Genomic DNA, 55,518 nt, shown 5'->3' with positions numbered 1-55,518 from the left:
TTTCGCGCGGTGGCTGGCGGAGGACGGGCCTGACGACCGGGCGGCCGTCGACGACTTCCACATCGTCGGCCGCGGCGCCATCGACCACGAGAACGAGATCGGTGTCGAGGCCGTGCAGCGGATCGAGCCGATCGTGCATCAGCTGGCCCTGCTCGGGCCGCCCGGATGGCAGTGGCTGTGGGCCGATTTCGCGTTCACCGTCTCCGCCGAGATCTCCCACCTGCGGTTCTCGACCCCCCGGGGTTCGGTCGTCGCCCCGGTGCCGGAATCGGTCGCCGAGCTCGTCCGCGACCAGCGGGACGCCACGGCGTACGGGCCGGCCGGGCCGTGGTGGCGGCTGATGCTGACCGCCACCGACCGCGGCGAGACGACCGTGACCTACGACTACGGGGACGGCCCTTTCCCGCACGACCGCCTGCTCGCGCCCGAGCACTACAGGAACGACCTGGACGCCTATCCGCGCCCGTACGTGGCGGCGTGGCTGGCCCGATACATCGAAGGCCCCGGAGGGTTCTGAGGCCGGGTCGCGTCCGGTCAGCGGTGGGCGGTCTTCCACCACTGCAGATGGGCGGCCGCCTGCGCCACCGGCTCGATGATCTCCCAGACCTCGGCGACCTGGCCGTCCTGGACACGCAGGACGTCGACGACCACGATCTCCGGCCCGCCGGGGAGCCGGCGCCGCGAGTGCATCACCACGCGGTCCCCGTCGGCCACCACATGGAGGATGTCGACCTGCATCCCGGCGAGCGGCCCGAGCGCGTGGCGCAGGGCGGCGAGCCATTCCGTCCTGTTCCTGGTCGAGTCCGGCCGATGGTGGACGAAGTCATCGCGCAGGTGCTTCCCGAACGCGTCGACGTCGCCCGTCCCGATCAGTTCCGCGAGCGCCGCGCTCTACGAGGAGCTCCTCGACCCCGGCCCCGAGGAGCCGGGCACCTCGGTCGAGTCCGACGTGGTCATCCCGATGATCATCCGGCTGGACGGCCGGGAACTGCGGCTGTTCTCGACCATCACCACGTTCGGCACCCCGATGGACATCACGCTGGACGAGATCGCGATCGAGTCGTACTACCCCGCGGACCCCGAAACCGACGCCTACTTCACCGACCCGGCGACGACTCCCGTGGAAAGGCGGAACCACCTGGGCTGATCATGCCCGGGAAGTGAGTGTGCCTGGCGGCAACTGCCCGCACCGCCACCGTGACTGCCTTTACCGTAATGGATGACTCTGGTACAAAGGTGCCGCATTCGGTGATCGACGGCACTTCCATTAAAAGTGCGTTCGCCGAACCCGCGACGGGCGCGGCGTGGGGGGCATCGGGGGAAGGGAGTGGGGATGCAGCCGTTGACGGCTGACGATCCCGGCACCATGGGGGCGTACAGGGTCGTGGCCCGGTTGGGCGCCGGGGGCATGGGCCGTGTCTATCTGGCACGTTCCCCGGGCAGGCGATGGGTCGCCCTGAAGGTCATCAGACCGGAGTTCACGGGGGATTCCGAGTTCCGTGCCCGGTTCCGCCGCGAGGTGGCGGCGGCCCGGATGGTCAGCGGCGCGTTCACCACGCCGGTGCTGGACGCCGACACCGTTGGGCCGGTTCCCTGGCTGGCGACCGCGTACGTACCGGGCCCATCCCTGCAGGAGGCGATCGACGCGTACGGGCCGATGACCGAGGCGGGGGTCCGGGCGCTGGGCATGGGTCTGGCCGAGGCTCTCCTGGCCGTGCACGACGCGGGGCTGGTGCATCGTGATCTGAAACCGTCCAACGTGCTGCTGACGGCCGGCGGTCCCCGGGTGATCGACTTCGGGATCAGCCGCGTCCTGGACGGAACGGCGGTGACGCGGACCGGTTCGGCCGTCGGAACACCGGCCTACATGTCGCCTGAGCATGTCAGCGGTGAGCTGTCCGCCGCGAGCGACGTGTTCTCGCTGGGCGGTCTCCTCGTCTTCGCGGCGACGGGACGGGGCCCCTTCGGCGGAGGACCGGCGGATGCGCTGCTGTACCGGGTCGTCCGGTCGGAGCCGTCGCTGGACGGAGTCCCGCCCGCGCTGCTCCCCGTGGTGAGCGCGTGCCTGGCCAAGGAGCCGGCCGGGCGGCCACGGCCGCGGGACCTGCTCGACATGCTGGAGCCTGGCCCGTCCGCCGATGCGGCGAGCTGGCTTTCGGCCGGGATCCGGGCGGACCTGGCGCTGCGGGAGCGGCGGCTGGCGGACTTGGAGGCCTCGCCCCCAGCCCCCTCCCTGGACTCGCAGACCGGAACCGAGACCCGGCCGTCCGCGAAGACCGGGATGGGCCGGCGCCGTGCGATCACACTGGCGGGCGGGACCGCTGCCCTCTTTTTGGGCGGTGCGGGCACGGCCGCCTGGCGCGTCGGCACCTCCGGCCGCGACTCAGAAACGGCGAAGGCCCCTGGCTCGCTCGTGGGAGAAAGAAAAGGCCCCGCACCGGTGTGGACTCACCGCCCAGATCGGCCGAGCCAGTTCGCACAGCTGGTCCTCGGGAAGCAGTACGTGTACCTGGCCGGCGCCGAACTGGAGGCGATCGACCCGTCGACCGGGCGCCGGAAGTGGTCTGTGGAGCTCTCCCCGGCGGGAATGGTGCTGTCGGGATCTCAGATCTATGCCAGTCCCCCGGATCATCGGCTCCAGGTGCTCGATGCCGTGAAAGGTCGCACGCAACATCAGATCAAGAGCACCGAGTTGTACTCCGCCTTCCAGGACAAGGCCGGACGAATCATCGGAGGGGCCGGCGGCCTGCTCGTGGTGTCATCCGGAGAGTTCGTGGCCGCCTTCGACATCCGGACGGGGCGCATGGCCTGGAAGAAGGACATCGCCGCCGCGGAAGAGCGGATCGTCGTCGGCGAGGGCACTTGCTACGTCCGCACCGAGACGGACCTGTACGCGCTCGCCCTTAACGACGGTCGTGAGTCATGGCGGACACCGCTCACCGCGGCCACCGGAACACCGTCTCTGGCCCTGTCCGCCCGATCGCTCTATACCTCGACCGCAGAAGGCGCGGTCACCTACGATCTCGCCGGACGGCGGCTGTGGGCGACGAAGCTTGAGGAACATGCCAAGTTCGCGGCGCACGCCTACGCCGCTGTAGGAGAAGGCACCGCGTTCTACTTCTCAGGCGAGGACGTCTTCGCCCTGGACTCGGCGACGGGAACGCCGCGCTGGCACACCCGCGCCCCCGCTCCGGTCGTCTCGTACCAGGATCTGGGCCAGGGGCCGGTCGCGTCGTCGGCGGTGGTGGCCGCGGTGTTCGACGGGCAGCGCACCTCGACCGGCTTCTGCGTGCTGGACGCCAGGACGGGCGCGGTCCGGTGGAACCTCCAGACGCCCGGTGATCGCTCTACCCGTTGGACGCTGCAGGCGGATGCCAAATCCGTCTTCGCCTTCGACGGTGCTCACCTGTACGCCTTCCGCGGCTGACTCTGCCGACGCACCGCTGAGGAGTTCACACGTTGCACCCTCTTGCACCGGGAGACCCCGAAACGATCGGTTCGTACCGGGTCATCGCCCGCCTGGGCGCGGGCGGCATGGGAGTCGTGTTCCTCGCGCGTTCCCGCGGGGGCCGGGCCGTCGCCGTCAAGGTGATCCGGCCGGATCTGGCCGACCAGCCCGGCTTCCGTGCCAGGTTCGCCCGCGAGATCGGCGCCGCCCGCCGCGTCGGCGGCGCGTTCACCTGCGCTGTGCTCGACGCCGACGCCGACGCTCCCCGGCCGTGGCTGGCCACCGAGTTCGTCGCGGGGCCGTCGCTGGACGAGGCCGTCAAGGCCCACGGCCCGCTGCCGGCGGCCGCCCTGGACCGGCTGGCGGCGGGGCTGGCCGAGGCGTTGGCGTCCATCCACGCCGCGGGCGTCGTCCACCGCGATCTGAAACCGTCCAACATCCTGCTCGCCGGTGACGGTCCCAGGGTGATCGACTTCGGCATCTCCCGCTCGGCGGACGACTCCGTGCTGACCGCCACGGGGGCTCTCGTCGGCTCGGCCGGATACATGGCACCCGAGACGGTCACCGGAACGGAGAGCGGCCCGGCGAGCGACGTCTTCTCCCTCGGGGCCGTACTGACCTTCGCCGCGACCGGGCGGGGACCGTTCGGGACCGGTCCCACCCCGGTGCTGCTCCATCGCATCGTGCACGACCCCCCGGATCTGACGGCGGTGCCCACCGGCGCGCTTCGCGAGCTCATCTCCGCCTGCCTCGACAAGGACGCACGCCGCCGCCCCCTTCCCCGGACGATGGCCCCCGCCCCGGTTCCCAAGGCCATTCCCGGGCTGGTCGCCTGGTCGGCTGGACCGCTGAACGGCGACATCCGCGAGCGTGAGACCCAGATGAGGACGCTGCTCCGTCAGCACCGGCCCTCGCTTGGCCGCCGCCGGTTCCTCATCGCCGCTCTGGCCGGCGGCGCGAGCGTGGCGGTCACCGGAGGCGCCGCCGTGGCCTGGGCGACGCGCGAAGGGGCGGATGAGGAGCGCGTCGAACACCGATGGACCGTGCGCGCGAAAAACGAGGACGCCGATCCTCAGATCAGGCTCGGCAACACGTTCCTGTACCGGGAGGACGACACTCTGCAGGCGCTCGACGCCGCCTCCGGCAAGCGGCTGTGGCAGGCTTCCGCCGGCCTGTTCGCGCGGTCGACGCCTCTGGTCGCCGCCAGTCCGTCATCCGTCCTGCTCAACGAGTTCGGTCTTCAGGAACTGGATCTGAAAACCGGAGACCAGAAACGTCTCATCGACGAACCTCCACCGCTCGCCGAATATGAGCCCAGGGACATCCTGGGCGTGCGGGACGGTGTCGCCTTCCTTCAGATGCACAGCGTTCCCAAGGGGACGGACGCCATCGGCGCCAGGACGCTGACCGGCGGCAAGGAACGCTGGACACTCCCCGTCGAGTGGGGACCTGGCACCCGGTTCCTGCTGTCCGGCGACCGCCTCTATTTCGTCGACGGGGAACACCGCCTGCTGGCCATCAACGTGACCGACGGTTCGATCGTGTGGAAGCAAACCGTCGACGACCGTTTCGGCCCCCTCCTGGCTTCCTCGGGCATGGTCTATGTGCCATACGACTCGGGAATACGGGCGTTCGACGCCGCGACGGGTCGGCAACGCTGGAACCACAACGTCCAGGGCGGGATCTCCGCGGTCTCGCTCTCCCAGGGAGCCCTCTACGCCTTCGCGCCCGGCGGCACCGCATTCTCGATCGATGCCAAAACCGGACGACCGCGCTGGACGAGCACCACAAGGCTCTCGGGCGAGCCGAGCACTTCCGCGGTCTGCGGCGGCATCCTCTTCACCGGAGTCGAGCCTCTCACCCCGAAGAAAACCGGCGACTCGTCCGCGGGACTGTTCGGCTGGGACACCGCCACCGGAAAAGTCGTCTGGCGGTTCCCGCGAGAACCCAGCGAAGGAGGCCTGGGATGGAAGCTCATCACCGGAGGCGACATGGTCTTCGCCGCCCAACAGGCCGACCTGCTCGCCTTCGAACCCCTATGAATCAGCCGCGGGCCTGCTCGGCCTGCCGGGTGCCGTGCGCGTTGAGCAACCTCGCCAGGTCTTCCTCCGGGCTCGACCGACCGGCCAGCGTCCGGTCGGCGAGCGGGCACGCCGCGATCGCCTGCCGGTAGTGCGCCTCGGCGGCGCCGAGGTCCCCCACCGCTTCGGCGAACTCGCCGAGCCGGTGGTGGGTCGCGCTGGCCCAATCCGGTTCGATGCCCGCTACCTCGACCAGCGCCCGGCCCAGCAGTTCGATTGCCGCCGCGATCTTGTCCGGGTCCTTGGAGAAGAACAGGGCGTTGGCTTTGCCGCGGAAGTACTGCCACTTGCTCCACGGCCGCCGCGAACGGCGGATCTTCGCATCGAACAATTCCCGTGCTGCGTCGTCCCAGTCGGCGGAGGTATACCAATCGTTACGCCGTGCGTTCATCGCCGGGGGCCGGCCTTCCGTGATGCGAGCGGTGGAACTGCGCGATCGCCGGCCACGTCTTAGCGCCGAGGAGGTTTCGGGCGATGTGGCACAGCAGGTTCATATGGACTTTCTTGTTCTTAGGCGGGGTGTCCACCCTGGTCGGCATGTACCTCTTCGGTGTCATGCTCTTCACGTGGGATTGGTCAGCCTGGCCGAGCCTTTTCCTGTTCTTCGTACCGGCCGTCGTCTGCTTCGGCATGGCCTATCTCAAGGAGTACTGGTTCTGAAGGGCGCCTGGCATCAGGCCGCGATCAGGACGGCGGGTTGGCGTAGACGCGGCGCGGGGTGATCAGCACCGCGGTGCGCCGCTCCTCGGCCATCACCCGGTCGTAGGTGTCCCAGTCGTCGTGCGTGCCGCCGGCGGCCAGGAAGACGTCCCGCAGGAGCAGACGGAGCGCCTCGGCGTCGATCTCGGGACGCGGGTCGTCGGGGCCGACGAGCTCGGCCTCCCCCTCGACGGCCGCCCAGCGCCAGCCCGCCCGGACGACGATCGTGATCCGGGGATCGGCGCGCAGGTGAGCCAGCTTGCGTGAGCCGCCGATGGCGACGAACCCGACGACCTGCTCCTTCCGCACCGGATGGTCCAGCACCCCGGCGTTGACCACCGACGACTGCACGCCGCCGCCGCCTCGCAACGTACTGACCACGCACAGACCATGATCCAGCGGCACCAGCTCGGCGAATACGGATAGATCTGTCACGATCGGTCACCTCTCTCCAGGCCGACATTGCCTGCCGCTCCTCATTGTCCCAGCACCCCGGCGACCGTCCGCCGACGCCGACATCTGACGCCCATGCTCTCCACGGCGGCCGGGCAGCGTCGCCGACCGTGTTCCGGTTGTTTCGGTCCAGGCGCGGCTCTGTGAGTTCGACTGACCGGACCCGAGCGCGATGACTTTCGCCGACGTCCCTGGTCGATATTTCAGAGCAGATCCGTCCGAACCAGGGAGGCACCATGACCGAGCAAACCGCCAGCGCCCTACCCCCGGTCGTCGACCGGCAGACCTGGCAGGCCGCACTCGACGAGCTGCGTACGAGGGAGAAGGCCGCCACCCGCGAACTCGACGCCATCGCCGCACAACGCCGCAGACTGCCGATGGTCGAGCTCCCGGACTACACGTTGATCGGTCCGGACGGTCCCGTCCGGCTGGTCGACGTGTTCGACGGGCGCTCCCAGCTCATCGTCTACAACCACATGTGGTCCGATGGCGCGGAGTGGCAGTGCGGCGGCTGCACGCAGCTGACGTCGCAGTACGTCCGGCTGGGCCACCTGGACAACTACGACGCCCGCTTCGTCATCGTCACCAACGGGCCCATCGAAGAAGCACTGGCCTACAAGGCCAAGGTCGGCAACAGAATGGACTGGTACTCCTCGTCGGAAAGCCCGTTCGGTGCCGACGTGGGCGCGCCGCCCGGAGGGGGCTTCGCGGTGAACGTGTTCCTCCGCGACGGCGACACGGTCTACCGCACCTGGCACACCGACGGCCGGGGGACCGAACAGCTCAGCTACACCTTCGCGCTGGTCGACATCCTGCCGTGGGGCCGCCAGGAGGAATGGCAGGATTCACCCGACGGCTGGCCGAAGTCGCCCACCTACTCGAAATGGCTCGACTCTCCCGATGTCGCCCGGCTCTACGGCCCGGACGGAGACGCCGATGCGAGGCCCACGAGATCTAACGGTTCCTAGCAATGTGAACCGTAGGGTCGGAGTGACGGCAGTGTACGCGCGAGTTCGGCAGTCGAGTCTCCGTCGCCACTCGTCGTGAGCGACCTGCGCGAAGGCGCGGACCCGCGCGGTGGCGGCGTCAGGATGTCTGGCAGGTCTAGCGGCCGGTCAGTGGGCGCAGGACGGCCGCCACCTTGGCGCGCGGCCCGCAGCACTCCGACGGAGTGCGGCCGGTCGCCGGGTCGCGCAGGTCGGGGTCGGCGCCGTGCGCGAGGAGGTGCCGGACGGTGGCGCCCTCCCGCGCCACCGCTCATTCGCCCGCCGGCCTGCGCGGCCGTCGGCGGGCAGGCTCCGCTCTGCGGCCGCGTCAGCCGACGCGGAAACCGAGAACGATCGACCTGTTGGGCTCCGACAAGTACTGGCTGTAGATGGCGACTTCGCTGATCTCCGGCTCCCCCTCGCTGCGGACCGAGAATGCGCAGCCAGGGTTCTCCTCGCACTCGGTCTCAGGGTCGTCGAGCCTGACGGACGTCACCGAAGGCTGCATGCCCAGCCAGTCGACAACGGAGTCGATCATCCCATCGACATCGCACTGATGCACGGAGAAGGTGCCGTCATCGCACAGCTCCGACTCGACATACACTTTGTCCGCGTCATTTGCTCTTCGGATGGTGACGACCTTCCCCGGGATCGACGTCATCCTTTCGACCGCTTTCCGGTTCGCCGCGTAGCGCGCATTGTCCCGCTTTTCTCGAACCTGTTGCTGCGTAGTGTCGATGAACGCGGCGACGGCCACCAGAGCGAGGCCAAGCACCACCGCGCCTCCCACCGCGGCGAGAACGATCTTCACCTGGCGCCGGCGAGGTGAACGCGGGCCCGACGGCAAGAGGACGGTCGGTGCCGTGGGCGGACGATCCTCGGCGAGCGAGGCGAGCCGCGCCTGCAGCTGATCGGCGGTCGGGCGCTGCGACGGAGCGCGTTGCAGCAGCGCCCTCAGCACAGGCTCCAGGGGCCCGGCGTGCACGGCGGGGCCGGGATCCCGGGTTGCGATGGCGATGAACACCGCCCCGGTGCTCGCACCCTCGAACGGCGGGCGTCCCTCCACCGCGGTGTAGAGCGTGGCTCCGAGTGACCACAGGTCGGACGCGGCCGTGACCTCGTTGCCGCTCACCTGCTCGGGCGACATGTAGCTGGGAGTGCCCAGGACCGCGCCCGCCGAAGTCAGGGTCGCGTCGCCCTCGACGGCCGCGATGCCGAAGTCGGTCAGGACGGCGCGGCCGTCCTCCAGAAGGACGTTCGCGGGCTTGATGTCGCGGTGCGTGATGCCCGCCTGATGGGCCGCCCGCAGTGCGTCCAGCACCTGCATCCCGATCTGCGCGACCCGGCCGGGCGGCAGCGGCCCCTCGGCCTTCAGGAGGTCGTCCAGGGAGCGCCCGCGCACCAGCTCCATGACGATCCAGGGCCGCCCGTCCTCACCGGTGACGCGGTCGTGGACGGTGACGATCCCCGGATGCCGCAGCCGGGCTGCGGCGCGCGCCTCCCGCTCCAGCCGGGCGATCCAGGTCCGCCGCCCGGCGTCGTCCAGGTGCTCGGGCAGGCGCAGTTCCTTGACGGCCACCTCACGGTCGAGGTGCTCGTCATGGGCGCGCCAGACCGCTCCCATCCCGCCACGGCCGAGCAGGGAGAGCAGCCGGTACCGGCCTGCCAGCACGCGCTCGTCCGGCTCCGTCACCTGCCGCGAGCTGTCCCGTCCCAACGGCTCCACCGGCGCCCACCTCACAGGAACACATGTGTCCACTCGACCCCGGTGAGATCATCTCAGACGCCGGCCCGTGCGGGCGCGGCCATGTCAGCGGAGCATCGCCTCCCGGACGGCTACTTCCACTCGTAGATCTTGGACTCGGTCTTGCCGCTCGCGTCCGCGTCGTACTCGAACATGGCGGCCATGCCGTTGAGGCGCGAGAACTTCTCGGACGACGTCCGGTAGAAGATCGCGCCGCGGAACGAGGTCGCCCCGTCCTTCAGAAGCCTGCCCGTCCCCGCGCCTTCCCACAGAAGGGTGTCGCCGTCGGCGGACATCGTGCAGCCCTGCCCCTTGCCGCGCAGGACGCCGTCGGTGCCGAGGACCGACACGTACGTCCCCATGTCCACGGTGTCCTCGTCGAGAAGCCGGCCGCGGGACTCGAACGAGACCTCGACCCGGGCCTCACCCTGCTCGGTCGGCGGCAGGACGCGCGTCCCCGTGACCTGCCCCGAGTCATGACCCAACTGGTCTCCCAATGCCATCGTCATCCTCCCCCTGAATGCGATCACTGATTCCAGTCGAACACCGTTGCCCCCGGCGGAAGCCCCGCATACGTCCCGTCCTTCGGCAAGGAGGATCTCCGTACGCGGCGCCGCGAAGATAGCGGGTAAAGCAGGCGGCCCGGGCCCGTCCGTGCCGCCGCCGGCCGTGTGGCGCAGGCGGAGCCCCGTGGACGCCGCCGGTTCGGCCGCGCTGCACACCCTGGACAGGAACACGGTCGAACGGATCGGGGCCGCCAGGTCTCTTCAGCCCGAGGCGGACGCGTCGCTAGCCCTCACCCGCTCAACGAACACCCGCCACTCCGCCACACCGAACGTGAGTCTGGGACCTTCCTGGTCCCTGGAATCCCGCACGCCAACGCCGGTTTCGAAGGCGGCAACCTCGACACAGTCACCGCCTTGGCCTCCGCTGTGACTGCTCTTGCGCCACTGAATGTGCGACGCTTTCGGAAGGCTCATTCGTAATCCTCCAGGGCCTTGGTCACCCGCTTCAGCGAAGCCGCCGCGGGCAACGCCTCGCCCATGACGAGATTAAAGCGTGTCAAAGTCGCCTCGACTCTATCTGGATCGTGGATCAATTGTCCCGAACCAGCAGACTCCTGGTAAGCAACCTTGCGACCGTCCGACATCTCAAGGATCTTGAAGGAACCGTCGAGAGCCGCCCAGGTCACCGAGTCAAAAGGCAGTATCCGGACCTGCACGTTGGATGTGTTGGACATCACCTGGGCCAGGTAGAACAGTTGCTCGCGAAACGCCCCCAGGCCTCCAGCGGGACGATGCAGGGCCGACTCGTCGACGACGAACCACATGCGGGGAGGCTTGGGCTTCACAAGGATTGCTCGCCTGGCCATCCGAGCCGCGACGAGCGCGTCCAGTTCGTCCGGCACTTGCCCGGCGTCCATGATCGCTCGGGCGTACGCCTCTCGCTGGAGGAGGCCCGGGATCACCTGGGCCTCGAAGCCGTAGATCGAGATCGCCTTCGCCTCATGGGCCACGAATTCGGGGAAGCCCGGCGGGAAGGCCAGGCGTTTTCCCATCCGTTCGATCTGTCTCGCCATGTCCTCGAAGGGCTTGGTCGGGATCTTGAAGTACGTGTCCAGATCGATCGCGGAGGCGATGGACGGCTTGGTGCCGGTCTCCATCTTCTCGATCCATGCGTATGTGCAGCCGAGTGCGTCAGCCAGTTGGGGCCGCGACAACCCCGCCGCTTCGCGGTAGCCACGCAGCACCAGGCCGAAGGTGCGGATCAGGGGGTCACGAGTGTGAGTGCCCGGCTCGACGGTCATGGGCCCTTCCTCGTTTCGGAGGCGATCATGGTTGGTGCATTGTTGTGTTCGATCCGTAGCTCAGAGTAATGCGATTCCGTGAGGCTGGTCACACGAAATCGGTCGGTGAGTGATCAGAGGTTCCGGATGGATGCGCGTGAGCGGGACGAGCGGGAGCTGGGGCGGCTGCGGGACGACTTCGGCGGGTGGCGGATCTGGCGGGCCGTGAAGCGGGACGGCCGGCTGGGCGAATGGGTCGCCAGCCTGCACGACCCCCGGGCCGGAGTCGAGCCGACGCTGATGTTCCCCAGCGCACCGCTGCTGCGGCAGGCGCTGCTGCGGCAGGCCGAGGAAGCGCAGGTCCGGAAGCTCTGATGCCGCCTTCGAGCGCGGCGCGGCCGTCCCCCCGGCCGCGCCGTCCCATCAGAGGAGGAACACATGTCTTCGGCAACGCAAAGCGGCGTCCTTCCCGCGACGCGGAACGACCGGCGTACCCACCTTGACGCGCTGCGGGCCGCCGTGGAGGGGCAGCCAGGTTTGGCATGCGGGGCCGTGGAGCGGCGGGGCGTCGCGTGGGTGAGCGTCGTCCGGGTCGGCGAGCCCCGGCGGATGGTCGAGATCGGGTGCGACTACGTCCGGTCCGGGTGGTGGTTCACCTGGTCGGACGGGCGCCCGATCACGCCGGTGGGCAATGTCCAGAGCGTCGTCGGTCGGCTCGTCCGCGAGCTGGGGGCCGCGTGAGCCCCGGCTGGGTCGGCTCGGTGACGCTGCAGCTCCTCCTGTTCGGCGGTTCCTGCATGGTGGCCGGATGGTTCTTCGGTTTCCTCAGCGGAAGCCGATGAGAACCGGCGGCCCCGCCGCGCGCGAGGCACGGCGGGGCCGCCGGTCGCTCAGTGGGTGAAGGGCACGGTGAGCGCGCTGTCGTGCAGGTTGACCTTGACCTTGGTGCCCGCCGGGTAGCGGAGCGTGTAGGCGTGGTCGGTGGCCAGCACCATCAGGCCGGGCTTGAACACGTGCAGGCGACAAGGCCGCCGTGCTCGCGCACACCGCCAGCGGCCTCAGGCGTGAGAGTCGCAAAGTCCGCTCCTCGGAAGGTCAACTACTTCTCCAGGGCGATGCCGCGTCCGGTGCGTGCCGCGACGGCGACGACCTGTTTGGCGATCGTGTGGTTGACGTGCCGGGCGTGCCGGGCCTCCCGGCGGGCCCGCTTCTTCAGCAGCCTGGCCGCCGCACGGGTCTGCTTGGCTTCCTCGGTTTGGGCGTCACCTTCCTCGGCATCGCCTTCCTGAAGAAATTCTGGACCTGATCTCCGTCCGCGCGGCGGTCAGGCGATGCGGTCGATGATCAAGGGGGACACGGCCGGTTCGCCGGTGTCGGCGATCTCGTAGGCGCCCTCCAGGGATTCCAGGGCGCGAGCAAAGCGGGCCTCGTCGTCGGCGTGCAGGGTCAGCAGCGGCTGCCCCTCCTTGACCGCGTCGCCCGGCTTGGCATGGCAGATGACGCCCGCGCCGAACGACACCGGGTCCTCCTTGCGGGCCCGGCCGGCACCGAGGCGCCAGGCCGCCACCCCCACCCCGTAGGCGTCCAGCCGCGTGAGCACCCCAGAGGACGGGGCGTTGACGACGTGGGTCTCGCGTGCGGACGGCAGCGGCGCGTCCGGGTCCCCGCCCTGCGCGGTGATCATGCGCCGCCAGACGTCCATGGCCGAGCCGTCCCGCAGCGCGTCGGCCGGATCCCGGCCGGACAGGCCGGCGGCCTCCAGCATCTCCCGCGCCAGCGTCAGGGTCAGCTCGACCACGTCGGACGGCCCTCCCCCGGCGAGCACCTCGACGGACTCGGCCACCTCGACCGCGTTGCCGACCGCGTTGCCGAGCGGACGGTCCATCGCGGTGAGCAGCGCCACCGTGCGCAGGCCGTGGTCGGTGCCGATCGCCACCATCGTCTCGGCCAGCTCGCGAGCGTCCCCGGCCGTCTTCATGAACGCGCCCGAGCCGACCTTCACGTCCAGCACCAGCGCGCCCGTGCCCTCGGCGATCTTCTTGGACATGATCGAGGACGCGATCAGCGGGATCGACTCGACCGTCCCGGTGACGTCCCGGAGCGCGTAGAGCTTGCGGTCGGCGGGCGCGAGGCCGCCGCCCGCCGCGCAGACCACCGCGCCCGCCGAGCGCAGCACGTCCAGCATCTCCGCGTTCGAGAGCGACGCCCGCCATCCCGGGATCGCCTCCAGCTTGTCGAGCGTCCCGCCGGTGTGGCCGAGGCCGCGCCCCGACAGCTGCGGGACGGCCGCCCCGCACGCCGCCACCAGCGGCGCCAGCGGCAGGGTGATCTTGTCGCCGACGCCGCCGGTGGAGTGCTTGTCGGTGGTCGGACGGTCCAGCGCCGACCAGTCCATCCGCTCCCCGGACCGGATCATCGCCTCCGTCCAGCGGGCCACCTCGGCCCGGGACATCCCGTTCAGCAGGATCGCCATCGCCAGCGCCGACATCTGCTCCTCGGCGATCGCGCCGCGCGTGTAGGCGTCGACCGCCCAGTCGATCTGCTCGGGGGTCAGCGTCCCGCCGTCCCGCTTGGCGCGGATGACATCGATGGCGTCCACGGCCGTCCTCTCAGGCTCGCTCAACAAGGTCGTCCGGGCCGAACGCGTCCGGCAGGACGTCCGACATGGGCAGGATGCCGCGGGTCGTCTCCAGCAGCATCGCGGCGCCGCCGTGCTCCCACAGCAGTTGCCGGCAGCGCCCGCACGGCATCAGCGGGTCGCCGTGCCGGTCGACGACCGCCACGGCGACCAGCCGGGGCCGGTCCGCCGCCTTCCCCGGGCCGTGCAGCGCCGACACGAGCGAGCACTCCGCGCACAGGCCGACCCCATACGAGGCGTTCTCGACGTTGCAGCCGGTGATGACCCGGCCGTCGTCCACCAGGGCGGCGGCGCCGACCGGGAAACCGGAGTACGGGCAGTACGCACGGGTCATCGCCTCCCGCGCGGCATCGCGCAGGGCAGGCCAGTCGACACTCATGAGGCTCTACCTTTCTGGGCGGACGACCCCCCAAACCCCTAGCGTGCTTCACCGCGCCGGTACCGGAACCCGTTGGCGGCGGGCATCCGGAGCCGCTGGCTGGCCAGGGCCAGGACGAGCAGCGTCGTCAGGTGCGGCGTGAACGAGACCAGCTCGCCCGGGACGATGTCGCTCAGCAGGAACCAGGCCAGCAGCGCGACCGCCGCGACCAGCGACAGCACGGAGCCAATGTAGGCGTTGCGCATGTCGCGGCGCTGCGCCACGTCCGTCGCCGCCTGCGGGCGCAGCCGGCCCGCCCGCAGCGCCTGCCAGACCGCGACGCCGACCAGCAGGATCGCCACGAACAGCAGCAGCGCGTGGACGGCCTGCCCGCCGCCGCGCACGTTCATCGCGTCGGTGTAGCCGAACAGCAGCGAGCCCGCGGTGAGCCCGCCGGGACGCCAGTTGCCGAAGATCATGGCGGCGAGGCCGATGAACCCGCGGCCGTTGGTCTGCCCGTCCTGGTAGAACGGCGCCGCCACGGTGACCAGGAACGCGCCGCCGAGGCCGGCGAACCCGCCCGAGATCATCACGGCCGCGTACTTCATCCGGTACACCTGCACGCCGAGCGACTCGGCGGCGTACGGGTCCTCGCCGCACGACCGGACCCGCAGCCCGAACGGCGTCCGCCACAGCACCAGGAACGTCAGCGGGACGAGCAGCAGCGACACCAGCGTCAGCAGCGACATGTCGCTGGTCAGGCCGCGCAGGATGCCCGCGATGTCGGACAGCACGAACCAGTGCCGGTCCTCCAGCGAGCCGAGCCAGTCGGGGCTCTCCCAGCCGCCGATCTTGCCGCCGGACAGCACCGGCAGCGTCAGCGTCTGGATCGAGTCGACCGGCGGCGACTGCCGGGGCCCGCCACCGAGCGCCTTCGCCTCCCCCTTGTCGAAGATCAGCCCGGCGAGGAACTGGGTGAGGCCGAGCCCGAGGATGTTGATCGCGACGCCGGACACGATGTGGTCGACGCCGAACGACACGGTCGCGATGGCGTGCAGCAGGCCGCCGAGCGCGCCGCCGATGATCCCGGCGAGGACGCCGATCCACGGCCCCCACTGGTAGCCGGCCCACGCGCCCGTCCACGTCCCGAGGATCATCATGCCCTCGAGGCCGATGTTGATCACGCCGGACCGCTCCGACCACAGCCCGCCGAGCCCGGCGAGGAAGATCGGCACGGCGAGGCGCAGCGCGGCGCTGACCGTCCCGCTGGAGGTCACCGGGTCGGCGTCGTCGATCACCCGGACCAGCGACAGCAGCACCAGCAGCCCGGAGGAGATCAGCAGGTAGTGCGGCCAGCGCAGCCGGCGCTTGCCGTTCGCGGCCTTCTTGACCTGCACGGTCTCGGTCGCGGCGCTCATCACATACCTCCGAGGAGACCCCCGCCTTTAGGCGGGAGAGGAATGGAACCCCTGCGGAGCACGACAGGGGTAGGCGCTTCGCTGCAGGGCGAACCGCCGTCCACGACAAAGGAGCGATACTTAATTGATCTTGCAATAAAATGTGAGCCATGGCGAGGCAGGTGAAGCGGGCGTTCAAGTACCGTTTCCATCCCACCGATGAGCAGGCAGCGGAGCTGTCGCGCACGTTCGGCTGTGTCCGCCTCGTCTACAACCGGGCGCTGGCGCAACGCACCCATGCCTGGTACACCGAGCGGCGCCGCGCCTCCTACGTTGACACCTCGGCGTGGCTGACGGAATGGAAGAAGACCCAGGAGCTGGGGTTCCTGGGTGAGGTGTCGTCGGTGCCGCTGCAGCAGGCACTGCGGCACTTGCAGGCCGCGTTCGCCGCGTTCTTCGATAAGCGCGCGAAGTATCCGCGTTTCAAGTCGCGCAAGAAGTCCCGGCACAGCGCGGAGTACACCCGGTCGGCGTTCCGCTGGCGGGACGGTGAGCTGACGCTGGCGAAGATGCCCGGACCGCTGGACATCGTGTGGTCGCGTCCCCTTCCGGAGGGGGCGGAGCCATCCACGGTGACAGTGTCCAGGGACGCGGCCGGGCGATGGTTCGTGTCGATCCTCTGCAACGACACCATCCGGCGACTTGACCCCGTGGACCAGGCAGTGGGGGTCGACGCGGGGGTCACTTCGCTGGTGACTCTGTCCAGTGGCGAGAAGGTGACCAACCCCCGGCATGAACGCCGCGACCGGGAACACCTCGCCAAAGCCCATAGGGAGCTGGCACGCAAGGCGAAGGGGTCGGCGAACCGGGACAAGGCCAAGCGGAAGGTCGCCCGGATCCACGCGCGGATCACCGACCGCAGGAGGGACTTCCTGCACAAACTGTCGACTCGACTCGTCCGCGAGAATCAAACGGTCGTGATCGAGGACCTGAACGTCCGCAACATGGCACAAAACCACTCGCTGGCCCGCGCGATCTCGGATGCGGCGTGGCGCCAGTTGCGGACGATGCTGGAGTACAAGGCCGACTGGTACGGCCGTGAACTCGTCGTGATCGACCGGTGGTTCCCCTCCTCCAAGACGTGCTCGCTGTGCGGTGCCACCACCGAGAAGCTGCCCCTCAACACCAGGGAATGGAAATGCAGCTGCGGCGCCCGGCATGACCGGGACGTCAACGCCGCGCGCAACATTCTGGCCGCCGGGCTGGCGGTGTCGGCCTGTGGAGCCGTTGTAAGACCTCAACGGGAGCCCTCCCGGACGGGGCAGTCGGCGACGAAGCAGGAAACCCACGGGGCGACCCGTGGGCTCCCCCGCCTATAGGCAGGAGAGGAGGTCAAGAGGCACTCCCAGCGGCCCGGCGGGCCAGGTCGTGGCCGGTCGCCAGCTCGGCGGCGACGGCCCGCTGCTGCAGCCGGATCTCCCAGCGCCGGACCAGCTCGTACACGATGACGACGGTCAGCACGACCACGCCCTGCATCACGCCGACGATCTCCTTCGGCACGTCCACCTCCTGGAGCACGTCGGAGGTCTGGTCGAGGAACGCGAACAGCAGCGCCGCGAGCGCGATGCCGGCCGGATGGTTGCGGCCGAGCAGCGCGATCGTGATGCCGGTGAAGCCGAGCCCGGCCGGGAAGTTCAGCGAGTACTCGTAGGACGCGCCGAGCAGCTCCGGCATGCCGATCAGCCCGGCCACCACGCCGGACGCCACCATCGTGTAGACGATCATGCGGCGGGCGTTGACGCCGCTGGCCTGCGCGGCCGACGCCGACAGCCCCGACACCTTCAGGTCGAACCCGAACCGGGTGTGGTTGATCACGACCCAGAACACGATCCCGACGAGGATCGCGAGCGGCAGCAGCCCGTACACGTCCCCGGGCAGGTCGATCCCGATGGACGCCAGGAAGCCGTTGAGGCCCCCGACGCGCCCCGACTCGGGGATCTGCGCCGTCGCGACGTTGTTGCTCCCCGGGCGCACCTCCGCGAGCCGCTTGTCGTTCAGCAGGTAGGCGATCAGCCCGGTCGCGATCGCGTTCAGCATGATCGTGGACAGCACCTCGCTGACCCCGCGGGTGACCTTCAGCACGCCCGCGATCGCGGCCCACAGCCCGCCGACCACCATCGCCGCGACGATCACCAGCATCTGGCCGAACGGGGCGGGCAGCGCCACCGCCCCGCCGAGCGCGGCGGCGAGGAACGCGGCGAGCCGGTACTGGCCGTCCACGCCGATGTTCAGCAGCGCCATCCGGAAGCCGATCGCCACCGCGACCGCCGACAGGTAGTAGCGGGTGGCGCGGTTGAGGATGTCGACGATCGAGTTCTCGGTGGTGCCGTACTCGACCATGCTCTGGATCGAGCTGACCGGGTCGGCGCCGGTGATCCGCAGCAGGATCATCGTGATGCCGAGGGAGATCAGCAGCGCCAGCACCGGCGCGCCGACCTTCAGGCCGAGCCCCTGCGGGCCGAGCCCGCGCAGCATCGCCTTCCAGGACGGCACGGGCTCCGGGGCGCCCGCCGGCGGCCCCGCCTTCGCGATCTTCACGCCGCCGCCGTTGCCGCCGCCGTTGCCGGACGACCCCGCGGCGGGCGCGTCCGTGGGCCCGTCCTTGGCCGCGTCCTTGGGCTCGCCCTTGGGTTCGTCGTCGCCGGGCGGCGGCGTGTCCTTCGGGTCGTCGCTCATGAGGGTGCTCCGGCGCCGGTCATGGCGGAGCCGAGCTCCTCGGGGGTGACGGTCCGCGGATCGACCTCCGCGACCAGCCGCCCCCGCAGGATCACGTGCAGGGTGTCGGACATACCGATGAGTTCCTCAAGATCGGCGCTGATCAGCAGCACGGCCAGCCCGTCCGCGCGGGCCTGCCGCAGGTACTCCCAGATGGCGGCCTGGGCACCGACGTCGATGCCGCGGGTCGGGTGCGCGGCGATGAGCAGGTGCGGGTCGCCGGACATCTCCCGCCCGACGATCAGCTTCTGCTGGTTGCCGCCCGACAGCGCGGCGGCGGGCACGTCGATCCCGGGCGTCCGCACGTCGTAGGCCCGGACGATCCGGGTGGTGTCGCGGCGGGCGCCGCGCCGGTCGACCCACGGGCCGCGGACGTTGGGCCGCTGGGTCTGGTGGCCCAGCATGCGGTTCTCCCAGAGCGTCCCCTCCAGAACCAGCCCGTGCCGGTGCCGGTCCTCGGGGATGTAGGCGATGCCGGCCTCGCGGCGCCGCCGCGTCGGCCACGACGTGATGTCGTCGCTTCCGTACTGGATGGTTCCGGCGTCGGCGTGCCGGATGCCCATGATCGCTTCGATGAGCTCGGTCTGCCCGTTGCCCTCGACGCCGGCCAGCCCGACGATCTCGCCGCGGCGGATGCGCAGCGACACGTCGTCCACCACGGCGCGGCCCTCGGGGGTGAGCACGGTCAGCCCGGCGACGTCCAGCTGGACGTCCTCGGTGACGGTCGACTCGCGCAGCTCGGGGGTGGGCAGCTCCGACCCGACCATCAGCTCGGCCAGCCGCCGGGACGTGATCTCCTCCGGGTCGAGCCGCGTCGCGACCGTCGTGCCGCGGCGGATCACCGAGATCGTGTCGGCGACGGTGAGCACCTCGTCCAGCTTGTGCGAGATGAACAGCACGGTCAGGCCCTCGGCGCGCAGCTCCCGCAGGTTGCCGAACAGCTCCTCGACCTCCTGCGGGACGAGGACCGCGGTCGGTTCGTCCAGGATCAGCACGCGGGCGCCCCGGTACAGCACCTTGAGGATCTCCACGCGCTGCCGGTCGCCGACGCCGAGCGTCTCGACCAGCACGTCGGGGTCGACGCGCAGCCCGTACGCCTCCGACATCTCCTTGATCTTGGCGCGCGCGGCGCGGAAGTCGATGCCGAGGACGCCGCGAGGCTCGGCGCCGAGGATCACGTTCTCCAGGACGGTCAGGTTGTCGGCCAGCTTGAAGTGCTGGTGGACCATGCCGATGCCGCGGCCGATCGCGTCCGCCGGGGTCCGGAAGTGGACCTGCGTTCCGTCGACCTCGATGGTGCCCTCGTCCGGCTTCTGCATCCCGTAGAGGATCTTCATCAGCGTGGACTTGCCGGCGCCGTTCTCCCCGCAGAGCGCGTGCACCTCGCCGCGCTCGATGGTGAGGTTGATGTCGCGGTTGGCCACCACTCCGGGGAACCGCTTGGTGATCGATGTCAGCCGCACGGCCGGCACCTGGTCAGGCACGAGTGCCCCTCCTCCTGCCTCGAACGTGCTGTCTGCGGACGCGTCCGCCGTCCGGACGTGCCGTGGAACGGGCCTGCTGCGAAACGGCCGGGACGTGCCGTCGCACCGGGCGCCACCCGTGAGGGTGACGCCCGGTGCGCAATTACGGCCGGGCGAAACCGGCCCGTCACGTCACCGCGCGGGAGGACTCCCGCACCCCGGCCGCGGCGTCAGGCCTTGGTCGGGACCGTGATCTTGCCGCTGACGATGTCGGCCTTCAACTCGTCCAGCTTGGCCTTGATGTCGTCCACGTGGCCGCCGGACGTGGCGTAGCCGATGCCGTCGTTGCTCAGGTTGTACTGCTTGGTGCCGCCCTTGAAGGAACCGTTGGCGACGCTCTCGACGAAGTCGTACACCGCGACGTCCACGTGCTTCTCCATGGACGTCAGGATGTGGTCCTTGACGCCGGCGACCGCGGGCTGGTTGTACTGGTCGGAGTCGACCCCGATCGCCCACTTCTTGGCCGCGCCGACGGTCTTGATGACGCCGATGCCCGCGCCGCCCGCCGCGTGGTAGATCACGTCGGCGTTCTGGTCGAGCTGGCCCTTGGCGGCCTCGTTGCCGAGACCGGCGTCCTTGAAGCCGTTGAAGTTCGGCGGCTGCGTCAGGTACTTGGCCGGCAGCACCTTGATGCCCGGCTTGGCCTTCTTCGCGCCGGCCTGGTACCCGGCGAAGAACTTGTTGATCAGCGGCACGTTGACGCCGCCGATGAACCCGATCGTGCCGGTCTTGGACTTCAGCGCCGCGGCGGCGCCGACGAGGTAGGACCCCTGCTCCTCGGCGAAGCAGGCGCCGCTGACGTTCGCGCCCTCGACCTTGCACTGGTCGGCGTCCACGACCAGGAACTTGGTGTTCGGGAAGTCCTTGGCGACCTTGTTGATCGAGGCGGTGTAGGCGAAGCCGACGCCGATCACCGGGTTGTAGCCCTTGTTCGCCAGCAGCCGCAGGCGGGACTCCTTGTCGGAGTCCGGCTCGTCCGGCTTGGCGGAGATCTCCTCGGTCTGGACGTTCAGGTCCTTCTTGGCCTTGTCGAGGCCCGCGGCGGCCGAGTCGTTGAAGGACTGGTCACCGCGGCCGCCGATGTCGAAGGCCAGGCCGATCTTGAGGGTCTTCTTCCCGCCCTCGTCACCACCGGTGTCCGCCTTCTTGCCTCCGCACGCGGATGCGCTGAACGTCAGCGCCGCACCCGTCACGGTGACGAGCGTAATCTTCAGTCCACGGCGCAAGGTAGCGCTCCTTCCGTTCCCCACCCACGGTCCGGCGACCGGTCCGGTCACCGAAATCGATCGGACGCTACCTCGCGAATGCGGGCAAACTTCCCGCCTGCACGGATTCGCAACAGGTCCGTTACCAATGCGTACGCATATCGCCACAGGTCAGCGCCCCGGTCGGCGCCGCGGTCCGGGGTGCCGGACCGCGGCACCCGAGGGTAGCCGAGGGGACGGGGAGCCGCGCCGCGCCGCTACTCCCGGTGATCGACGGGGCGTGATCAAGCCGGGGACCAGGCACGAGACGCGGAAACGGGGGTCAGGCGAGCGCGGCGCCCTCGATCGGCTCGGCGTCGCCGGGACGGCCGCCCTCCCACAGCGCGGTCAGCGCGGTGGCGCTCAGCACACGGACGCCCACGGCGACGCACCGCTCGTCGACGTCGAAGTCGCCGCGGTGCAGGTCGTACTCGCCGGGGGAACCCGGGGTGCGCACGCCGAGCCGGGCCAGCGCCCCGGGGATCGACTCCAGGTACCAGCCGAAGTCCTCGCCGCCGAGGCTCTGCGGGGTCGGGACGACGCCGTCCTCGTCCATCACCTGCGCGGCGGCGTCCCGGAACATCTGCACGCTGGCCGCCTCGTTCACGGTCGGCGGGACGCCCCGGACGTACTCCAGCGACGCCTCGACGTCGTAGGCGGCGGCGACCGACTGCAGCAGCGCCTTCATCATCTCCGGCGCCCGGTGCCACGCCTCGTCGTCCAGGCACCGCACGGTGCCCTCCGCGATCCCGTCGTCCGGGATGGCGTTGGCGACGGACCCGGCCGAGACCCGCCCCCACACCAGCGACAGGCTGGAGCGCGGGTCGACGCGCCGGGACAGCGCGGACGGCAGCTCGGTGACGATCTTGGCGAGCGCGTAGACGAGGTCGGCGGTCAGGTGCGGCCGGGCGGTGTGCCCGCCGGGGCCGGTGACCTTCACGTACACCTTGTCGCAGGCCGCGGTGATCGGGCCGGTGCGCAACCCGAGCTGGCCGACCTCGATGCGGGGGTCGCAGTGCAGCGCGAACGCGCGGTCGACGCCCGCGATGCCGCCGGCGGCCATCACGTCCAGCGCGCCGCCCGGGGTCTCCTCGGCGGGCTGGAACAGCAGCCGGACCCGGCCGGGCAGCAGCCCCGCCTCGGCCTGCTGCGCCAGGAACAGGCCCGCGCCCAGCACCATCGCGGTGTGGACGTCGTGGCCGCACGCGTGCGCCACGCCCGGGACCGTGGACCGGTACTCCACGCCCTCCTTCTCGTCCTGCAGCGGGAGCGCGTCGATGTCGGCCCGCAGCGCAACGGTCGTGCCCTCGGCGGGGCCGATATCGCAGAACAGGCCGGTGCCCTTCGGCAGGATCACCGGCTCCAGGCCCGCCGCGCGGAGCCGGTCGGCGAGCTTCTTCGTCGTGCGGTGCTCGGCGTAGCCCAGCTCGGGGTGCATGTGCAGGTCGCGGCGGAACGCGATCAGCTCTTCCTCGTGCTCGCCGAGGAACGCGTCGAGCTGCGGCTGGAGCACGGCGCCGCCCAGCACGGAGGGGATGCGCGGAACGCCCGGCACGGCGGGGCCGGCCTGCTCCTCCTCGGCGCCCTCCGACACCGCGCCCTGCGGCGCCGGGCTCTGCGGCAGGGCGTTCTGCCGCAGGGCGTCCTGAGGCGGGGCGCCCGGTGTCACTGCGGCCCGCAATCCGGCCTCGCCGGGCAGGTCGCGGCCCTCGGGGCCCGCGGGTCCCGGGGCGGTGGGTGGTTCAAGGCCGGGCATCACCCCGGGTCCCGGTTGGGTCATGTGCGCCCCCTGCGCGACGGCGGAACCGAACGGAGTCCGTCCGGTGATCCGCTTGTTGTCGTGAACCTTCTCGTTGTCCGCCGGGCCTCTGCCGGCGGGACCGGCGTCCGCGGGACCGGCGGTCGCGGGGTCGGCCGTGCGCTCCGGCTCCTCAGGCTCCGGCATGTGCGACCTCCCCCAGTGTGACGAACCTGTCCTCCGCGAGCTCGGTGATCGCCGCGTCGACGATGTTCTCCAGCGTCCCGCCCTCGGCGCGGATCGCGCGCTGCCGCTCGTACGGGGCGCCGTGCTCCAGTACCTCGCCCGCGACCTTCAGCTCCTCAGCGCACCCGAGCCGGTCGGCCACCGGTTCGAGCTCCCTGATCAGCTCGTACAGGTCGTCGCGGAGCGGCGCGGTGTTCCCGGCGTCATCGGTGATCACGATGGCGTCGAGCCCGTACCGGGTGGCGCGCCACTTGTTGTCGCGCACCACCCATGCCGCCGGCCGCGGGAGGGTGTAGCCGCGGTCGAGCTGCTGCTCGAAGAGCGTGACGAGACTCTGGCACAGCGCGGCGGCCATGCCCACCTCTCGCAGGGTGGGAATCCCGTCGAACATCCTGATCTCGACCGTGCCGAAGTCGGGATGCGGGCGGATGTCCCACCAGACTTCTTTGATGCTCCGTATGGTTCCCGAACGCATCAGCGTGTCCATGTAATCCTCGAACGCCGCCCAGTCGTCCAGCAGGTGGGGCGGCCCGGCCGTCGGAAGCTGGCCGAAGACCACCGCCCGGCAGGACGCGAGGCCGGTGTCGCTGCCGGTCCAGAACGGGCTGGACGCGGTGAGCGCGAGGAAGTGCGGAAGGTAGGACGAGAGCGCGTTGACGATCGGGATCGCCTTGGCGCCGTCGGAGACGCCGACGTGGACGTGAACGCCGAACGTCTGGATGCGCCGCGCCAGCCACTGCATCTCCTCGATCAGCTGGGCGTAGCGCCGCATCGGCGCCATCACCGCGTCCCGCCAGTCGCTGATCGGATGGGTGCCGGTGCAGGCGAGCGCGAGACCGCGCTCGGCGGCGGCGGCGCGGAGGGTGGACAGCGTCCCGGAGAGGTCGGCCTTGGCCTCGCCCACGGTGTCGCAGATTCCGGTCACGACCTCGACCATCGACTCCATCAGCTCGTGGCGGACGCGCGGGTTGTCGCCGTCCTCGCTGAGCGCGGGCAGGGCGGCGAGCACCTCGCGTGCGTCCTGCCGCAGGTGCCTGGTCTCCGCATCGACGAGCTGGATCTCCCACTCGACGCCGAGCGTCGCGCCGTTCGAAGCGGTGAAGTCAATGGCCACGGCCAACCTCCGTCCACAATCCTTGCAGGTCGTTGCGTGGCACGTGGCGCTATTCAGCCAGCGGGTCCTTAAGCCTGGACAAACGCCGGTCCAGGTCACGTGTTCACTCCATGATGGCGCCCGTGCCCGCCACCCTGCCGGGGGTCCATGCCCTTTGCGGGTCAATTGACTCATGCGGACGGTCGGCGGGCGGGTGGGGGTCGTACTTTTCGGTCATCGATCTTGCGGGTGACACCACTAGATCGAACTAGTTAGCCCGTCCCAAAATACCGTCCGTGACTGGCTGTTACCACACCGGGGTGCCCCTTACGTACCGTGAGATCCCCTGTGCCCCTCGGGTCGCGTTCTGTCCCGTGCTTGCCGTCTTCGCGTCCGGGTACCCCTTCGCCGGATACGTCGCCTAGTCTTCGGGGGAGTCATGGGCGTTGGGCGCATTGGCGCCGGGAGCGATGGAGCTTCCGTGGAAACGAGGAGCGTCGGTAGCTTGCGACCACAGCGACGAGGGCCGTCCGGCGTCCGCCACGGCCTGACCGTGTTCACGGTACCGATCGCCGCCGCCTCGCTGGCGGCCGCACCGGCCTTCGTCGCCGCACCCGCGGCGGCGCGGACGCGGGCCACCGCGCCCGAGCCGGTCGGCGGGCCGCAGCTGGCGACCCGCGGCATCGTCGCCGGGAAGGCCCCCGGCGTGCCCGCGCCGCCGAGGATCAAGGCGGCCTCGTACCTGATCGCGGACGCCGACACGGGCCAGGTCCTGGCCGCCAAGGACCCGCACGGGCGCTACCTGCCGGCGAGCACGCTGAAGACGCTCACCGCGCTGACGCTCGTTCCCAAGCTCGACCCGAACCAGCTCGTCCGTCCGTCGCAGAAGGCGTGCGACGTCGAGGGCACCAAGGTCGGGCTCACGCCCAAGATGCGCTACAAAATCTCCGACCTGTTCCACGCGCTGCTGATGATGTCGGCCAACGACGCGGCGGTGACGCTGGCCGAGGCGGCCGGCGGGATGAAGAAGACCCTCGGCGCGATGAACGCCGAGGCCAAGCGGATCAACGCCCACGACACCCTCGCCGGGTCGCCGAACGGGCTGGACAAGGACCTCGGGCTCAGCGTCCGGACGCAGCACACCTCCGCCTACGACCTCGCGCTGATCCTGCGCGAGGGGATGAAGAACCCGCAGTACCGCGCCTACATGCAGGCGATCGACCACAAGTTCCCGGCGCCGCCGACCAAGAAGGAGCGCAAGAAGGGCAAGAAGGTCGGCGGGTACCCGATCCACACGCACAACCGCATGCTGCCGGGCGAGCGGCACGCCTACCCGGGCATGCTCGGCGGCAAGAACGGCTACACGATCGCCGCGCGGCAGACCTTCGTCGCCGAGGCGCGGCGCGGCGGCCACACCATCGTGATCTCGCTCATGCGGGCCGACCAGCAGCCGTCCGCGTACGCCGCCAAGCTGCTCGACTGGGGCTTCGCCGCCCGCGGCAAGGTCCAGCCGGTGGGCACGCTGGTGCCGCCGGAGCAGGCCGAGAAGACCGGCAAGCGGGACTCCGGCGTCCTGCCCGACGCCCCGCTCGCCTCGGACGACTCGTCCCGCCGCCGGCTGCTCGTCGGCGGCGGCGCGGTCGGCGCGCTGCTCGCGATCACCGCGCTGTTCGTGGTGCTGCGGCGGCGGCGCCGGCTGGAGACGGCCCGCCAGGGAACCGGCCGGTAAAGCTTCCCTCACCGCCCGCCCCGGGTCTGGCCGGGGCGGGTTCGGCGGGCTTACGCTCGCGGTGGCGCCGGTGACCTCGCCGCTGCCGCGAGACGGCGGACCGGTGCCGCGGGAGGAAACGGCGCCATGTCCGACTTGTACGTCACCGCGCCCGGCGTGTCCGCCCTCGAGCATCCGAACGTGACGCTGCTGAAGGACGGCTACACGGCCTTCGCCAAGGGCGACATGGAACTCATCCGCGGGCTGCTCGCCGACGACGTCGTGCACCGCGTCCCCGGGCGCGGGCCGATCTGCGGGGAGTACCGGACGCCCGAGGAGGTCCTCGGCTTCTACGTCCGGCTGTTCGAGCTGTCCGGCGGGACGTTCCGCGCCGAGCCGTACTCGGTGATGGCCGACGACGAGTACGGCGCGGCCCTCGTGCAGACCTACGCCGAGCGCCCGGGACGGGTCCTGGACGGCCGCGCGGTCGACCTGTTCCGCATCCGGGACGGGAAGATCACCGAGATCCGGACGCTGGCGGAGGATCAGTACGCCGACGACGCCTTCTGGTCCTGAGCCGCCTTCCGGTCCTGAGGTGCCTCCTGGTCCTGAGACGCCTCCTGGTCCCGAGACGCCTCCTGGTCCTGAGGTACGTCGGCGGGATCGGTCCGGTTCTCCGGGTCGGCGGCGTCGGCGGTGAGGACGACGCGGCGGGTCGCCGTCCAGGCGGCGACGAACAGCGCGAACCGGGACGCCACGTTGATCCACACCATCAGCCCGACCAGCACGGCGAACGTGCCGTAGACGGGGTTCCCGGTCGTCCGGCCGACCAGCAGCGCCGCGATCTGCTTGAGGACCTCGAAGCCGACCGCGCCGAACAGCGCGCCGCGGATGATCCGCCGCCACGGCGCCCGCGTCCCCGAGAGCCGGGTGAACAGCACCAGGAAGACCACGGTGTCGAAGAAGATCGCGCAGGCCACCGACAGCAGCCGCAGCCCCGTGCCGGCGCCGGGGACGTCCTGCAGCCCCCACCAGTCGAGCACGGTGTGGGTGGCGGACGTCGTGACGGTCGTGACCGCCATGCCGCAGACGAGGATCAGGCCGAGGAAGCCCAGCACGCCGAGGTCCCACAGCCGTTTGAGGAAGAAGTTGCCGCCGCCGGTCGGCTCGTTGCCCCACATGTCGCGCAGGGACTCGCGCAGCACCTGCACCCACCCCTGCCCGGTGATCAGCAGCGCGACCAGGCCGAAGACCCCGACGGTCGTCTTGGACCGGGCGATCTGCTCGACGTCGAGCTGGTCGGCGAGCCCCGGCAGCTGCGAGCTGATCGCCCGCACGAAGTAGTCGCGGGCCTCGTCGCTGACCCCGACGAGGTAGCCGAGCAGCGCGTACGCCAGCGCCAGGAGCGGGAAGAACGACAGGAACGCGTAGCACGTGAGGGCGGCGGCGAGCCTTTCGCCGCGGCGGTCCTGGTACCGCTCCAGCGCGCGGACCTGGTGGTCGAACCACGGGCGGCGCTCCCGCATGGTGCGCAGCAGGTCTTTTCCCTTGCCGAACAGAGACTCGCTCTGCCGCCGCACTTTGCCGATCACCTGCCGCATGCACGCAACGTACCCGGGTGAGGCCCGTCGAAGCGGCGGACCGTAATCATCCGTTCAACACAGCGTTTTCCGGGAGGGGTCCCGGTGGCGTCCGTCAGCGCCTGGGCGAGCGGACGACGCCGTTCCCGAAGATGAAGTCGCACTCCGGACGCCACACGCCGTCCGGCCCGTGCTCGTAGAGGGAGAACCCCCACGCCTCGAAGTCGGCGCTGTACCCGGCGAGCTGCTTGAACGCCCGGTCCATGACGTCGTCGGGCAGGTGGTGGGCGATGGTGACGTGCGGGTGGTACGGGAACGGCAGCGGCCGGGCGAGCGGGCCCGACAGAACCTTCGCCTGGACGCGCTCGCAGCCGCCGATCCCTTCGGCGAGCGCCACGAACACCACCGGCGACACCGGCCGGAACGTTCCGCTGCCGCGCAATCTGATCGGGAACGGGGTCTCGGCGCGCGCGACGCCCAGCAGATGCCTCTCGATGGCGCCCAGGTCGGCCTCGCGCACGACGGTCGGCGGCAGCAGCGTGATGTGCGTCGGGATCGCGTGGGCGAGCGGATCGCCGAACGAGGCGCGCTTGGCCTGCAGGAACGAGCCGTGCGGGTCGGGGATGGGAATGGCGACGCCGATCGTGCGCGTCCCCTCGCCGGCGGCCGCGACCGCGCCGCCCGTCGCGGAGGGCGCCTCGGGCGGGCCCTCCGCGCCGGCGTCGCGCGGGGGACGGTCAGCGACCACGTCCCACGAATCCCACCCGTTCGCGCACGGTCTCCATCGTCCCGGCGGCGACCTCGGAGGCGCGCCGGGCGCCCTGCGCGAGGAGCCGGTCCAGCTGCTCCTCGTCGTCCAGCAGTTTCAGCGTGCGCTCCCTGATCGGCGTGAACGTGTCGAGGACGACCTGTGCGAGGTCCTTCTTGAACTGCCCGTACCCGGAGCCCTCGTACCGGCGTTCCAGGTCGGGGACGGGGGTACCCTCCAGCGCGGAGAAGATCCGCAGCAGGTTGGTGACGCCGGCCTTCTTCTCCTCGTCGTAGACGATCTCGGTGCCGGTGTCGGTGACCGCGCGCATGATCTTCTTGCGCATCGGGCCGGGCTCCTCCAGCACGTCGATGATCCCCTGCGGGGAGGACGCGGACTTGCTCATCTTCGCGTCCGGCTCCTGGAGGTCGGTGATCTTCGCGGCGCCCTCGGGGATGTGCGCCTCCGGCGGCACGAAGGTGTCGCCGAACCGGTGGTTGAACCGCTGCGCGAGCGTGCGGGTCAGCTCCAGGTGCTGCCGCTGGTCCTCGCCGACCGGGACGCGCAGCGCGCGCTTCTCCCGGGTGGGGTGGGGCGAGTACAGCAGGATGTCGGCGGCCTGCAGGATCGGGTAGGTGAACAGGCCGACGCTGGTGCCGGCGGTGCCCTGCTTGGACGACTTGTCCTTGAACTGGGTCATCCGGCCGGCCTCGCCGAACCCGGTGAGGCAGCTGAGCACCCACGCCAGCTCCGCGTGCTCGGGGACGTGGCTCTGCACGAACACGGTGGCGCGCTCGGGGTCGAGGCCCATCGCGAGGAGCTGCGCGACGGCGACCTTCGTCCGGCGGCGCAGCAGCGCGGGGTCGTGCTCCACGGTGATGGCGTGCAGGTCGACCACGCAGTAGAACGCGTCGTGCGTGTCCTGCATCGAGACCCACTGCCGCAGCGCGCCCAGATAGTTGCCGAGGTGGAACGAGTCGGCGGTGGGCTGGATGCCGGACAGCACGCGCGGCTTGGCCGCGGCCGTTCCGGCGGACGCTTCGGGGCGGGGCGCTTCGGGCATGTGCACGGACCGATTCTCTCAGGTGTCGCTTGCGGTTCCGCCGCCGGTGGCCCCTCCGGTGACCGCGGCCTGCGGCGCCACGCGCGGCATGACGCGCACGCGGGCCACCCGCCGGCCGTCCATCCGGGCCACCGCGAGGCGGCGGCCCCCGGCCTCCACCGAGTCGCCCTCGGCGGGCACCCGGCGCAGCACCGCCATGATGTGCCCGGCGACCGTCTCGTACGGCCCGGCCGGCAGCCGGATGCCGGTCTCGGCGGCGAAGTCGTCCAGGTTGAGCAGGCCGTCGACCTCGACCACCCCGCCGTGCAGGCGGCGTGCCTGCGCGTCCTGCACATCATATTCGTCGCGGATGTCGCCGATCAGCTCCTCCAGCAGGTCCTCCAGCGTGACGATCCCGGCGACGCCGCCGTACTCGTCCATGACGATCGCCAGGTGGCAGCCCTCGCGGCGCATCTCGGTCAGGGCCGGCAGCACCCGCTTGGACGACGGCAGGAACTTCACCGGCCGCACGAGGGCGCCCACCGGCGCGTCCCCGTCCGGCGCGTCGGGGGCCAGCAGGTCGCGGATGTGCACGAAGCCGATCACCTCGTCGTGGGAGCTGCGGCAGACGGGGAACCGGGAGTGCGGGCTGCCCGACGCGGCGCGCGCGGCGGTCGTGAGCGGCAGCGCCGCGTCCAGGAACACCACCTCGGTGCGCGGCACGAGGACCTCCCGCAGCGGCCGCTCCCCCGCCGCGAACACCTCCCCGATCAGCGCCCGCTCGTCGGCGGTGAGCTGGGTGTTCTCCGCCACGAGGGCGCGCATCCGCTCCGCGGTGAGCTCCTCGCGCAGCGCGTGCGGGTCACCGCCCGACAGCCGCACGACGAGGTCGGTCGAACTCGACAGCAGCCACACCAGGGGCCGCGCCAGGGTGCGCGCGGGCCTCCCGGGCGGCCGGGGCGGCGTCCGGTCCATGGGTTCAGCCTTCCCCGTTCGGCGTTCCGGATAGCCTGGTCCCACCCCGCCGTCCGAGACTCTTCGTGGAGGTCCGTCAGTGAAGCTGCTCGTCACCGGAGGCGCCGGCTACGTCGGCAGCGTCGTCTCCGCTCTGCTCCTGGAGGCGGGACACGAGGTCGTCGTCCTGGACGACCTGTCCACCGGCCACGAGGACGCGGTCCCGGACGGCGCCCGGCTCGTCCGCGGCACGCTGCGCGACCGGGCGGCGGACGTCCTCGGCGGCGCCGGGTTCGAGGCGGTGCTGCACTTCGCCGCCAAGTCGCTCGTCGGCGAGTCCGTCGAGAAGCCCGGCCTGTACTGGGACAAGAACCTCGGCGAGTCGCTGGCCCTGCTGGAGGCGATGCGCGTCGCGGGCGTCCCGCGGATCGTGTTCTCCTCCACGGCCGCGACCTACGGCGAGCCAGAGTCGACGCCGATCCTGGAGACGGACCCGACCCGCCCCACCAACCCGTACGGCGCGTCCAAGCTGGCGATCGACACGGCGCTGGCCGAGTACGCGCGGCTGCACGGCATCGGCGGGGTGTCGCTGCGGTACTTCAACGTCGCGGGCGCCCACGGGCGGCACGGCGAGCGGCACACGGTCGAGACCCACCTGATCCCGAACGTGCTGAAGATCGCGCTGGGCGACGGCGACACGGTGCGGATGTTCGGCGACGACTACCCGACGCCGGACGGCACCTGCATCCGCGACTACATCCACGTCACCGACCTCGGCCGCGCGCACCTGCTCGCGCTGGACGCGTGCGCCCCGGGCACGCACCAGGTCTTCAACCTGGGCAGCGGCACCGGCAACTCCGTCCGGGAGGTCGTCGAGGTCTGCCGCGAGGTCACCGGCCGCGAGATCCCGGCCGAGGTGGCGCCGCGCCGCGCCGGCGACCCGGCCGTGCTGGTCGCCTCGTCGGAGAAGATCCAGGCCGAGCTCGGCTGGAAGCCCGAGCGCGATCTGCGCGCCATGATCGATGACGCGTGGACCTTCCTGCGCTCGCGATGATCGAGGCGTTCCGCGAGGCGTTCGGGCGCGCGCCCGAGGGCGTCTGGCACGCGCCCGGCCGGGTCAACCTGATCGGTGAGCACACCGACTACAACGACGGTTTCGTGCTGCCGTTCGCCATGTCCCTCGGCGTCTCGGTGGCCGCGGCCCGGCGCGACGACGGCATGGTCGAGGTCCGGTCGCGGCAGGCCGCCACCGCCGTCACCGCCCCCGTGGCGGGCGGGACGGTCGTCTCCGAGAACTGGCCGCCCGACCGGGCCTGGGCGGCCTACCCGGTCGGCGTCGCCCGCGTGCTGCGCGAGCACGGCACCGGCGGCGCGTCCCTGCTGATCGACTCCGACCTGCCGCAGGGCGCCGGGCTGTCGTCGTCCGCCGCGCTGGAGTGCGCGACGGCGCTCGCGCTGTGCGACCTGCACGGCGTCCGCATCGACCGCCCGGCCCTCGCCCGGCTCGCGCAACGCGCCGAGAACGAGCAGGTCGGCATGCCGTGCGGGCTGATGGACCAGTCGGCGTCCCTGCTGTGCACGGCCGGCCACGCGCTGATGCTCGACTGCCGCAGCGAGCTGTCGGCGCAGGTCCCGTTCGACCCGGCCGCCTCGGACATGACCCTGCTGGTGGTCGATACGCGCGCCTCGCACACCCACTCCGGCGGCGACTACGGCCGCCGCCGCGCCGAGTGCGAGGAGGCCGCGTCCCTCCTCGGCGTGGACGCCCTCCGCGACGTGAAGGACCTCGCCACCGCCCTCGGGACGCTGGACGATCCCACCCTGCGCCGCCGCGTCCAGCACGTCGTCACCGAGAACCACCGCGTCGAGGCCACCGTCGGCCTGCTGCACGCGGGCGCCCTTCCCGAGCTCGGCGCGATGCTCAACGCCTCGCACCTCTCGCTGCGCGACCAGTTCGAGGTCTCCTGGCCCGAGGCCGACACGGCCGTCGACGCCGCGCTGCGCGCCGGCGCCCGCGGCGGCCGCATGGTGGGCGGCGGCTTCGGCGGCTCGGTCATCGTGCTGGCCCCCGTGTCCCGCGCCGCCGCGGTGCAGGACGCGATCATCGCGGCGTACGAGAAGCGCTCCTGGACGGCGCCCACGTTCCTGGAGGCCACCCCCTCGGCAGGCGCCCGCCGCCTGCACTGACCGGCCAGGGGCGGTCAGGAGTTCAGGGCCGACGTGATGTCGTCGTGGAGGCGGGTCGCCTCCTCGGCGGCGCCGGTCTCGTCGAGGGTGGTGAAGCCGTCCACGGCCGCGGAGGCGTGGGACGCGGCCTCCGCGAGGGCACCCGTCCGGGCCAGGAGACGAGCCTGGTCGTAGGAGACCAGGGCGGTCTCCCAGATGCGGGCCGGCTCGTTGTCCGGGGGCAGGCCCGCCAGGGCGGCGCGGGCCGTCTCCATGGCGGTGACGGCCTTCTCGCCCTCACCGCTCCACAACTGGCACATCGCCGCGCGGCGGCGGGCGCGGACCACGCCGTACGGGTCGCCGGCTTTCTCGAACGCCTCGGCCGCCTCGGCGAACCGCTCGGCGGCCAGGGCGTCCTTGTCGAGGCCGGTCAGGACGTCGGCGGCCTCGTCGAGGAAGTGCGCGACGGCGTCGTGGCGGCCCTCCTGCCCGGCGTCCTCGGCGAGGGCCTGGAACGTCACGGCGGCGTCCTCCTCCCCGAGGCGCTTCTGCGCGTGCGCGAGGATCAGGCGGCACCGCCGGGCGACATCCCCGTCGAGGCCGGGCAGCGCCTCCTCGGCGGCCTCGGCGGCCTCCAGGTGGCGGTCCGCGGCCAGGTAGGCGGCCGCGAGGTCCACGCGGAGGAGGACGGCCTGCTCGTGCGCGCCCTCGGCCGTCCAGGCGGCGATGGCCTCCACGAGGTCGGGGACGGCGTCGGCCGCGCGGTCGGCGGCCAGCAGCGCCAGCCCGCGGTCGCAGTGCGCCGCCGCCCGCATCGGCGAGTGGCCCGGCAGCGCGGTGATCGCCTCGTCCAGCAGGGCGAAGGCCTCCTCGTCCGGGCCGCCCTCCCCCGCGGCCAGGACGCGGGCGAGCAGCAGCGCGGGCGCGGCCACCTCCTCGGGGTCGGCGGAGGCCCGCGCGGCCTCGGCGGAGCGGCGCAGCGCGGCGGCGGCGCCGCCGGCGTCGCCGAGCTTGAGCAGCGCCTGCCCGCGGACGAACCAGGCCTCGCCGGCCCGGTCCGGCGCGTCGTCCTCGGCGATCCGGTCGAGGGCGGCGACGGCGTCCTCCGCGTTCCCGAGATCGAGGTGCACGGTGGCCAGCCGGATGAGCGCGCCCGTGGCCGCGCCGTCGCCGTCCGGGTTCCGCGCGAAGTACTCGACGGCCGCGACCACGTCCTGGAGGCCGTCCGCGTCGCCGTTCTGCACGCGCATCCCGCCGAGGCGGCTGAGCACGCGGTGCCGGCGGGTCTCGTCGCCCAGCTCGGCGAACCGGCGGGCCGCCTCGCGCCAGCACGCGACGGCCTCGTCGAAGTCGCCTTCGACGGCGTGCTCGACGCCTCTCGCGTCCAGGCGGCGGGCCTTCTGCAGCGGCGTCGGCTCCGCCGTCTCAGCGAGGGCGTCGAACCGCCGCCACGCGGCCAGGGCGCGTCCGAAGTCCGGACGTGTGCGGCGCTCGTCCGCGATGTCGAGGAGGGCGTCCAGGTCGTCCTCGCCGGCGAGGTCCTCCTGCGGGGCGGGCCGGGGCACCGGGGCCGGCGCCGGGGCCGGGCGGCGGTGGTGCGCGGCCAGCGGGACGAAGCCGGTGAGCGGCTCGGCCGCCAGCGTCGCGCGCACCAGGTCGCCCTGGCGGGACGTCCCGTTGCGGGCGTCGAACCGGTCCGCGAGATCCGTGGCGCGGGTCCGCAGCTCCTCGCGGAGCTCCGCGAGCGGCACGTCGGCCGCCGGGCGGCCGTCGGCGGCGGGGCGGCGGACGGTCGCCGCGCCGTGCCCGGCGGCGGCGACCCGGTCCAGGACCAGCGCCGCCGCGGCGGCGAACCGCATCTCCGCGTGCGCGCTCGGCGCCCGGTCCAGCCACCCGAGATGCCGCTGGACGATCTCCAGCCCGCGCGCCTCGTTGCCCGTCACCGCGCAGAACTCCAGGTGGTCGGCGATGTCGGACAGGTCGGCGAGCCGCGACCGGTGCACCCGGTAGGCGCGGCGGTGCGCGTCGGCGGCCTGCTCTGGACGGCCCGTCCGCAGGAACACCGGCATCATCGCGGTCCGGATCGACTGCGGCTGCTCGTTGCAGGTCAGCTGGGCGGCCAGCACGGGCGCGGCGATCTCGGCCGCCTCCTCGTGGCGGCCGGTCTCGACCAGATGGTTGACCATGCCGGTCGGGTCGCAGCCCTCGCAGTCCGACAGCTCGTCCCGCCGGGCCGCGCGCCATTTCGCGTACCAGTCGTCGGCCGTCCCGTCGCCGATGTGGCGGGCCACGAGGTGGCGGCGCCGGTAGACCGCCTGCAGGCTGTGGCCGCCGGCGAGGTAGCGGCGCTCCATGTCGTCCAGCACCGCGTACGTCCGGTCGAGCGGGATCTCCGGGAACAGCGTGAGGGCGCCCACCATGCCCTTCATCTGCCACAGCAGCATGTGCTCCTCGTCCAACCGGCCGGGGTCGCGGTCGTGCTCGGCCAGCGACCGGCTGAACGTCGCGAACGCCTTCGCCGGCTCGCCGCCGAACTGGTAGGCGTCGGTCAGCCGGACCCGCACCCGGTACGCCAGCACCTCGTCGCCGGCCGCCTCGGCGCGGCGCAGCGCGTCCTCCACGAGGACGGTCCGGGCCTCCCCGTAGGGAAGCTCCTGCGACCGCGTCATCAGCGTGTAGACGTCCTCAACGGTCATTCCGGAGCCTCCGGGGAGTGGACGGCCCACTCCAGCAGGCCGATGAAGGAACGGTTCAGCACCGCCGTGTCGGCGGGACGCAGCGGATGGTGGCCGAGCAGCAGCGCCTGCCCGTACAGGGCCTGGACGGCCAGCTCGACCGGCCCGCCGTCGCCCAGGGCCGTGATGCGCCGGGCCAGCGGGTTGCGGTGGTTCAGCACCAGCTGCGGGCGATCGGCGCCGGTCTTGGCGTTGACGGCGCCGAGCACGTCCGCCCACAGCTCGCCGGCCTCCTCCTGCGCCCGCGTCAGCTCCTCGCGGAACTGCGCGTCGCGGCTCGTGAGGTACAGCGCGGGCAGGGACGCGGGATCGAAGTCGCGGACGACCACCTCGCACCCGAGCCGCTCCACGGCCCGCTGCGCCGCCGCCAGGAACGGCCGCAGCGCCAGCTCCGCCGCCGGGTCGAGGACGCCGAACGTGGTGGTCAGCTCCGCCGCGTCCAGCCGGGCGAGCCGGATGTCGGGGTCCACCTCGGGGAGCCGCTCGATGATCTCGGTGTCGTGCACGTAGCCGCCGTTGACGAGGCCGACGCCCTGCGCGCCCGCCACCGCCGACAGCCGCCGGAACTCGTCCACGCTCGCGGTGAACCGGCCGTCCGGGTGCCGGCGGCGGAACTCGTGCAGCGTCATCGGCCCGGCGGACGTCTCGTACTCCAGCCAGCGGTCCACGATCCGCAGCATGTCGTCGTCGTGCAGGGCCATCGCCTTCACGCCGAGCTGATGCAGCCGCAGGAACGAGCGCAGCCTCGCCGGATCGGTCTCGGCCAACGCCACCAGCCACCGCCGCAGGACGCCGCCGAGCCCCTGCCTGGTCGCGTCGAGCAGCTCGTCCTCGTACAGCGCCTCGCGGCTGGCGGTCGGGCGCAGCTCGCCCGCGTCCACGACGCACCGCGCGAAGAACGCCCACTCGGGCAGCAGCCCCTCGACGCCCTCGGCCAGCAGCATCCGCTTCAGGTAGACGCGATGCGCGGACCGGGCGGTCGGCGAGACCGGCTCCGGCAGCACGAACGCGACCCCGGTCAGGCCCGCCTCCGGCACGTCGAGGTCGACGACGTCGAACGGGACGAACCCGTAGAGCTCCTCACAGTAACGTTCCAGCGCCCGGCGGCGCGCGGCCGGGTCGGGGTACGCCGCCTGCCACGGCGGCCCGTCGCCGGTGACCGGTGCCCCGTCGACGGTCAGCTCCACCGGGAGGAGCGACCCGTACGTGCGGGCCAGCTCGGCGACGACCGGCGGGCTCAGCAGCTCCGCCGCCCCCGGCCGCGCCCGGAGCGTGACCGTCGTGCCGGGCTCGTCCCGCTCCCCCGGCTCGACCCGGTAGCTGCCCTCGGACCGTCCCGTCCACCGGACGGCGCCGCCGCCCTTCGCGGACCTGGTCACGACCTCGATCTCGTCCGCGACGAGGAAGGCCGACAGCAGCCCGATCCCGAACTGCCCGAGGAAGTCATGCCGCGCGAACCCCAGCTCGTCCCGCTTCGACGACCGCCCGATCGTCGCGAGCAGCGTGTGCACCTCGTCCTCGGTGAGGCCTACCCCGTCGTCGTGGACCCGCAGCGTCCCGCCGCCGGTCTCGATCTCGACCCGGCCGCCCTCGCCGCGCGCCGTGATCGCGTCCACCGCGTTCTGGAGCAGCTCCCGCAGGTACACCCGCGGAGTCGCGTACAGATGGCGGCTCAGCAGATCCACCACACCGCGCAGGTCGACCTGAAACGCCTGATCCGCCACCGAAACGCCTCCCCCGATCACCATCCGAGCGATCACACACCCTAGCGACCGTTACCGACGCCTTCAGATCTTTTGTCACCCCCGCCGCTCGCCCGGCCGCCGTTCGTGAGCGGCTCCCGTGCCGCAGACCTCGCCGGGCGGAGGGTCATGGCTTCTCCCAGATCTGGCAAATTGGTCGGCTCCCGGCTCCCCTCCGCCGGCCCGGCCGCGATAGGGACGGAGAGGAGGGACGATGCCGTTCTGATCCCAGGGAGGGGCCGTGTCACCGGACGCCACGCGACAGGAGGAGTTCAGCGGCTTCATGGTCGACGTCCTCAACAAGGGAGCGCTCGCCCTCCTCATGAGCGTCGGCCACCAGACCGGCCTGTTCGACACCATGAGCGAGCTGCCGCCCTCCACGAGTTCGGACATCGCCAAGGCGGCGCAGCTCGACGAGCGGTACGTGCGCGAGTGGCTGGGCGGCATGGTCGTCGGCGGCATCCTGGAGTACGAACCGGACGGCGCCACGTACACGCTGCCTCCCGAGCACGCCGCCTCGCTCACCACCGCCGCCGGAACCGACAACCTCGCCGCGCTGATGCCGTACATCGCGCTGATGGGCGAGGTCGAGCAGCGGGTCGTCACCTCGTTCCGCGAGGGTGGCGGCGTCCCCTACTCCGCGTACCCCCGCTTCCAGGCCCTCCAGGCGAAGGAGACGGCCCGCGTGTACGACGCGGCCCTCGTCGACACGATCATCCCGATGGTTCCGGGCCTCGCCGAGCGGCTCCGCGACGGCATCGACGCCCTGGACGTGGGCACCGGCCAGGGGCACGCCCCCATCGTCCTGGCCCGGGCCTTTCCGAACAGCAGGTTCCACGGCCTCGACCAGTCGGAGGAGGGCATCGCGGCCGGCCGCCGGGAGGCCGAGCGGCTGTCCCTGGACAACGTCGGCTATACGGTCGGCGACGCGACGCAGATCCCCGGACGGTACGACCTGATCACCGCCTTCGACGTCATCCACGACCTGGCCCGGCCGCAGGAGACCCTCGACGCCATCGCCGCGTCCCTTCGCCCCGGTGGCGTCTTCCTGATGGGCGACATCGCCGCGTCCAGCAACCTGGAGGAGAACCTGGACCACCCCTTCGGGCCCGCGATCTACAGCTTCTCGGTCTTCTACTGCATGACCACGTCGCTGAGCACCGGCGGCGCCGGCCTCGGCTCGGTCTGGGGAGAGCAGACCGCCCACCGGATGCTCGGGGAGGCGGGCTTCACCGACGTCCAGACCCGGTCGATCGAAGGGGACCCGCTGAACGTCTACTACGTGGCGAGGACCACCCCGGCCTGACCGACGGCCGGGCCGCTTCACTTCATTCACCGTCAGGATGGCCGCCAGGCAGAGGGCGGGAGCCGATCACTCTTGCGACGAAGCCCGCCAGTTGCGCCCGCATCTCCTCGCGCAAGAGGAACTGTAAGGAAGCGGATACGGACGAGCCCCGAACCCGCCGCGGGTCCGGGGCTCGTTCGTGGATGAGGTCAGATGAGGCCGAGCTTGCGGACGGCGTCGCGCTCCTCCGACAGCTCGTTCACCGAGGCGTCGATGCGGGCGCGGGAGAAGTCGTTGATCTCCAGGCCCTGGACGATCTCCCACTTTCCGTCCCTGGTGGTGACCGGGAAGGACGAGATCAGGCCCTCGGGGACGCCGTAGGAGCCGTCCGACACGACCGCCATGGACGTCCAGTCGCCGTCGGCGGTGCCGTTCACCCAGGTGTGCACGTGGTCGATCGCGGCGGAGGCGGCGCTCGCCGCCGACGACGCGCCGCGCGCCTCGATGATCGCGGCGCCGCGCTTGGCGACGGTCGGGATGAAGTCGTTCTCCAGCCAGGCCTGGTCGTTGACCGTCTCGGCGGCGTTCTTGCCGGCGATCTCGGCGTGGAAGATGTCCGGGTACTGGGTGGCGGAGTGGTTGCCCCAGATCGTCAGCCTCCGGAGGTCGGCGACCGAGACGCCCGCCTTCTTCGACAGCTGCGCGAGCGCGCGGTTGTGGTCGAGACGCGTCATCGCGGTGAAGCGGTCGGCCGGGACGTCCGGCGCGTGCGACTTCGCGATCAGCGCGTTCGTGTTCGCCGGGTTGCCGACGACGAGGACCTTGATGTCGTCGGCGGCGCCGGCGTTGATCGCCTCGCCCTGCGGCTTGAAGATGCCGCCGTTGGCCTCCAGCAGGTCGCCGCGCTCCATGCCCTTCGTGCGCGGGCGGGCGCCGACGAGCAGCGCCACGTTGGCGCCCTGGAACGCCTGCGTCGCGTCGTCGAAGATGTCGATGCCGGACAGCAGCGGGAACGCGCAGTCGTCCAGTTCCATCGCGGTGCCCTCGGCGGCCTTCACCGCCTGCGGGATCTCCAGCAGCCGCAGGCGGACGGGTACGTCCGCGCCGAGGAGGTGCCCGGACGCGATGCGGAACAGCAGCGCGTAGCCGATCTGGCCCGCGGCGCCGGTAACGGTGACGGTGACTGGGGTGCGCGTCATTGCCTTCTTCTCCTGCTGTGACCTGACGGGGCTCAGGCGGCCATCCTTCGAACCCGACCGCCGGAGAGTCCGCCCGCGCGGGTTCTCTCGCCGTCGAGATAGTTCCGGGGATCAGGCTATCGCGCGCCCCCTACCCGCCACCGGCCAGGTTCACCACCCGGCATGCCGCCGGTCCCCGGACGCGCGGAAGGCCGTCCCGGAACGGATCCGGGACGGCCTCCGAGCGCGGGCGCGGGTCAGCCGTTGATCTTCTTCTGGAGGTTGGTGTCGAGGGCCTCCAGGAACTCCTGCGTGGTCAGCCAGGGGGTCTGAGCCCCGACGAGCAGGGCCAGGTCCTTGGTCATCTGGCCGCCCTCGACGGTCTTGACGCAGACCTCTTCGAGGTCGCGGGCGAAGCCGATCAGCTCGAGGTTGTTGTCGAGCTTGCCCCGGTGCTCCAGGCCGCGGGTCCAGGCGAAGATCGACGCGATCGGGTTGGTCGACGTCGGCTTGCCCTGCTGGTGCTGCCGGTAGTGCCGGGTCACCGTGCCGTGCGCGGCCTCGGCCTCGACGGTCTTGCCGTCCGGGGTCATGAGGACCGACGTCATGAGGCCGAGCGAGCCGAAGCCCTGCGCGAGGGTGTCGGACTGGACGTCGCCGTCGTAGTTCTTGGCCGCCCAGACGAACCCGCCCTCCCACTTGAGCGCCGCGGCGACCATGTCGTCGATGAGCCGGTGCTCGTAGGTGAGGCCCTTGGCCTCGAACTCGGCCTTGAACTCGGTCTCGTAGATCTCCTGGAAGAGGTCCTTGAACCGGCCGTCGTAGGCCTTGAGGATCGTGTTCTTCGTCGACATGTACAGCGGCATCTCGCGGTTGAGCGCGTACCGCATGCTCGTCCGGGCGAAGTCGCGGATCGAGTCGTCGTAGTTGTACATGCCCATCGCGACGCCGCCGCCGGGGAAGTTCGCGACCTCGAACTCCATCGGCTCGTCGCCGCTGTCCGGCGTGTAGGTGATCGTCACCTTGCCCGGCCCCGGGACGACGAAGTCGGTGGCCTTGTACTGGTCGCCGTGAGCGTGGCGGCCGATGATGATCGGCTTCGTCCAGCCGGGCACCAGGCGCGGGATGTTGGACGCAACGATCGGCTCACGGAAGATCACGCCGCCCAGGATGTTGCGGATCGTCCCGTTCGGGGACCGCCACATCTTCTTCAGCCCGAACTCCTCGACGCGCGCCTCGTCGGGGGTGATGGTCGCGCACTTGACGCCCACGCCGTACTGCTTGATGGCGTTGGCGGCGTCGACGGTGACCTGGTCGTCCGTGGCGTCACGGTGCTCGATTCCCAGGTCGTAGTACTTCAGGTCCACATCGAGGTAAGGCAGGATCAGCTGGTCCTTGATGAATTTCCAGATGATCCGCGTCATTTCGTCGCCGTCGAGTTCGACGACCGGGCCCGCTACTTTGATCTTGGGCATGCTGTTGCTGTCCCTTTCCTACACCTGGCCAGCAGTCCTTGTAAGGCTCAACTGGCTAGGCTAGCCGAGGCGGTCATGAGGTCTAGACCGGCCCTCGGCCCGCGGACGGCCGGGCACCTGCGCCGGCGCGCTAGCCCGGGGGGCCGCCGCCCGGCCTGGCGCGGCGCCCGGCGATGAGCAGGCGCACGCCGCGCGCCAGCGCCGTCAGCGCGATCAGCACGCCGAACGCGCCGGCGAGGACGAGCCCGGTCTTGTTCATCGGCGGGATGCTCAACGAGACGAACGCGACCATCTCGCCGAGGATCACGAGCGTCCAGCAGTCGACCGAGCGGCTCCGGACGGCGAGCGGCCCGAGCTGCGACTCGGGCAGCAGCAGCCGGGCGAGCGCGCCGATGAGCAGCGCGGCGGCCATCAGGCCCGAGCCCTTGCGGAAGTAGTTGAAGGCGCACAGCGTGAGCCCGGCGCCGACGCCGCTGAGCACGAGGAGGTACGGCAGCTGGGCGAGCCAGTGCGGCGCGGCGCCTCCGCGGCGCGGCGCCCTGCGCCTGCGCCGATGCACCTGGGTGCTCATGGCCCTCACGGTATAGGCAATCGCCCCGCCGGACGACATCGCGGGCGCCGGGGGCGCGGTGGAACGGTCCGGCTTGTCATCCGAGGCCGGGAACAAGGGTGGGACGGGAGGGGCCGCGGAGGGGCCCGGGAGACCCGAATCCCTTGCGGCATCGGACCTACTCGTCAGTAGGAGGGTGTGACAGTACGGCGCCCGGGTAACCCGGCAGACAGGGGTCGCTAACTAGCTGGGAGGACTGCCGTGGAGGGGCCGTTCATGCGGATCGAGGACAGCGGGCTGGTGATGCCGCTGCGCCCCGACGTTACGACGGTCGGGAGAGGGAGAGGAGTGGACATCCGCCTCGACGACCCGAGTGTGTCCCGTTTGCACGCAGAGATCGTCCGACGCGGGCCGTACGTCTACGTGGTGGACATGGGCCTGTCCCGCAACGGGACGCGCGTCAACGGGCGGCCGATCGCCCGCCGAGTCCTGGAGGACGGCGACGTCGTGAGCTTCGGCACGGCGCGCTGCCGCTTGGGGGGAATCCCCCGTGAGGAGGTCGACCCGGACGTCGAACTGCGGCGCGCCGTCGCGCCCGAGCTCACCCGCCGCGAGGTCGACGTGCTGACCTCGCTGTGCCGGCCCGCCCTGTCCGACGAGGCGTTCGTGGCCCCCGCCACGGCGCGCGACATCGCCGGCGAGCTGGTCGTCACCGAGGCGGCCGTCAAGCAGCACCTGCTGCGCCTCTACCAGAAGTTCCGCATCCCCGAGGGCGCCAACCGGCGCACGCGGCTCGCCAACGAGGTCATCGCGATGGGCCTCGTCCGGCCGCTGCCGCCGGTGCACGTGCCCCAGGGCCGCCCGCCGATGGACGGGCGGGTGTCCGGGGTGCGGACCACGGGCGAGACGCGCAGGCCCGGGGCGCCGGGGCACGCAGCACATGGGCCGGGACGTCCGGCGCACAGCACGGCCGGGCGGAGGGCCAGCTGATGTGAACAGCGGTCGCCCTCCGCGGCAGCGCATATGCGAGGGGCGATCGCCCAGACCCCCGTCCCGCGTACGTGACGGCGCGGTGCGGGGAGACGTAGGCGGGGGCCGCCACCCTTGGTGCTGGGTGGCGGCCCTCGTACGTGTGGTGGTCAGAGGGCCCGTTCGGCGGCCTCGACGACGTTGGCGAGCAGCATCGCGCGGGTCATGGGGCCGACGCCGCCGGGATTGGGCGCGACCCACCCGGCCACGTCGCGGACGTCGGCGGCGACGTCCCCGGCGAGCTTGCCGTCCACCCGGGACACGCCGACGTCGAGGACGGCGGCGCCGGGCTTGACCATGTCCGCGGTGATCAGGCCGGGGACGCCGGCGGCGGCCACGACGATGTCGGCCGCGCGGGTGTGCGCCGCGAGGTCGCGCGTCGCGGTGTGGCAGAGGGTGACCGTCGCGTTCTCGGAGCGGCGGGTCAGCAGCAGGCCGAGGGAGCGCCCGACGGTGATGCCGCGGCCGACGACGGTGACCTCGGCGCCCTTGATCGGGACGTCGAACCGGCGCAGCAGCTCGACGATGCCCTTCGGCGTGCAGGGCAGCGGGCCGGGCTGCATCAGCACGAGCCGGCCGAGGTTGACGGGGTGCAGGCCGTCGGCGTCCTTGGACGGGTCGATGCGCTCCAGCACGCGCTGCTCGTCGAGGCCCTTCGGGAGCGGGAGCTGGACGATGTAGCCGGTGCAGGCGGGGTCGGCGTTCAGCTCGGCGACGACGCGCTCCACATCGTCCTGGGTGGCGGTGGCGGGCAGGTCGCGGCGGATGCTCTCGATGCCGACCTCGGCGCAGTCGCGGTGCTTCATGTTGACGTAGGAGTGGCTGCCGGGGTCGTCGCCGACCAGCACCGTGCCGAGCCCGACCGACACGCCGCGGTCGCGCAGCGCCTCGACGCGGACCTTGAGGTCGGAGCGGATCTCGGCGGCCGTGGCCTTGCCGTCCAGAATCTGTGCCGTCATGGGTACCTCCGCGTGGATCTCACCTGGACCGGGACCGGCTCGCAGCACGGCCGCGGCAGGGGCGCCGGCCACCCAGGCGCGCGGTGTCCGGACCGTTCGCTCCCCGGTGGTGATCCACCTTGACCGCGCCAGTCGCGTAGGCCACCCATGCTAACCGGCCGGTCGGGCGGCGGCGCGGCCGCGCGGTGGCTTGTGGAAATCGGCGCCGAGTGGCCCTGCCGGGGGCCGGCCGGCGGCTCCTAGCGTGGTCCGCATGAGCGACGCATGGTTCGAGCGGCCCGTACTGACCGGGCGGTACGTGCGGCTGGAGCCGCTGTCGGACGAGCATGCCGAGGGCCTCTTCGCGGCGTCCGAGGACCCGGCCGTGTGGACGTGGCTGAGCGAGCGGCGGCCCGTGACGGCCGCGCAGATGCGGGTGCTCGTCGGCAAGGCGCTGACGGCCTGCGAGCGCGGTCTGCGCCTGCCCTGGGTCCAGGTCGACGTCTCGACGGGTGAGGTGGCCGGGACGACGTCGTACTACGAGATCGTCCCGTCCCACCGCGGCCTGTGCATCGGCCACACCTGGCTCGGGTCGCGGTGGCACCGCACGGCGATCAACACCGAGGCGAAGCTGCTGCTGATGGGGCGCGCGTTCGACGATCTGGGCGCGATGCGGGTCGGGTGGCACACGCACGTCCGGAACGCGCGGTCGCGGGCGGCCCTCGAGCGTCTCGGCGCGTCGTTCGAGGGCGTGCACCGCAAGCACCGGATCCTGGCGGACGGCTCGGTCCGCGACACCGCCGCGTACGCCATGACGGACGACGAGTGGCCCGCCGCCGCCGCGCGCCTGCGCGCCCGGCTGCGCTGATCGCGGCGGGTCAGTCCTCGGAGCCCTGCCGCCAGGCGATGAGGCGGTCGGTGCCGTGCCAGCCCAGCTGCGCGGCCAGCAGCGCGGCCAGGAAGGCCGCGACCAGCCCGATCACCTGCCGGGACTCCATGAGCAGCGAGTCGGCCTGGTACACGACGCCCAGCATGAGGGACACCACGACATCCATCCCGCCTCCATAACGGAACGCCCGCGCCAAGGTCAAGGGAGGATTACGGGGCGCGGCCCGCCCGAGGCTACCCGCCCCGCGACCGTGCCCCCACCCCGCCCAAACCCCCAACGAGCGTGTTCCTCACCACACCTGGTCAGCGGCCGGATCAGTGGAAGAAGTGCCGGACTCCGGTGAAGTAGAGGGTGATGCCGGCCTTCTCGGCGGCTTCGATGACCTTGCCGTCGTTGACGGAGCCGCCCGGCTGGACGATGGCCCGCACGCCCGCCTCGGTCAGCACCTCCAGGCCGTCCGGGAAGGGGAAGAACGCGTCGGAGGCGCCCACCGCCGACGCCGCCCGCTCCGCGCCGGCCCGCGCGACGGCGAGCTTGGCGGAGTCGACCCGGTTGACCTGGCCCATGCCGACGCCGACGGTGGCGCCGTCGGCGGCCAGCAGGATCGCGTTGGACTTCACCGACCGGATCGCCCGCCACGCGAACGCCAGGTCGCGGAGGGCGGCCTCGTCCGCGGGCTCGCCGGTCTTGAGCTCCCAGGCGGCCGGGTCGTCGCCGGGCGCGTCCACGCGGTCGACGCCCTGGAGCAGGACGCCGCCGTCGATGCGCCGGTACTCGGCCGCGCCCGCCGGGGCGTCGGGGCAGACCAGCAGCCGGATGTTCTTGAACCGGTCCTTGAGGACGGTCACGGCCTCGTCCTCGAAGGACGGGGCCACCACCACCTCGGCGAAGCTCTCGGTGACCTGCCGGGCCATCGCGGCGGTGACCGGGCGGTTCGCCGCGATGACGCCGCCGTACGCCGAGACGGGGTCGCAGGCGTGCGCCTTGCGGTGCGCCGCGGCGATGTCGGCGCCGACGGCGATGCCGCACGGGTTGGCGTGCTTGATGATCGCGACGCACGGCTCGGTGAAGTCGTAGGCGGCGCGGCGGGCGGCGTCGGTGTCGACGTAGTTGTTGTACGACATCTCCTTGCCGTACAGCTGCTCCGCCCCGGCCAGACCGGTCTCGCCCGGCGACCGGTACAGCGCGGCGCGCTGGTGCGGGTTCTCGCCGTACCGCAGGGTGTTCGACCGCTCCCAGGTGGCGCCGAGGAAGTCGGGCCACTGCGTCTCGGCGGCGGTCTCGTCGGGCGCGTAGGCGCTCGCGAACCAGGACGCGACGGCGACGTCGTAGGACGCCGTGTGGGCGAACGCCCGCGCGGCGAGGCGGCGCCGCTCCTCCAGGGTGAAGCCGCCCGCCCGCACGGCGTCGAGGACCGTCCCGTAGGCGGACGGGTCGACGACGACGGCGACGCTCGCGTGGTTCTTCGCGGCGGCGCGGACCATCGTGGGCCCGCCGATGTCGATCTGCTCGACGCACTCGTCCGGCCCGGCGCCCGAGGCAACCGTGTCGGCGAACGGGTACAGGTTGGCGACGACCAGGTCGAACGGCTCGACGCCGAGGTCGTCGAGCTGCTGGAGGTGGTCGTCCTTGCGCCGGTCGGCGAGCAGGCCGGCGTGCACGCGGGGGTGCAGGGTCTTGACCCGCCCGTCCAGGCACTCGGGGAACCCGGTGAGCTTCTCCACCTTCATCACCGGGACGCCGGCGGCGGAGATCCGGCCCGCCGTGGACCCGGTGGAGACGATCTCCACGCCCGCCTCGTGCAGGCCCCGGGCCAGCTCCTCCAGCCCGGACTTGTCGTACACGCTGATCAGCGCGCGCTCAATCGCCACCCGACTCACCGGCCGAGCTCCCCTCTTGATCGGACGAATCACCACAGGTCCTGCACTTCATCGAGACCCGCCTGCCGTGCGCGGTCCAGCCGTCGCGGGCGAGGCGTCCGACGACGTCGACGAGGAGGCCTCGCTCCACCTGCTTGATGCGCTCGTGCAGGGAGTCTTCGTCGTCATGCCAGCGGACCGGGACGGTCTCCTGGGCGATGACGGGTCCGGTGTCCACGCCTTCGTCGACGAAGTGAACCGTACAGCCCGTGACCTTGACCCCGTACGCCAGGGCGTCCCGTACGGGATGGGCGCCCGGAAAAGACGGAAGAAGCGCGGGGTGGGTGTTGACCGTCCGGCCGCCGAACCGGGCCAGGAACCGGGGCCCGAGGATCTTCATGAAGCCGGCGGAGACGACCAGGTCGGGCTCGTAGGCGCCGACCGCCTCGGTGAGGGCGGTGTCCCAGTCGGGGCGGGACGGGAAATCGGCGACACGCAGGGTGAAAGTGGGCACACCCGAGCGTTCGGCGCGCTCGGTTCCCCCGATATCGGGACGGTCCGCACCCACGGCCACGACCTGCGCCCCGTAGGCTGGATCCGCGCACGCGTCGAGCAGCGCTTGTAGGTTGGTCCCCGCGCCGGAGACGAGGACGACGAGCCGGGCGGACACATGACTCCCCGGTGGACGTTGCTGGGACACCACGAAGCCTATCGGGCGAGCTCGGTGCCGCTTGATCCCAGCCGGACCCCACGGGCCAGGAGGAGACGATCGTGAGCGAGCAGCAGGGCCCGCCGGCCCCGCCCGAGGACCGCCCCGGCGGGCACCCGGCGGGGCAGCCGCCCGCGGGACCGCGGCAGGACCCCCGGCGCACCGGCTGGCGGGCCCTGTGGCTCGGCGGCATCGCGCTGCTGACCGCGGTCTTCTTCTACCCGCTCGGCCTGGTGCTGGGCGTCGCCGCGCTGGTCGTCGGCGTCCGGGCCCGGCGCAGCGCGCGCCGCACGCGGGACTCCGCGCCCGGCGCCGTCCCCGGCATCGTCCTCGGCGCGATCGGGCTCGCGTTCTCGCTGCTGTCGGTGTCGCTCACGGCGTTCCTGTGGTCGGAGCTGAGCGGCTACCAGAGCTGCGTCAGCGCGTCGAACACGACCACCGACAAGCAGGCGTGCCGCGACGAGTACTACCCGAAGATCGAGAAGAAGCTCGACCTGCCCGCCGGGAGCATGGACAAGTACGGCGACCTGCTCTAGCCGTCCTGGTCGGGGTCCTCCCGCAGGACGTAGATCGCGCCGCCGCGGTTCTCGGTGCGTCCCGGGTCCTCGCGCGGAGGCGGGACAGGGCGGGACGGCTCCTCGGGCTCCGCCGCAGTTTCGTCCACGACGGGTTCGTCCACGACGTGGCCCTCCACGACGACCGTGCCGTCGCTCGGGGGCGCGGGCGGCGGGGACGGTTCCGCGGCCAGGCCGGGCAGGGGCTCGGCCCTGAGGCGGGCCCTGCGCGGCGCGAGGACGGGCTCGGCCTCCTCGAACTCCAGCCGGCCGGGGGCGTGCGGGGCCCTCGGCGGCGGCTCGGGCGCCGGCCGGGGCCGCGGGTCGTGGTCGCCGGGGACGGGCGCGGACAGCGGCATCGCCGGCTCCGGCGCGACCCGCGCCCGCTTCTTCGGCTTGCGTGCGGGCTTCGGGGCGGGCTGCGGCGCCGGCTTCCTGGACGCCGTCTTCTTCGAGGCCCGCTTCTCGCGGGTGTCGCGCGCCGGGCGGCGCAGCACCATCCAGTTCGCCACCCACGCCGCGAGCGCCGCCGAGATGCCCACTTCGAGGGCGGCCATCAGCCCGACCTGCCAGGCGGAGGGGCCGACGGTCGCCATCCGCCCGCCGCCGAGCGGCCCGCCGGACAGCGCGCTCAGCAGCGCCGCGACGGCCCCGGTCAGCGCGCCGGACACGAAGCCCCACAGCGGGGCGCCCTCCGACACCGGGCTCGGCAGCGACCGGATCGTCAGGACGCCGCCGACCGCCCCCGCGACGAACGGCGCGGCCAGCGCCAGCAGGGAGATCGCGGGGGCGGGGCCCGGCTGGGGAAGCGCGGCGAGCGGCGGGAAGGCGGGGACGGCGTCCAGGAACACGCCCGTCGGGGAGACGCTCGTCCCGGCGCCGACCGAGAACCCGGGCCCGACGGCGTAGGCCATCCCCCAGATCGCCGCGTTCGGCAGGAACGCCAGCTCGACCAGCAGCAGCAGGACGCCGCCGACGACGCCGGGCGCGAGCATGTCGTAGAGGTCGGCGGCGTCCGACAGGTGCAGGGCGAGGGACGCGCCGACGAGGATCGCGCCCGACGCCAGCAGCACGCTCAGCGCCCCCGCCACGCCGATCACGAGGGACCGCGGCCGCTCCGGCAGCAGCTTGAGCAGCGCGCCCAGCCCGGACCGGACCCGGCCCTCCCCCCGCGCCTCGGCCGCCACGACCGCCCGCGCGGCCCCGAGCCCGCCAGCGACGGCGGCGACGAGGAAGCACCCGACGAACGCCTGCCAGGCCGACGGCCGGACGGTCTCCGACGAGGCCGCGAGCGCGAGCAGCCCGGCCAGGCCGGCGTACGGCGCGGCGAGCGCGACCGCCACGTGCACGACCGCGATCCGCTGCCGGCGCTGGAGCCCGACCACCCGGATCATCCAGCCGCCGCCCCGGTGCAGCAGCACGCCCGGCAGGACGAGCACGCCCAGCGGCAACAGCCCGAAGCGTCCCTGCCCGTAGGAGAAGCCCGCGTGGTGGGAGACGAGCCAGAAGTTGACGGCGGTCCGGAACACCCCGGCCATGCCGTGCCCGAGCGCGGTCTTCGGCGCGGCGATCCACCCGATCAGCGTGATCGTGGTGAGCACGGCGAGCCCGATGCCGATGCACCACAGCGCCGCGACGAGCCCCGTCACGTAGAGCGGCCTGGCCGCCGGGGCCGGCCGCTCCCGGCCGGAGTCCGCGCGCGGCGGCCCGTCCTTCGCAGGGTCCCGCTCCGCACGCCGCCCGGGGGTCTTGTCGCTCACGGGCTCCATGCTGGCACCGCCCCCGCCCCGCGGGGCCCCGCCCGGCCCGGCGTGTCGCCTTTGTCGTCCCGTCCCGGGCCGCATGCGAGAAGACGCCCGGACCGCCGGGGCGGCTCGGGCGTCTTCTCGTACCGCGGTCAGCGGTTCTTCATGATCTCCCGCATGAGGACGGCGGTCTCGCTCGGGGTCTTCCCGACGCGGACGCCGACCTTCTCCAGGGCCTCCTTCTTCGCCTGCGCGGTGCCGGCGGAGCCGGACACGATGGCGCCGGCGTGGCCCATGGTCTTGCCCTCGGGGGCGGTGAACCCGGCGACGTAGCCGACGACCGGCTTGGTCACGTGCTGCTCGATGTAGGCGGCGGCGCGCTCCTCGGCGTCGCCCCCGATCTCACCGATCATCACGATGGCGTCGGTGTCCGGGTCGTCCTGGAACGCCTGGAGGGCATCGATGTGGGTCGTCCCGATGACGGGGTCGCCGCCGATGCCGACGCAGGTGGAGAAGCCGATGTCGCGCAGCTCGTACATCATCTGGTAGGTCAGCGTGCCCGACTTGGACACGAGGCCGATGCGGCCGGGCGTGGTGATGTCGGCCGGGATGATGCCCGCGTTGGACTTGCCGGGGGACGCGATGCCGGGGCAGTTCGGCCCGATGATCCGGGTCTTGTTGCCGGCCTTCTCGGCGTAGGCCCAGAAGTAGGCGGTGTCGTGCACCGGGATGCCCTCGGTGATGACGACGCAGAGCGGGATCTCGGCGTCGATCGCCTCGACGACGGCGTCCTTGGTGAACTTCGGCGGGACGAACACGACGGAGACGTCCGCGCCGGTCTCGGCCATGGCCTCCTTGACGGTGCCGAAGACCGGGAGGACGGTGCCGTCGAAGTCGACGGACTGGCCGGCCTTGCGGGCGTTCACGCCGCCGACGACCTGGGCGCCGGAGGCGAGCATCCGGCGGCCGTGCTTGGTGCCCTCGGAGCCCGTGATGCCCTGCACGATGATCTTGCTGTTCTCGGTGAGCCAGATGGCCATTGTCATGCACCTGCCGCTGCGAGTTCGGCGGCGCGCCTGGCCGCGTCGTCCATGGTGTCGACCTGCTGGACGCCGGGGAGCGCCGCGTCGTTGAGGATCGTGCGCCCGAGCTCGGCGTTGTTGCCGTCCAGGCGGACGACGAGCGGGCGGTCGACGGCCTCGCCGCGGTCGGCCAGCAGCTTGTAGGCCGAGACGATGCCGTTGGCGACGGCGTCGCACGCGGTGATGCCGCCGAAGACGTTGACGAAGACGGACCTGACGTCGCCGTCGGACAGGACGATCTCCAGCCCGTTCGCCATCACCTCGGCGGACGCCCCGCCGCCGATGTCGAGGAAGTTCGCCGGCTTCTGCCCGTCGAACTCCTCACCGGCGTAGGCGACCACGTCGAGGGTGGACATGACCAGGCCGGCGCCGTTGCCGATGATGCCGACGCTGCCGTCCAGCTTGACGTAGTTGAGGTCCTTGGCCTTGGCGGCCGCCTCCAGCGGGTCGGCCGCGGCCTTGTCCTCCAGCTTCTCGTGGTCGTCCTGGCGGAACACGGCGTTGTCGTCCAGGGAGACCTTGCCGTCGAGCGCCTTCACCTGGCCGTCGGCCGTGAGGATCATCGGGTTCACCTCGACGAGGGAGGCGTCCTCGTCGGTGAACACGGCCCACAGCCGCTCGATGAGCTCGGCGGCGCCGTCGAGCGCCTCCTGCGGCAGCCGGCCCTGCTCGGCGATCTCGCGGGCCTTGGCCCGGTCGACGCCCTCCAGCGGAGAGATCGGCACCATCGCCAGCCGGTCGTGCGGCACCTCCTCGATCTCCACGCCGCCCTCGACCGAGCAGATGGACAGGAAGGTGCGGTTCGCCCTGTCGAGCAGGAAGGAGAAGTAGTACTCCTGGGCGATCGCGCTGCCCTCCTCGATCAGGACCTTGTGGACCGTGTGGCCCTTGATGTCCATGCCGAGGATCTGGGTGGCGAGTTCCTGGGCCTCGTCGGCGGAGTCGGCCAGCTTCACGCCGCCGGCCTTGCCGCGGCCACCGGTCTTCACCTGGGCCTTGACGACGACCTTCGAGCTCCCCGCGGCGAACAGCTCCGCCGCGATGGCCCGGGCTTCCTGGGGAGTATGGGCGACCTTGCCGGTGGGCACCGGTACCCCGTACTCGGCGAAGAGTTCCTTCGCCTGATGTTCGAACAGGTCCACGAGGCGTCCTTTTTACGGATCGACAGCCAAATGTGACCACACGAGTGGGGGTTACACGGGTGTCCGTGCGGCCGGTCACTCTGCGGTCCGCTCCGTCGATGCAGCCTAGTCAACCAGTCTTCGTGGTGATGCCGCCGGGTCCATATGTCACCGAGACTTCCCTCCCGCGGAGAGTACCGGGGGGCGTCAGGTGTGCTCATCCTCAGGGGAGGGCACGAGTGGCACGTGAGGAGGATGAACCAATTGACGTAGTTTGATGTACTTATTTCGGCCGGGCAGCTGATGCGGCAAAGGGGGCGAACGCATGGCGATGGCGGAAGAACGGGACACATCCGTCGCCGCACCCGTTCCCGCCGTTCCGGTCCCGCCGGTCCCGCCGGCCCCGCGCCGCGGGCCCGCCCGGCGGCGGCCCGCCTCGCGCCGGCGCTCGCGCATCCGCACGGTCCGCCGCACGGCGGCGATGCTCGTCGTGGCCGCGCTCGTCGCGACCGGCGGCGTCACCGTCCCCGAGCCGCAGGGGCCCGGCTGGGCGAGCCCGGGGCTGGTCGGCGGCGGCGGATGGCCCTTCGCCGGCGTCCCGCTCCCGCCCGACCAGGCCGAGGGGGCGTCCTACCTGCCGGACAGCTCGGTGATCAGGCTCGCGGACGGGCGGATCCGGCTCATCCCGTCCGGCGGCGACACCCCGGTCACCGTGGAGGCGTCCGACCCGCGGGTGGCACGGGCCGTCCGGTCCGACAGCGCGTGGCTGGCCCAGGGCACGATCCCCGGCGGCCCGGACGGGAGCCACCGCGACATGGCGGCCCGCGCGCTCCTCGACCTGCGCCTCCTCACCCGCCCGAACGGGGCGTCCCTCGCGTCCTGGTACTCCAAGTGGCGGTACTGCTGGCCCCGCGACTCCGCGTTCACCGTCGCCGCGTTCACGGTGACGGGCCACCCGTCCGAGGCGCGCCGCGTGCTCCGCTTCCTCGCTCGCGCCCAGAACGACAACGGCATGTGGGCCGCGCGCTACAACGCCGACGGGACGGCCGTCGCGGACGGCCGCGCCCCGCAGCTCGACTCGCTCGGCTGGGTGCTGTGGGCCGCCTGGTTCTACCGCGTCCAGAGCAGGGACGCGGACGAGCTGCCCGCGCTCTGGCCGATGGTGCAGCGTGCAGCCGACCACCTGGCGCGCGCGCTGGACGCCGAAGGTCTGCCGCCCGCGTCGTCCGACTACTGGGAACGTGACCACCGCCGCGAGCAGGACCCGCGGCGCCCCACGCTCGGCGTCGTCGGGCCCGCGCTGGCCGGGCTCCGCGCGGCCGCCGACCTCGCCGACATGCGCGGCGCGGGCGGCAAGGCCGCCGAGTGGCGGCACGCGGCGCGACGGGTGTCGGACGCGGTGGACAGGCAGTTCGCACCTTACGGATACCCGCGCTCGCCCATCCCGGGCGGGCTGATGGACACCTCGGTGACCTTCCTCGCACCGCCCTTCGCGCACCCCGACCCGGGCGTGACCGCCGCGATCGGTGACGCCGCGCGCAAGCAGGCGCTGCCGAACGGGGGCGTCCTGCCGGGCGAGCGCTGGTCCGGCGACCCGGACGTCGCCTGGACGCCGGAGACGGCGCTGTTCGGGCTGAACGCCGCCGCCTCGGGGCGGACCGGCGACGCGCTGAGCCGCCTCGCCTGGCTGTCCGCGCACCGCACGTCCCTGGGCGTCCTGCCGGAGAAGGTCGGCGTGACCGGCAAGCCGGCCGGCCCGGCACCGCTCGGCTGGACGGCATCACTCGTCCTCCTCAGCCTGTCGGCCCTGGAACGCCCACTCCCCGTCCCCTAGCCACGCTCCGTTCCCTAGCCGTGACCGCCCGTCCACTCTTCGGCGAGGACGGCCCATACCTGGGTGTCGCGGCGCTCGCCGTCCAGCACGAACGACTGCCGCAGGACGCCCTCGCAGGTCATGCCGAGCCGCTTCGCCACCGCGGCGCTCGCGGTGTTGCGGGGGTCGCAGAGCCACTCGACGCGGTGCATCCCCCGCGCGCGGATCGCCCAGTCGATCATGATGCGGACGGCCTCGGTGATCAAGCCGCGGCCCCGCACCTCCGCCGCGAGCCAGACGCCGGCCTCGCAGACGCCCTGCGCCGGGTCGAACGTCCGGAAGACCGTCCCGCCCTGGAGGACGCCGTCCACCCAGATGCCGTACATGCGGCCCGTGTCCTTGGCCTGCCTGTCGGCGTAGGACTGGAGCACCCGGCGGGCCGACTCCTCGTCCACCACCGTGCGCGCCCACGGGATGTACTGCTCGACGTCCGCGCGGACCCTCTCCGCGTGCGCGGCGAACTCGGCGGCCTGCCAGGGCTCGAACGGGCGCAGTTCGGCACCGTCGGCGAGCGTGCGGGCGAACATGGGGGCCTCCCGGGGGTACGTGCCGAACGTTTGTTATGTACTCTACGGGAATGCCCGCGCGAGGTGACCACGACGCCCGCCGCCGGGACGTGTCCGAGGCCGTCTGGCGCGTCCTCGCCGCACGCGGCTTCGGCGGCCTGACCCTGCGCGCGGTCGCCGCCGAGATGGGCGCCTCGACGGGCCTGCTCACGCACTACTTCCCGAGCAAGAAGGCCCTGGTCGCCCACGCCCTCGACCTCGCCGACGAGCGCACCGCGAACCGGCCCCTCCGCGAGGCCCCGCCCGGCCTGCCCGCCCTGCGCGCCGCCCTGCTGGACGTCCTGCCGCTCACCCCCGCGGCGGCGGACATGAACCGGATCTGGGTCGGGTCGTGGGACGTCGCCCTCGCCGACCCCGAGCTCGGCGAACGCCAGCGGCACCGCTACCGGAACTGGCGCGCCCGGCTCCGCCCGCACGCGGCCGCCGCGGTCGCCCGGGGCGAGCTGCCCGCCTCGTCCGACGTGGACGCCGTCGTCGCGAACGCCGCCGCCTTCGCGCACGGCCTGGTCGTCCACGCCCTCCTGGACCCCGGCGCGTACCCGCCGGACCGCCAGACCGCGATGCTGGACGCCTTCCTCGCGTCCCTCGCCCGTCCGGGCCCATAATGCCCCGATGATCGAATCACGGACGCTGCGCTGCCCCCGCCACCTCGGCATGTTCCTCGCCGGAGCCGCCATCGTCGCGCTCTTCGGCGTGGTGGCGGTCGACAAGGCCCGCGGCGGCGCCGGCTTCCCGGCCTACGCCACCGGAGCCGTGTGCTTCCTCGTCGCGCTCGGGCTCCTCCCGATGCTGCGCACGCGCATGATCATCGGCGGCGACGCCCTCACCCTGGTCTGGGGCTACGGCCGCCACCGCCTCCCCTGGACGGCCATCGTCGAGATCTCCGCGGACGCCCACCACGGCTTCTGGATGCTCCACGTGCGGACCGAGGACCACGAGCGCGTGGCGGCCTTCTTCCCCGTCCGCCCGGCGTCGATGAAGGTGGACCAGGGCACGCACCTCCAGGAGCCCTCCGGCGACACCCCCTACGGGCTCTACAAGCTCCACGCCGAACTCTGGGAGGAATGGCGGCGCCACGTCCCGGCCCCGGCCGCCGGCTGACGCGGCCGGCCGCGGGCGGGCCCGCCCGGTGGAACGATCCGCCGCTGAGCCATCCTGGTGCCATGACGATCAGCACGCGCCCCCTCGGTGACGACTTCGGCTCCCCCATCGACGACCGCTACTTCGAGGACTACACCGCCGGCGCCGTCTACGAGTACGGCCACGTCACCCTGGACGAGGCGGAGATCATCGAGTTCGCCCGCCGGTTCGACCCGCAGCCCATCCACGTCGACCCGGACTTCGCCGCGTCCGGTCCCTTCAAGGGCATCATCGCGAGCGGCTGGCACACCGGCTCGATCATGATGCGGCTGTTCGCCGACCACTTCCTGTCCCGCGTCGCGAGCCTCGCCTCCCCCGGCGTGGACGAGCTGCGCTGGCCCGCGCCGGTCCGTCCCGGCGACGCGCTGCGCCTCCGCGTGGAAGTGCTGGAGGCGCGCCCGTCCCGCTCCAAGCCGGACCGCGGCATCGTCCGCACCCGCGCCGAACTCCTCAACCAGGACGACCAGGTCGTCCTGCACACCCTCCCGATGAACCTGCTGCGCCGCCGCGACGCCTAGTACTACATCACTAGATCGCGGTTGGTGACTGGTGGGTATCGGTCAGTGATCAGGATGGGGTGTGCGAGCGTGTCGGCATGCCCCCATCCCCTGAGAACGCCGCTGCCGGAGCGGTGACACGTG

56 protein-coding genes and 1 riboswitch (1 of these 57 only partly in view) are annotated in these 55,518 nt (G+C 71.9%); of the genes, 22 read left to right on the top strand and 34 right to left on the bottom strand.

Features of this window, described 5'->3' with window-relative positions:
• Positions 1–517, top strand: the 3' portion of a protein-coding gene (locus ABGB11_RS32410) for a hypothetical protein (RefSeq protein WP_347639134.1). It extends 320 nt beyond the left edge of the window; only the last 517 of its 837 coding nucleotides appear in the window; its start codon lies off the left edge, out of view; the stop codon is at positions 515–517.
• Positions 518–534: 17 nt separating this feature from the next.
• Here the strand turns inward: ABGB11_RS32410 and ABGB11_RS32405 are convergent, their stop codons facing one another.
• Positions 535–834, bottom strand: coding sequence for a nuclear transport factor 2 family protein (locus tag ABGB11_RS32405; protein WP_347639261.1), 300 nt, complete (start codon positions 832–834; stop codon positions 535–537).
• Here ABGB11_RS32405 and ABGB11_RS32400 point away from each other — a divergent pair.
• From ABGB11_RS32400 to ABGB11_RS32390, 3 genes are all read left to right on the top strand, one after another.
• Positions 725–1,147 carry a hypothetical protein gene (locus ABGB11_RS32400; RefSeq protein WP_347639132.1) on the top strand — a complete coding sequence of 141 codons (423 nt, stop codon included), beginning with the start codon at positions 725–727 and terminating at the stop codon, positions 1,145–1,147. The two genes, ABGB11_RS32405 and ABGB11_RS32400, sit on opposite strands and share 110 nt — an antisense overlap.
• Before the next feature lie 186 nt (positions 1,148–1,333).
• Positions 1,334–3,427: a PQQ-binding-like beta-propeller repeat protein gene (locus ABGB11_RS32395; protein WP_347639130.1), complete on the top strand. Its 2,094-nt coding sequence runs from the start codon at positions 1,334–1,336 to the stop codon at positions 3,425–3,427.
• 32 nt (positions 3,428–3,459) lie between these two features.
• The gene (locus ABGB11_RS32390) at positions 3,460–5,490 is read left to right on the top strand and encodes a PQQ-binding-like beta-propeller repeat protein (protein WP_347639128.1); all 2,031 of its coding nucleotides are present in this window, start codon (positions 3,460–3,462) and stop codon (positions 5,488–5,490) included.
• 1 nt (position 5,491) lies between these two features.
• On the opposite strand, the gene ABGB11_RS32385 is transcribed toward ABGB11_RS32390, so the two are convergent.
• On the bottom strand, positions 5,492–5,920 hold the full coding sequence (locus ABGB11_RS32385) for a hypothetical protein (RefSeq protein WP_347639126.1): 429 nt from the start codon (positions 5,918–5,920) through the stop codon (positions 5,492–5,494).
• A 128-nt stretch (positions 5,921–6,048) separates the two neighbouring features.
• Here ABGB11_RS32385 and ABGB11_RS32380 point away from each other — a divergent pair, with 128 nt between their 5' ends.
• Positions 6,049–6,189: a hypothetical protein gene (locus ABGB11_RS32380; protein WP_347639124.1), complete on the top strand. Its 141-nt coding sequence runs from the start codon at positions 6,049–6,051 to the stop codon at positions 6,187–6,189.
• Between the two features lie 24 nt (positions 6,190–6,213).
• Here the strand turns inward: ABGB11_RS32380 and ABGB11_RS32375 are convergent, their stop codons facing one another.
• Complete coding sequence (locus ABGB11_RS32375; protein WP_347639122.1) at positions 6,214–6,663, bottom strand: TIGR03618 family F420-dependent PPOX class oxidoreductase; 450 nt, start codon at positions 6,661–6,663, stop codon at positions 6,214–6,216.
• A 254-nt stretch (positions 6,664–6,917) separates the two neighbouring features.
• Between ABGB11_RS32375 and ABGB11_RS32370 the strand changes: the two genes are divergently transcribed.
• Entirely contained in the window at positions 6,918–7,649 is a 732-nt protein-coding gene (locus ABGB11_RS32370) for a DUF899 family protein (protein WP_347639120.1), read from the top strand.
• A gap of 136 nt (positions 7,650–7,785) precedes the next feature.
• Here ABGB11_RS32370 and ABGB11_RS32365 read toward each other — a convergent pair whose 3' ends face one another.
• From ABGB11_RS32365 to ABGB11_RS32345, 5 genes are all read right to left on the bottom strand, one after another.
• Positions 7,786–7,935: a hypothetical protein gene (locus ABGB11_RS32365; protein WP_347639118.1), complete on the bottom strand. Its 150-nt coding sequence runs from the start codon at positions 7,933–7,935 to the stop codon at positions 7,786–7,788.
• Positions 7,936–7,995: 60 nt separating this feature from the next.
• Positions 7,996–9,339 (bottom strand): protein kinase, encoded by a 1,344-nt coding sequence (locus ABGB11_RS32360; RefSeq protein ID WP_347639259.1) that lies wholly within the window; start codon positions 9,337–9,339, stop codon positions 7,996–7,998.
• Between the two features lie 164 nt (positions 9,340–9,503).
• Positions 9,504–9,914 carry a hypothetical protein gene (locus ABGB11_RS32355; protein ID WP_347639116.1) on the bottom strand — a complete coding sequence of 137 codons (411 nt, stop codon included), beginning with the start codon at positions 9,912–9,914 and terminating at the stop codon, positions 9,504–9,506.
• A gap of 264 nt (positions 9,915–10,178) precedes the next feature.
• Entirely contained in the window at positions 10,179–10,391 is a 213-nt protein-coding gene (locus tag ABGB11_RS32350; RefSeq protein WP_347639114.1) for a DUF397 domain-containing protein, read from the bottom strand.
• Positions 10,388–11,218 carry a helix-turn-helix transcriptional regulator gene (locus tag ABGB11_RS32345; protein WP_347639112.1) on the bottom strand — a complete coding sequence of 277 codons (831 nt, stop codon included), beginning with the start codon at positions 11,216–11,218 and terminating at the stop codon, positions 10,388–10,390. Before ABGB11_RS32345 ends, ABGB11_RS32350 begins: the two co-directional genes overlap by 4 nt.
• Positions 11,219–11,344: 126 nt before the next feature.
• Between ABGB11_RS32345 and ABGB11_RS32340 the strand changes: the two genes are divergently transcribed.
• Both ABGB11_RS32340 and ABGB11_RS32335 read left to right on the top strand, forming a co-directional pair.
• A complete protein-coding gene (locus ABGB11_RS32340; protein ID WP_347639110.1) occupies positions 11,345–11,572 on the top strand; it encodes a hypothetical protein in 228 nt (75 codons plus the stop codon).
• A 63-nt stretch (positions 11,573–11,635) separates the two neighbouring features.
• Complete coding sequence (locus tag ABGB11_RS32335) at positions 11,636–11,938, top strand: hypothetical protein (RefSeq protein WP_347639108.1); 303 nt, start codon at positions 11,636–11,638, stop codon at positions 11,936–11,938.
• Positions 11,939–12,087: 149 nt separating this feature from the next.
• Here ABGB11_RS32335 and ABGB11_RS32330 read toward each other — a convergent pair whose 3' ends face one another.
• A complete protein-coding gene (locus tag ABGB11_RS32330; protein WP_347639106.1) occupies positions 12,088–12,210 on the bottom strand; it encodes a hypothetical protein in 123 nt (40 codons plus the stop codon).
• Positions 12,211–12,230: 20 nt separating this feature from the next.
• Between ABGB11_RS32330 and ABGB11_RS32325 the strand changes: the two genes are divergently transcribed.
• A complete protein-coding gene (locus ABGB11_RS32325) occupies positions 12,231–12,503 on the top strand; it encodes a hypothetical protein (protein ID WP_347639104.1) in 273 nt (90 codons plus the stop codon).
• 18 nt (positions 12,504–12,521) lie between these two features.
• Here the strand turns inward: ABGB11_RS32325 and ABGB11_RS32320 are convergent, their stop codons facing one another.
• The 3 genes from ABGB11_RS32320 to ABGB11_RS32310 are packed head-to-tail and all read right to left on the bottom strand — an operon-like array spanning position 12,522 to position 15,611.
• Entirely contained in the window at positions 12,522–13,796 is a 1,275-nt protein-coding gene (locus ABGB11_RS32320) for a thymidine phosphorylase (protein ID WP_347639102.1), read from the bottom strand.
• Positions 13,797–13,806: 10 nt separating this feature from the next.
• A complete protein-coding gene (locus tag ABGB11_RS32315; protein ID WP_347639100.1) occupies positions 13,807–14,214 on the bottom strand; it encodes a cytidine deaminase in 408 nt (135 codons plus the stop codon).
• 38 nt (positions 14,215–14,252) lie between these two features.
• Positions 14,253–15,611, bottom strand: a complete 1,359-nt coding sequence (locus tag ABGB11_RS32310) for an ABC transporter permease (RefSeq protein ID WP_347639098.1) — start codon at positions 15,609–15,611, stop codon at positions 14,253–14,255.
• Between the two features lie 149 nt (positions 15,612–15,760).
• Here ABGB11_RS32310 and ABGB11_RS32305 point away from each other — a divergent pair, with 149 nt between their 5' ends.
• Positions 15,761–16,969, top strand: a complete 1,209-nt coding sequence (locus tag ABGB11_RS32305) for an RNA-guided endonuclease TnpB family protein (RefSeq protein WP_347639096.1) — start codon at positions 15,761–15,763, stop codon at positions 16,967–16,969.
• 13 nt (positions 16,970–16,982) lie between these two features.
• Here ABGB11_RS32305 and ABGB11_RS32300 read toward each other — a convergent pair whose 3' ends face one another.
• From ABGB11_RS32300 to ABGB11_RS32280, 5 genes are all read right to left on the bottom strand, one after another.
• Positions 16,983–18,326 carry an ABC transporter permease gene (locus ABGB11_RS32300; protein ID WP_347639094.1) on the bottom strand — a complete coding sequence of 448 codons (1,344 nt, stop codon included), beginning with the start codon at positions 18,324–18,326 and terminating at the stop codon, positions 16,983–16,985.
• The gene (locus tag ABGB11_RS32295; protein ID WP_347639092.1) at positions 18,323–19,849 is read right to left on the bottom strand and encodes an ABC transporter ATP-binding protein; all 1,527 of its coding nucleotides are present in this window, start codon (positions 19,847–19,849) and stop codon (positions 18,323–18,325) included. The genes ABGB11_RS32300 and ABGB11_RS32295 overlap by 4 nt, the downstream gene beginning before the upstream one ends.
• A 209-nt stretch (positions 19,850–20,058) precedes the next feature.
• Entirely contained in the window at positions 20,059–21,114 is a 1,056-nt protein-coding gene (locus tag ABGB11_RS32290) for a BMP family ABC transporter substrate-binding protein (protein ID WP_347639090.1), read from the bottom strand.
• Positions 21,115–21,415: 301 nt separating this feature from the next.
• On the bottom strand, positions 21,416–22,657 hold the full coding sequence (locus ABGB11_RS32285) for an amidohydrolase (RefSeq protein ID WP_347639257.1): 1,242 nt from the start codon (positions 22,655–22,657) through the stop codon (positions 21,416–21,418).
• A 406-nt stretch (positions 22,658–23,063) separates the two neighbouring features.
• The gene (locus ABGB11_RS32280) at positions 23,064–24,230 is read right to left on the bottom strand and encodes a glutamate--cysteine ligase (RefSeq protein WP_347639088.1); all 1,167 of its coding nucleotides are present in this window, start codon (positions 24,228–24,230) and stop codon (positions 23,064–23,066) included.
• A gap of 484 nt (positions 24,231–24,714) precedes the next feature.
• On the opposite strand from ABGB11_RS32280, the gene ABGB11_RS32275 reads away from it, so the two are divergent.
• Positions 24,715–25,938: a D-alanyl-D-alanine carboxypeptidase gene (locus ABGB11_RS32275; RefSeq protein WP_347639086.1), complete on the top strand. Its 1,224-nt coding sequence runs from the start codon at positions 24,715–24,717 to the stop codon at positions 25,936–25,938.
• Between the two features lie 126 nt (positions 25,939–26,064).
• Entirely contained in the window at positions 26,065–26,493 is a 429-nt protein-coding gene (locus ABGB11_RS32270; protein WP_021598684.1) for a nuclear transport factor 2 family protein, read from the top strand.
• On the opposite strand, the gene ABGB11_RS32265 is transcribed toward ABGB11_RS32270, so the two are convergent.
• The 4 genes from ABGB11_RS32265 to ABGB11_RS32250 form a co-directional block, all read right to left on the bottom strand.
• Positions 26,463–27,518, bottom strand: a complete 1,056-nt coding sequence (locus ABGB11_RS32265) for a YihY/virulence factor BrkB family protein (RefSeq protein WP_347639084.1) — start codon at positions 27,516–27,518, stop codon at positions 26,463–26,465. The two genes, ABGB11_RS32270 and ABGB11_RS32265, sit on opposite strands and share 31 nt — an antisense overlap.
• Positions 27,519–27,612: 94 nt before the next feature.
• Complete coding sequence (locus ABGB11_RS32260) at positions 27,613–28,245, bottom strand: 2'-5' RNA ligase family protein (protein ID WP_347639082.1); 633 nt, start codon at positions 28,243–28,245, stop codon at positions 27,613–27,615.
• Positions 28,235–29,308, bottom strand: a complete 1,074-nt coding sequence (gene trpS / locus ABGB11_RS32255) for a tryptophan--tRNA ligase (RefSeq protein WP_347639256.1) — start codon at positions 29,306–29,308, stop codon at positions 28,235–28,237. Before trpS ends, ABGB11_RS32260 begins: the two co-directional genes overlap by 11 nt.
• A gap of 18 nt (positions 29,309–29,326) precedes the next feature.
• Positions 29,327–30,262 (bottom strand): hemolysin family protein, encoded by a 936-nt coding sequence (locus ABGB11_RS32250; RefSeq protein WP_347639080.1) that lies wholly within the window; start codon positions 30,260–30,262, stop codon positions 29,327–29,329.
• Positions 30,263–30,341: 79 nt separating this feature from the next.
• Here ABGB11_RS32250 and galE point away from each other — a divergent pair, with 79 nt between their 5' ends.
• Positions 30,342–31,295 (top strand): UDP-glucose 4-epimerase GalE, encoded by a 954-nt coding sequence (gene galE, locus ABGB11_RS32245; protein ID WP_347639078.1) that lies wholly within the window; start codon positions 30,342–30,344, stop codon positions 31,293–31,295.
• On the top strand, positions 31,292–32,428 hold the full coding sequence (galK, locus tag ABGB11_RS32240; protein WP_347639254.1) for a galactokinase: 1,137 nt from the start codon (positions 31,292–31,294) through the stop codon (positions 32,426–32,428). Before galE ends, galK begins: the two co-directional genes overlap by 4 nt.
• 14 nt (positions 32,429–32,442) lie before the next feature.
• Here the strand turns inward: galK and ABGB11_RS32235 are convergent, their stop codons facing one another.
• Together ABGB11_RS32235 and ABGB11_RS32230 are read right to left on the bottom strand one after the other, a co-directional pair.
• A complete protein-coding gene (locus ABGB11_RS32235; RefSeq protein ID WP_347639076.1) occupies positions 32,443–35,103 on the bottom strand; it encodes a hypothetical protein in 2,661 nt (886 codons plus the stop codon).
• Positions 35,100–36,866, bottom strand: coding sequence for an HSP90 family protein (locus ABGB11_RS32230; RefSeq protein ID WP_347639074.1), 1,767 nt, complete (start codon positions 36,864–36,866; stop codon positions 35,100–35,102). Before ABGB11_RS32230 ends, ABGB11_RS32235 begins: the two co-directional genes overlap by 4 nt.
• Before the next feature lie 259 nt (positions 36,867–37,125).
• Between ABGB11_RS32230 and ABGB11_RS32225 the strand changes: the two genes are divergently transcribed.
• Positions 37,126–38,190, top strand: a complete 1,065-nt coding sequence (locus ABGB11_RS32225) for a class I SAM-dependent methyltransferase (RefSeq protein WP_347639072.1) — start codon at positions 37,126–37,128, stop codon at positions 38,188–38,190.
• Between the two features lie 188 nt (positions 38,191–38,378).
• Here the strand turns inward: ABGB11_RS32225 and ABGB11_RS32220 are convergent, their stop codons facing one another.
• From ABGB11_RS32220 to ABGB11_RS32210, 3 genes are all read right to left on the bottom strand, one after another.
• Positions 38,379–39,368 carry a malate dehydrogenase gene (locus ABGB11_RS32220; RefSeq protein ID WP_347639070.1) on the bottom strand — a complete coding sequence of 330 codons (990 nt, stop codon included), beginning with the start codon at positions 39,366–39,368 and terminating at the stop codon, positions 38,379–38,381.
• Positions 39,369–39,604: 236 nt separating this feature from the next.
• Positions 39,605–40,822: an NADP-dependent isocitrate dehydrogenase gene (locus ABGB11_RS32215; RefSeq protein WP_347639068.1), complete on the bottom strand. Its 1,218-nt coding sequence runs from the start codon at positions 40,820–40,822 to the stop codon at positions 39,605–39,607.
• Between the two features lie 130 nt (positions 40,823–40,952).
• Positions 40,953–41,393, bottom strand: coding sequence for a DUF3017 domain-containing protein (locus tag ABGB11_RS32210; RefSeq protein ID WP_347639066.1), 441 nt, complete (start codon positions 41,391–41,393; stop codon positions 40,953–40,955).
• Positions 41,394–41,633: 240 nt separating this feature from the next.
• On the opposite strand from ABGB11_RS32210, the gene ABGB11_RS32205 reads away from it, so the two are divergent.
• Complete coding sequence (locus tag ABGB11_RS32205; protein WP_347639064.1) at positions 41,634–42,362, top strand: FHA domain-containing protein; 729 nt, start codon at positions 41,634–41,636, stop codon at positions 42,360–42,362.
• 149 nt (positions 42,363–42,511) lie between these two features.
• Here ABGB11_RS32205 and ABGB11_RS32200 read toward each other — a convergent pair whose 3' ends face one another.
• Entirely contained in the window at positions 42,512–43,360 is an 849-nt protein-coding gene (locus ABGB11_RS32200) for a bifunctional methylenetetrahydrofolate dehydrogenase/methenyltetrahydrofolate cyclohydrolase (protein ID WP_347639062.1), read from the bottom strand.
• A 63-nt stretch (positions 43,361–43,423) separates the two neighbouring features.
• A riboswitch (ZMP/ZTP riboswitch) is annotated at positions 43,424–43,506 on the bottom strand.
• A 107-nt stretch (positions 43,507–43,613) separates the two neighbouring features.
• On the opposite strand from ABGB11_RS32200, the gene ABGB11_RS32195 reads away from it, so the two are divergent.
• The gene (locus tag ABGB11_RS32195; RefSeq protein ID WP_347639060.1) at positions 43,614–44,207 is read left to right on the top strand and encodes a GNAT family protein; all 594 of its coding nucleotides are present in this window, start codon (positions 43,614–43,616) and stop codon (positions 44,205–44,207) included.
• A gap of 10 nt (positions 44,208–44,217) precedes the next feature.
• Here the strand turns inward: ABGB11_RS32195 and ABGB11_RS32190 are convergent, their stop codons facing one another.
• The 3 genes from ABGB11_RS32190 to purN all read right to left on the bottom strand — a co-directional run bounded on the left by ABGB11_RS32190 (position 44,218) and on the right by purN (position 46,757).
• Positions 44,218–44,394, bottom strand: coding sequence for a hypothetical protein (locus tag ABGB11_RS32190; RefSeq protein WP_347639058.1), 177 nt, complete (start codon positions 44,392–44,394; stop codon positions 44,218–44,220).
• Positions 44,395–44,542: 148 nt separating this feature from the next.
• Positions 44,543–46,108 carry a bifunctional phosphoribosylaminoimidazolecarboxamide formyltransferase/IMP cyclohydrolase gene (gene purH, locus ABGB11_RS32185; protein WP_347639056.1) on the bottom strand — a complete coding sequence of 522 codons (1,566 nt, stop codon included), beginning with the start codon at positions 46,106–46,108 and terminating at the stop codon, positions 44,543–44,545.
• Entirely contained in the window at positions 46,089–46,757 is a 669-nt protein-coding gene (gene purN, locus ABGB11_RS32180; RefSeq protein WP_347639054.1) for a phosphoribosylglycinamide formyltransferase, read from the bottom strand. The genes purH and purN overlap by 20 nt, the downstream gene beginning before the upstream one ends.
• 101 nt (positions 46,758–46,858) lie before the next feature.
• On the opposite strand from purN, the gene ABGB11_RS32175 reads away from it, so the two are divergent.
• The gene (locus ABGB11_RS32175; protein WP_347639052.1) at positions 46,859–47,332 is read left to right on the top strand and encodes a hypothetical protein; all 474 of its coding nucleotides are present in this window, start codon (positions 46,859–46,861) and stop codon (positions 47,330–47,332) included.
• Here the strand turns inward: ABGB11_RS32175 and ABGB11_RS32170 are convergent.
• The 3 genes from ABGB11_RS32170 to sucC form a co-directional block, all read right to left on the bottom strand.
• Positions 47,329–49,110: a DUF6350 family protein gene (locus ABGB11_RS32170; RefSeq protein WP_347639050.1), complete on the bottom strand. Its 1,782-nt coding sequence runs from the start codon at positions 49,108–49,110 to the stop codon at positions 47,329–47,331. The two genes, ABGB11_RS32175 and ABGB11_RS32170, sit on opposite strands and share 4 nt — an antisense overlap.
• Before the next feature lie 137 nt (positions 49,111–49,247).
• Positions 49,248–50,135 carry a succinate--CoA ligase subunit alpha gene (gene sucD / locus ABGB11_RS32165; RefSeq protein WP_347639048.1) on the bottom strand — a complete coding sequence of 296 codons (888 nt, stop codon included), beginning with the start codon at positions 50,133–50,135 and terminating at the stop codon, positions 49,248–49,250.
• A 2-nt stretch (positions 50,136–50,137) separates the two neighbouring features.
• Complete coding sequence (gene sucC, locus ABGB11_RS32160; protein ID WP_347639046.1) at positions 50,138–51,319, bottom strand: ADP-forming succinate--CoA ligase subunit beta; 1,182 nt, start codon at positions 51,317–51,319, stop codon at positions 50,138–50,140.
• Positions 51,320–51,623: 304 nt separating this feature from the next.
• Here sucC and ABGB11_RS32155 point away from each other — a divergent pair, with 304 nt between their 5' ends.
• Positions 51,624–53,132 (top strand): glycoside hydrolase family 15 protein, encoded by a 1,509-nt coding sequence (locus ABGB11_RS32155; protein ID WP_347639044.1) that lies wholly within the window; start codon positions 51,624–51,626, stop codon positions 53,130–53,132.
• A gap of 14 nt (positions 53,133–53,146) precedes the next feature.
• On the opposite strand, the gene ABGB11_RS32150 is transcribed toward ABGB11_RS32155, so the two are convergent.
• Positions 53,147–53,698, bottom strand: coding sequence for a GNAT family protein (locus ABGB11_RS32150; protein ID WP_347639042.1), 552 nt, complete (start codon positions 53,696–53,698; stop codon positions 53,147–53,149).
• A gap of 50 nt (positions 53,699–53,748) precedes the next feature.
• On the opposite strand from ABGB11_RS32150, the gene ABGB11_RS32145 reads away from it, so the two are divergent.
• The 3 genes from ABGB11_RS32145 to ABGB11_RS32135 all read left to right on the top strand — a co-directional run bounded on the left by ABGB11_RS32145 (position 53,749) and on the right by ABGB11_RS32135 (position 55,395).
• Positions 53,749–54,342, top strand: a complete 594-nt coding sequence (locus ABGB11_RS32145; RefSeq protein ID WP_347639040.1) for a TetR/AcrR family transcriptional regulator — start codon at positions 53,749–53,751, stop codon at positions 54,340–54,342.
• A 7-nt stretch (positions 54,343–54,349) separates the two neighbouring features.
• Positions 54,350–54,838: a PH domain-containing protein gene (locus ABGB11_RS32140; RefSeq protein WP_347639038.1), complete on the top strand. Its 489-nt coding sequence runs from the start codon at positions 54,350–54,352 to the stop codon at positions 54,836–54,838.
• 62 nt (positions 54,839–54,900) lie between these two features.
• Positions 54,901–55,395 (top strand): MaoC family dehydratase, encoded by a 495-nt coding sequence (locus ABGB11_RS32135; RefSeq protein WP_347639036.1) that lies wholly within the window; start codon positions 54,901–54,903, stop codon positions 55,393–55,395.
• The last annotated feature ends 123 nt before the right edge of the window (positions 55,396–55,518 follow it).

This window comes from Actinomadura sp. B10D3, assembly GCF_039871695.1.
Classification (GTDB): domain Bacteria; phylum Actinomycetota; class Actinomycetes; order Streptosporangiales; family Streptosporangiaceae; genus Spirillospora; species Spirillospora madurae.
The sequence above is the reverse complement of the archived record's forward strand: the minus strand, read 5'-3'. Positions and strand labels throughout refer to the sequence as shown.

Excerpts from the sequence above, each read along its gene's own strand:
- galK (WP_347639254.1), top strand. The coding sequence starts at position 31,292 with ATGATCGAGGCGTTCCGCGAGGCGTTCGGGCGCGCGCCCGAGGGCGTC.
- ABGB11_RS32350 (WP_347639114.1), bottom strand. The coding sequence starts at position 10,391 with ATGAGCCTTCCGAAAGCGTCGCACATTCAGTGGCGCAAGAGCAGTCAC.
- ABGB11_RS32145 (WP_347639040.1), top strand. The coding sequence starts at position 53,749 with ATGCCCGCGCGAGGTGACCACGACGCCCGCCGCCGGGACGTGTCCGAG.
- ABGB11_RS32300 (WP_347639094.1), bottom strand. The coding sequence starts at position 18,326 with ATGAGCGACGACCCGAAGGACACGCCGCCGCCCGGCGACGACGAACCC.
- ABGB11_RS32210 (WP_347639066.1), bottom strand. The coding sequence starts at position 41,393 with ATGAGCACCCAGGTGCATCGGCGCAGGCGCAGGGCGCCGCGCCGCGGA.
- ABGB11_RS32400 (WP_347639132.1), top strand. The coding sequence starts at position 725 with ATGTCGACCTGCATCCCGGCGAGCGGCCCGAGCGCGTGGCGCAGGGCG.
- ABGB11_RS32215 (WP_347639068.1), bottom strand. The coding sequence starts at position 40,822 with ATGCCCAAGATCAAAGTAGCGGGCCCGGTCGTCGAACTCGACGGCGAC.
- ABGB11_RS32140 (WP_347639038.1), top strand. The coding sequence starts at position 54,350 with ATGATCGAATCACGGACGCTGCGCTGCCCCCGCCACCTCGGCATGTTC.
- ABGB11_RS32200 (WP_347639062.1), bottom strand. The coding sequence starts at position 43,360 with ATGACGGCACAGATTCTGGACGGCAAGGCCACGGCCGCCGAGATCCGC.
- ABGB11_RS32195 (WP_347639060.1), top strand. The coding sequence starts at position 43,614 with ATGAGCGACGCATGGTTCGAGCGGCCCGTACTGACCGGGCGGTACGTG.
- ABGB11_RS32345 (WP_347639112.1), bottom strand. The coding sequence starts at position 11,218 with ATGACCGTCGAGCCGGGCACTCACACTCGTGACCCCCTGATCCGCACC.
- trpS (WP_347639256.1), bottom strand. The coding sequence starts at position 29,308 with ATGCCCGAAGCGCCCCGCCCCGAAGCGTCCGCCGGAACGGCCGCGGCC.
- ABGB11_RS32150 (WP_347639042.1), bottom strand. The coding sequence starts at position 53,698 with ATGTTCGCCCGCACGCTCGCCGACGGTGCCGAACTGCGCCCGTTCGAG.
- sucD (WP_347639048.1), bottom strand. The coding sequence starts at position 50,135 with ATGGCCATCTGGCTCACCGAGAACAGCAAGATCATCGTGCAGGGCATC.
- ABGB11_RS32395 (WP_347639130.1), top strand. The coding sequence starts at position 1,334 with ATGCAGCCGTTGACGGCTGACGATCCCGGCACCATGGGGGCGTACAGG.
- ABGB11_RS32385 (WP_347639126.1), bottom strand. The coding sequence starts at position 5,920 with ATGAACGCACGGCGTAACGATTGGTATACCTCCGCCGACTGGGACGAC.
- ABGB11_RS32265 (WP_347639084.1), bottom strand. The coding sequence starts at position 27,518 with ATGCGGCAGGTGATCGGCAAAGTGCGGCGGCAGAGCGAGTCTCTGTTC.
- ABGB11_RS32310 (WP_347639098.1), bottom strand. The coding sequence starts at position 15,611 with ATGAGCGCCGCGACCGAGACCGTGCAGGTCAAGAAGGCCGCGAACGGC.
- ABGB11_RS32315 (WP_347639100.1), bottom strand. The coding sequence starts at position 14,214 with ATGAGTGTCGACTGGCCTGCCCTGCGCGATGCCGCGCGGGAGGCGATG.
- ABGB11_RS32155 (WP_347639044.1), top strand. The coding sequence starts at position 51,624 with ATGGCGATGGCGGAAGAACGGGACACATCCGTCGCCGCACCCGTTCCC.
- ABGB11_RS32335 (WP_347639108.1), top strand. The coding sequence starts at position 11,636 with ATGTCTTCGGCAACGCAAAGCGGCGTCCTTCCCGCGACGCGGAACGAC.
- ABGB11_RS32135 (WP_347639036.1), top strand. The coding sequence starts at position 54,901 with ATGACGATCAGCACGCGCCCCCTCGGTGACGACTTCGGCTCCCCCATC.
- ABGB11_RS32235 (WP_347639076.1), bottom strand. The coding sequence starts at position 35,103 with ATGACCGTTGAGGACGTCTACACGCTGATGACGCGGTCGCAGGAGCTT.
- ABGB11_RS32190 (WP_347639058.1), bottom strand. The coding sequence starts at position 44,394 with ATGGATGTCGTGGTGTCCCTCATGCTGGGCGTCGTGTACCAGGCCGAC.
- ABGB11_RS32270 (WP_021598684.1), top strand. The coding sequence starts at position 26,065 with ATGTCCGACTTGTACGTCACCGCGCCCGGCGTGTCCGCCCTCGAGCAT.
- ABGB11_RS32220 (WP_347639070.1), bottom strand. The coding sequence starts at position 39,368 with ATGACGCGCACCCCAGTCACCGTCACCGTTACCGGCGCCGCGGGCCAG.
- ABGB11_RS32250 (WP_347639080.1), bottom strand. The coding sequence starts at position 30,262 with ATGGACCGGACGCCGCCCCGGCCGCCCGGGAGGCCCGCGCGCACCCTG.
- ABGB11_RS32305 (WP_347639096.1), top strand. The coding sequence starts at position 15,761 with ATGGCGAGGCAGGTGAAGCGGGCGTTCAAGTACCGTTTCCATCCCACC.
- ABGB11_RS32340 (WP_347639110.1), top strand. The coding sequence starts at position 11,345 with ATGGATGCGCGTGAGCGGGACGAGCGGGAGCTGGGGCGGCTGCGGGAC.
- ABGB11_RS32355 (WP_347639116.1), bottom strand. The coding sequence starts at position 9,914 with ATGGCATTGGGAGACCAGTTGGGTCATGACTCGGGGCAGGTCACGGGG.
- ABGB11_RS32370 (WP_347639120.1), top strand. The coding sequence starts at position 6,918 with ATGACCGAGCAAACCGCCAGCGCCCTACCCCCGGTCGTCGACCGGCAG.